This is a genomic window from Pseudomonas mosselii, assembly GCF_003205295.1.
Lineage (GTDB): Bacteria > Pseudomonadota > Gammaproteobacteria > Pseudomonadales > Pseudomonadaceae > Aquipseudomonas > Aquipseudomonas mosselii_B.
Genome location: NZ_QJRP01000014.1, coordinates 56,493 through 111,485, shown reverse-complemented (window position 1 = coordinate 111,485; position 54,993 = coordinate 56,493). Strand labels below are relative to the sequence as shown.

At 66.4% G+C, this 54,993-nt stretch carries 55 protein-coding genes, 1 pseudogene and 1 riboswitch (2 of these 57 running past the window's edge); of the genes and pseudogenes, 28 read left to right on the top strand and 28 right to left on the bottom strand.

Annotation, left to right across the window (positions count from 1 at the left end):
• Together DMX06_RS15275 and DMX06_RS15270 are read right to left on the bottom strand one after the other, a co-directional pair.
• On the bottom strand, positions 1-87 hold the 5' end (the start) of the coding sequence (locus DMX06_RS15275; RefSeq protein WP_110738250.1) for a hypothetical protein. The gene continues 522 nt to the left of window position 1, outside the view; 87 of the gene's 609 nt are visible here — the first part of the coding sequence; its start codon is at positions 85-87; the stop codon falls past the left edge of the window.
• 83 nt (positions 88-170) lie between these two features.
• Positions 171-662, bottom strand: coding sequence for a GNAT family N-acetyltransferase (locus DMX06_RS15270; RefSeq protein ID WP_110738249.1), 492 nt, complete (start codon positions 660-662; stop codon positions 171-173).
• 155 nt (positions 663-817) lie between these two features.
• On the opposite strand from DMX06_RS15270, the gene DMX06_RS26585 reads away from it, so the two are divergent.
• The 4 genes from DMX06_RS26585 to DMX06_RS15255 all read left to right on the top strand — a co-directional run bounded on the left by DMX06_RS26585 (position 818) and on the right by DMX06_RS15255 (position 2,881).
• Complete coding sequence (locus DMX06_RS26585) at positions 818-949, top strand: hypothetical protein (protein ID WP_258378869.1); 132 nt, start codon at positions 818-820, stop codon at positions 947-949.
• Complete coding sequence (locus DMX06_RS15265; RefSeq protein WP_258378868.1) at positions 946-1,260, top strand: DUF2388 domain-containing protein; 315 nt, start codon at positions 946-948, stop codon at positions 1,258-1,260. Before DMX06_RS26585 ends, DMX06_RS15265 begins: the two co-directional genes overlap by 4 nt.
• Positions 1,261-1,331: 71 nt before the next feature.
• Positions 1,332-2,165 carry an AraC family transcriptional regulator gene (locus DMX06_RS15260; protein ID WP_110738248.1) on the top strand — a complete coding sequence of 278 codons (834 nt, stop codon included), beginning with the start codon at positions 1,332-1,334 and terminating at the stop codon, positions 2,163-2,165.
• Positions 2,166-2,401: 236 nt separating this feature from the next.
• Positions 2,402-2,881: a VOC family protein gene (locus DMX06_RS15255; protein WP_110738247.1), complete on the top strand. Its 480-nt coding sequence runs from the start codon at positions 2,402-2,404 to the stop codon at positions 2,879-2,881.
• 12 nt (positions 2,882-2,893) lie between these two features.
• On the opposite strand, the gene DMX06_RS15250 is transcribed toward DMX06_RS15255, so the two are convergent.
• Entirely contained in the window at positions 2,894-3,580 is a 687-nt protein-coding gene (locus DMX06_RS15250; RefSeq protein WP_110738246.1) for a GNAT family N-acetyltransferase, read from the bottom strand.
• Positions 3,581-3,639: 59 nt separating this feature from the next.
• Complete coding sequence (argC, locus tag DMX06_RS15245; RefSeq protein ID WP_110738245.1) at positions 3,640-4,569, bottom strand: N-acetyl-gamma-glutamyl-phosphate reductase; 930 nt, start codon at positions 4,567-4,569, stop codon at positions 3,640-3,642.
• Positions 4,570-4,854: 285 nt separating this feature from the next.
• Here argC and DMX06_RS15240 point away from each other — a divergent pair, with 285 nt between their 5' ends.
• The gene (locus tag DMX06_RS15240) at positions 4,855-5,736 is read left to right on the top strand and encodes a LysR family transcriptional regulator (protein WP_110738244.1); all 882 of its coding nucleotides are present in this window, start codon (positions 4,855-4,857) and stop codon (positions 5,734-5,736) included.
• Between the two features lie 49 nt (positions 5,737-5,785).
• On the opposite strand, the gene DMX06_RS15235 is transcribed toward DMX06_RS15240, so the two are convergent.
• On the bottom strand, positions 5,786-5,995 hold the full coding sequence (locus DMX06_RS15235; protein WP_110738243.1) for a tautomerase family protein: 210 nt from the start codon (positions 5,993-5,995) through the stop codon (positions 5,786-5,788).
• Between the two features lie 16 nt (positions 5,996-6,011).
• Positions 6,012-6,746, bottom strand: coding sequence for an SDR family NAD(P)-dependent oxidoreductase (locus tag DMX06_RS15230; RefSeq protein ID WP_110738242.1), 735 nt, complete (start codon positions 6,744-6,746; stop codon positions 6,012-6,014).
• 123 nt (positions 6,747-6,869) lie between these two features.
• Between DMX06_RS15230 and DMX06_RS15225 the strand changes: the two genes are divergently transcribed.
• From DMX06_RS15225 to DMX06_RS15210, 4 genes are all read left to right on the top strand, one after another.
• A complete protein-coding gene (locus tag DMX06_RS15225) occupies positions 6,870-7,790 on the top strand; it encodes a LysR family transcriptional regulator (protein WP_110738241.1) in 921 nt (306 codons plus the stop codon).
• Between the two features lie 66 nt (positions 7,791-7,856).
• A complete protein-coding gene (locus DMX06_RS15220; protein WP_110738240.1) occupies positions 7,857-8,126 on the top strand; it encodes a hypothetical protein in 270 nt (89 codons plus the stop codon).
• Between the two features lie 100 nt (positions 8,127-8,226).
• Positions 8,227-8,925, top strand: coding sequence for an MOSC domain-containing protein (locus DMX06_RS15215; protein WP_110738239.1), 699 nt, complete (start codon positions 8,227-8,229; stop codon positions 8,923-8,925).
• 41 nt (positions 8,926-8,966) lie between these two features.
• On the top strand, positions 8,967-9,902 hold the full coding sequence (locus DMX06_RS15210) for a 5'-nucleotidase (protein ID WP_110738238.1): 936 nt from the start codon (positions 8,967-8,969) through the stop codon (positions 9,900-9,902).
• A 39-nt stretch (positions 9,903-9,941) separates the two neighbouring features.
• On the opposite strand, the gene DMX06_RS15205 is transcribed toward DMX06_RS15210, so the two are convergent.
• On the bottom strand, positions 9,942-10,259 hold the full coding sequence (locus DMX06_RS15205; RefSeq protein WP_110738237.1) for a DUF2388 domain-containing protein: 318 nt from the start codon (positions 10,257-10,259) through the stop codon (positions 9,942-9,944).
• Between the two features lie 191 nt (positions 10,260-10,450).
• Between DMX06_RS15205 and DMX06_RS15200 the strand changes: the two genes are divergently transcribed.
• The gene (locus DMX06_RS15200; protein ID WP_110738236.1) at positions 10,451-11,077 is read left to right on the top strand and encodes a glutathione S-transferase family protein; all 627 of its coding nucleotides are present in this window, start codon (positions 10,451-10,453) and stop codon (positions 11,075-11,077) included.
• 140 nt (positions 11,078-11,217) lie between these two features.
• Here DMX06_RS15200 and mrdA read toward each other — a convergent pair whose 3' ends face one another.
• Positions 11,218-13,110: a penicillin-binding protein 2 gene (gene mrdA, locus DMX06_RS15195; protein ID WP_110738235.1), complete on the bottom strand. Its 1,893-nt coding sequence runs from the start codon at positions 13,108-13,110 to the stop codon at positions 11,218-11,220.
• 233 nt (positions 13,111-13,343) lie between these two features.
• Here mrdA and DMX06_RS15190 point away from each other — a divergent pair, with 233 nt between their 5' ends.
• Together DMX06_RS15190 and DMX06_RS26325 are read left to right on the top strand one after the other, a co-directional pair.
• Positions 13,344-13,763: a TonB-dependent receptor domain-containing protein gene (locus DMX06_RS15190; protein ID WP_110738234.1), complete on the top strand. Its 420-nt coding sequence runs from the start codon at positions 13,344-13,346 to the stop codon at positions 13,761-13,763.
• Between the two features lie 218 nt (positions 13,764-13,981).
• Positions 13,982-14,149, top strand: a complete 168-nt coding sequence (locus DMX06_RS26325; RefSeq protein ID WP_181427838.1) for a hypothetical protein — start codon at positions 13,982-13,984, stop codon at positions 14,147-14,149.
• On the opposite strand, the gene DMX06_RS15180 is transcribed toward DMX06_RS26325, so the two are convergent.
• Positions 14,109-14,831 (bottom strand): DUF4198 domain-containing protein, encoded by a 723-nt coding sequence (locus tag DMX06_RS15180; RefSeq protein WP_110738232.1) that lies wholly within the window; start codon positions 14,829-14,831, stop codon positions 14,109-14,111. The two genes, DMX06_RS26325 and DMX06_RS15180, sit on opposite strands and share 41 nt — an antisense overlap.
• A gap of 22 nt (positions 14,832-14,853) precedes the next feature.
• On the bottom strand, positions 14,854-16,944 hold the full coding sequence (locus DMX06_RS15175) for a TonB-dependent siderophore receptor (RefSeq protein WP_110738231.1): 2,091 nt from the start codon (positions 16,942-16,944) through the stop codon (positions 14,854-14,856).
• A gap of 137 nt (positions 16,945-17,081) precedes the next feature.
• Here DMX06_RS15175 and ykgO point away from each other — a divergent pair, with 137 nt between their 5' ends.
• The gene (gene ykgO, locus DMX06_RS15170) at positions 17,082-17,228 is read left to right on the top strand and encodes a type B 50S ribosomal protein L36 (RefSeq protein WP_023632134.1); all 147 of its coding nucleotides are present in this window, start codon (positions 17,082-17,084) and stop codon (positions 17,226-17,228) included.
• Positions 17,229-17,271: 43 nt separating this feature from the next.
• Here ykgO and DMX06_RS15165 read toward each other — a convergent pair whose 3' ends face one another.
• From DMX06_RS15165 to DMX06_RS15155, 3 genes are all read right to left on the bottom strand, one after another.
• On the bottom strand, positions 17,272-18,726 hold the full coding sequence (locus DMX06_RS15165) for a PepSY domain-containing protein (protein ID WP_258378871.1): 1,455 nt from the start codon (positions 18,724-18,726) through the stop codon (positions 17,272-17,274).
• Between the two features lie 5 nt (positions 18,727-18,731).
• A complete protein-coding gene (locus tag DMX06_RS15160) occupies positions 18,732-20,885 on the bottom strand; it encodes a TonB-dependent receptor (RefSeq protein ID WP_110738229.1) in 2,154 nt (717 codons plus the stop codon).
• 71 nt (positions 20,886-20,956) lie between these two features.
• The gene (locus tag DMX06_RS15155) at positions 20,957-21,346 is read right to left on the bottom strand and encodes a DUF2946 family protein (protein WP_110738228.1); all 390 of its coding nucleotides are present in this window, start codon (positions 21,344-21,346) and stop codon (positions 20,957-20,959) included.
• 142 nt (positions 21,347-21,488) lie between these two features.
• Positions 21,489-21,836: riboswitch (cobalamin riboswitch) on the top strand.
• A 90-nt stretch (positions 21,837-21,926) separates the two neighbouring features.
• Between DMX06_RS15155 and DMX06_RS15150 the strand changes: the two genes are divergently transcribed.
• From DMX06_RS15150 to DMX06_RS15140, 3 genes are read left to right on the top strand one after another with little or no spacing between them, the layout of a single operon-like run.
• The gene (locus DMX06_RS15150; protein ID WP_110738227.1) at positions 21,927-23,882 is read left to right on the top strand and encodes a TonB-dependent receptor plug domain-containing protein; all 1,956 of its coding nucleotides are present in this window, start codon (positions 21,927-21,929) and stop codon (positions 23,880-23,882) included.
• Positions 23,883-23,893: 11 nt separating this feature from the next.
• Positions 23,894-24,622, top strand: a complete 729-nt coding sequence (locus DMX06_RS15145; protein WP_375538100.1) for a (2Fe-2S) ferredoxin domain-containing protein — start codon at positions 23,894-23,896, stop codon at positions 24,620-24,622.
• Positions 24,615-25,565 carry an ABC transporter substrate-binding protein gene (locus tag DMX06_RS15140; protein ID WP_110738225.1) on the top strand — a complete coding sequence of 317 codons (951 nt, stop codon included), beginning with the start codon at positions 24,615-24,617 and terminating at the stop codon, positions 25,563-25,565. Before DMX06_RS15145 ends, DMX06_RS15140 begins: the two co-directional genes overlap by 8 nt.
• Here DMX06_RS15140 and DMX06_RS15135 read toward each other — a convergent pair.
• Positions 25,544-26,902: an 8-oxoguanine deaminase gene (locus DMX06_RS15135; RefSeq protein ID WP_110738224.1), complete on the bottom strand. Its 1,359-nt coding sequence runs from the start codon at positions 26,900-26,902 to the stop codon at positions 25,544-25,546. The genes DMX06_RS15140 and DMX06_RS15135 overlap by 22 nt on opposite strands.
• Positions 26,903-27,621: 719 nt before the next feature.
• Here DMX06_RS15135 and DMX06_RS15130 point away from each other — a divergent pair.
• The gene (locus DMX06_RS15130) at positions 27,622-30,459 is read left to right on the top strand and encodes an HD domain-containing phosphohydrolase (protein WP_110738223.1); all 2,838 of its coding nucleotides are present in this window, start codon (positions 27,622-27,624) and stop codon (positions 30,457-30,459) included.
• 15 nt (positions 30,460-30,474) lie between these two features.
• On the opposite strand, the gene DMX06_RS15125 is transcribed toward DMX06_RS15130, so the two are convergent.
• Together DMX06_RS15125 and DMX06_RS15120 are read right to left on the bottom strand one after the other, a co-directional pair.
• Entirely contained in the window at positions 30,475-30,828 is a 354-nt protein-coding gene (locus DMX06_RS15125; RefSeq protein WP_110738222.1) for a hypothetical protein, read from the bottom strand.
• Between the two features lie 53 nt (positions 30,829-30,881).
• Positions 30,882-31,193 carry a glyoxalase superfamily protein gene (locus tag DMX06_RS15120; RefSeq protein WP_110738221.1) on the bottom strand — a complete coding sequence of 104 codons (312 nt, stop codon included), beginning with the start codon at positions 31,191-31,193 and terminating at the stop codon, positions 30,882-30,884.
• 284 nt (positions 31,194-31,477) lie between these two features.
• On the opposite strand from DMX06_RS15120, the gene DMX06_RS15115 reads away from it, so the two are divergent.
• The 8 genes from DMX06_RS15115 to ureG are packed head-to-tail and all read left to right on the top strand — an operon-like array spanning position 31,478 to position 37,047.
• Positions 31,478-32,311 (top strand): urease accessory protein UreD, encoded by an 834-nt coding sequence (locus tag DMX06_RS15115; protein ID WP_110738220.1) that lies wholly within the window; start codon positions 31,478-31,480, stop codon positions 32,309-32,311.
• Positions 32,312-32,322: 11 nt separating this feature from the next.
• Complete coding sequence (locus DMX06_RS15110; protein WP_110738219.1) at positions 32,323-32,625, top strand: urease subunit gamma; 303 nt, start codon at positions 32,323-32,325, stop codon at positions 32,623-32,625.
• Positions 32,626-32,635: 10 nt separating this feature from the next.
• Complete coding sequence (locus tag DMX06_RS15105; protein ID WP_110738218.1) at positions 32,636-32,953, top strand: urease subunit beta; 318 nt, start codon at positions 32,636-32,638, stop codon at positions 32,951-32,953.
• The gene (ureC, locus tag DMX06_RS15100) at positions 32,950-34,653 is read left to right on the top strand and encodes an urease subunit alpha (protein ID WP_110738217.1); all 1,704 of its coding nucleotides are present in this window, start codon (positions 32,950-32,952) and stop codon (positions 34,651-34,653) included. Before DMX06_RS15105 ends, ureC begins: the two co-directional genes overlap by 4 nt.
• Before the next feature lie 10 nt (positions 34,654-34,663).
• Positions 34,664-35,149, top strand: a complete 486-nt coding sequence (ureE, locus tag DMX06_RS15095) for an urease accessory protein UreE (protein WP_110738216.1) — start codon at positions 34,664-34,666, stop codon at positions 35,147-35,149.
• Between the two features lie 19 nt (positions 35,150-35,168).
• On the top strand, positions 35,169-35,714 hold the full coding sequence (locus tag DMX06_RS15090) for a HupE/UreJ family protein (protein WP_110738215.1): 546 nt from the start codon (positions 35,169-35,171) through the stop codon (positions 35,712-35,714).
• Positions 35,714-36,388: an urease accessory protein UreF gene (locus tag DMX06_RS15085; protein ID WP_110738214.1), complete on the top strand. Its 675-nt coding sequence runs from the start codon at positions 35,714-35,716 to the stop codon at positions 36,386-36,388. The genes DMX06_RS15090 and DMX06_RS15085 overlap by 1 nt, the downstream gene beginning before the upstream one ends.
• 11 nt (positions 36,389-36,399) lie before the next feature.
• Entirely contained in the window at positions 36,400-37,047 is a 648-nt protein-coding gene (gene ureG, locus DMX06_RS15080; protein WP_110738213.1) for an urease accessory protein UreG, read from the top strand.
• Between the two features lie 68 nt (positions 37,048-37,115).
• On the opposite strand, the gene DMX06_RS15075 is transcribed toward ureG, so the two are convergent.
• The 7 genes and pseudogenes from DMX06_RS15075 to DMX06_RS26850 form a co-directional block, all read right to left on the bottom strand.
• Entirely contained in the window at positions 37,116-37,727 is a 612-nt protein-coding gene (locus DMX06_RS15075; RefSeq protein WP_110738212.1) for a cell wall hydrolase, read from the bottom strand.
• Between the two features lie 47 nt (positions 37,728-37,774).
• Positions 37,775-38,692 (bottom strand): AEC family transporter, encoded by a 918-nt coding sequence (locus DMX06_RS15070; RefSeq protein ID WP_110738211.1) that lies wholly within the window; start codon positions 38,690-38,692, stop codon positions 37,775-37,777.
• Positions 38,693-38,816: 124 nt separating this feature from the next.
• Positions 38,817-39,680 carry a LysR family transcriptional regulator gene (locus tag DMX06_RS15065; protein WP_110738276.1) on the bottom strand — a complete coding sequence of 288 codons (864 nt, stop codon included), beginning with the start codon at positions 39,678-39,680 and terminating at the stop codon, positions 38,817-38,819.
• Positions 39,681-39,735: 55 nt separating this feature from the next.
• A complete protein-coding gene (locus tag DMX06_RS15060; RefSeq protein WP_110738210.1) occupies positions 39,736-40,584 on the bottom strand; it encodes an ABC transporter permease in 849 nt (282 codons plus the stop codon).
• Positions 40,581-41,597, bottom strand: a complete 1,017-nt coding sequence (locus tag DMX06_RS15055) for an ABC transporter substrate-binding protein (RefSeq protein WP_110738209.1) — start codon at positions 41,595-41,597, stop codon at positions 40,581-40,583. Before DMX06_RS15055 ends, DMX06_RS15060 begins: the two co-directional genes overlap by 4 nt.
• Positions 41,598-41,688: 91 nt before the next feature.
• A complete protein-coding gene (locus tag DMX06_RS26855; protein WP_375538104.1) occupies positions 41,689-42,444 on the bottom strand; it encodes a methyl-accepting chemotaxis protein in 756 nt (251 codons plus the stop codon).
• Between the two features lie 102 nt (positions 42,445-42,546).
• Positions 42,547-43,512: pseudogene (locus tag DMX06_RS26850) on the bottom strand (HAMP domain-containing protein); the annotation flags it as partial.
• 586 nt (positions 43,513-44,098) lie between these two features.
• Here DMX06_RS26850 and DMX06_RS15045 point away from each other — a divergent pair.
• Positions 44,099-45,418 carry a Na+/H+ antiporter family protein gene (locus DMX06_RS15045; RefSeq protein WP_110738207.1) on the top strand — a complete coding sequence of 440 codons (1,320 nt, stop codon included), beginning with the start codon at positions 44,099-44,101 and terminating at the stop codon, positions 45,416-45,418.
• Between the two features lie 166 nt (positions 45,419-45,584).
• Here DMX06_RS15045 and DMX06_RS15040 read toward each other — a convergent pair whose 3' ends face one another.
• Positions 45,585-46,586, bottom strand: coding sequence for a FecR family protein (locus tag DMX06_RS15040; protein ID WP_110738206.1), 1,002 nt, complete (start codon positions 46,584-46,586; stop codon positions 45,585-45,587).
• Positions 46,587-46,938: 352 nt separating this feature from the next.
• Here DMX06_RS15040 and ilvA point away from each other — a divergent pair, with 352 nt between their 5' ends.
• Positions 46,939-48,501 carry a threonine ammonia-lyase, biosynthetic gene (gene ilvA, locus DMX06_RS15035; RefSeq protein WP_110738205.1) on the top strand — a complete coding sequence of 521 codons (1,563 nt, stop codon included), beginning with the start codon at positions 46,939-46,941 and terminating at the stop codon, positions 48,499-48,501.
• Between the two features lie 77 nt (positions 48,502-48,578).
• Positions 48,579-49,727 carry an L-threonine dehydrogenase gene (yiaY, locus tag DMX06_RS15030; protein ID WP_110738204.1) on the top strand — a complete coding sequence of 383 codons (1,149 nt, stop codon included), beginning with the start codon at positions 48,579-48,581 and terminating at the stop codon, positions 49,725-49,727.
• A gap of 70 nt (positions 49,728-49,797) precedes the next feature.
• Here yiaY and DMX06_RS15025 read toward each other — a convergent pair whose 3' ends face one another.
• The 4 genes from DMX06_RS15025 to DMX06_RS15010 all read right to left on the bottom strand — a co-directional run.
• Positions 49,798-50,991: a hypothetical protein gene (locus DMX06_RS15025; protein WP_110738203.1), complete on the bottom strand. Its 1,194-nt coding sequence runs from the start codon at positions 50,989-50,991 to the stop codon at positions 49,798-49,800.
• 87 nt (positions 50,992-51,078) lie between these two features.
• Positions 51,079-51,546, bottom strand: a complete 468-nt coding sequence (locus tag DMX06_RS15020) for a VOC family protein (protein WP_110738202.1) — start codon at positions 51,544-51,546, stop codon at positions 51,079-51,081.
• A gap of 270 nt (positions 51,547-51,816) precedes the next feature.
• On the bottom strand, positions 51,817-53,436 hold the full coding sequence (locus DMX06_RS15015) for an NADP-dependent glyceraldehyde-3-phosphate dehydrogenase (protein WP_050705448.1): 1,620 nt from the start codon (positions 53,434-53,436) through the stop codon (positions 51,817-51,819).
• Between the two features lie 95 nt (positions 53,437-53,531).
• Positions 53,532-54,993 carry the final stretch of a dermonecrotic toxin domain-containing protein gene (locus tag DMX06_RS15010; protein WP_110738201.1) on the bottom strand. Its footprint extends 1,664 nt past the window's final position, so 1,462 of the gene's 3,126 nt are visible here — the last part of the coding sequence; its start codon lies beyond the right edge, outside the window; its stop codon occupies positions 53,532-53,534.

Here is a 54,993-nt window from a genome sequence, read left to right as displayed (position 1 = left end):
GGTGGTTGAGTGGGGCAGGCCCTTGCAGCCGGTGAGCGAAAGGAGCAATGACAGCACCAGCAGCGCTGGGAGGTTGTGACACGGCATGAATCTTCCTTGAGTAACTGCACAAGCGAGCATCCGAATGGATGCACGAGGGCTATCGGCGCTTGCGCGGCTGACTTGAGCGCTTAGCCGAGGGTCTTGGCCATTTCCGCAGTCGCCGCCCAACCCAGCCCGGCATACACCGGCCGGCCTGCCTCGGTGGCGTGCAGCACGGCGAAGCCCAGGCCGCGCCGGGCGAACTCCGACTCGGCCAGGCGCATCAGTTTCGAGGCCAGGCCCTGGCGACGATGGGACGGCTCGACATAGACATTGAGCACGTAGCCGCGCTGGTCCTGGCAGGGGTGGGCCGGATGCGGCGGCCAGTCGATCGCCATCAGGCCGATTGCGGCAACCGGCTGCGCGTCGTCCAGCAACACGAAGCCGTAATAGCGACCGTCTTCCAGGCGTGGCCGCAGCCAAGGGCCAAAATGCTCGGTCATGATCTTCAGCTGCTGCGGGTCGCCATCGGCGTCCAGGAACATGGCCTCGCGGTGGGCGCAGACCATGGCGTGGTCGCCGGGTAGCAGGCGGCGCAGGGTCAGGCCGGGAAAGTCGAGGGTGATTGGCAGGTCGTTCATGGCAGGCCTCTGTGATCGAAGACTTCGATCCTAGGCGTGCGCGGCGTCGGCGGTTAGATACAGATGGCTGGCAAACGCGAGATACAGCCTCTTGCCGCTCTCTGGGTTTACGGCGATGATCCGCGGCGACCCGTTTGCCGACCAGGAGGCTGCGCATGCCCATTGCCCCGCTGTTGCGCTGCATCGACCTTGACGCCACCCGCCGTCATTACCGCGATCTGCTGAAATACCTGGCCTTCAGCCAGCGGCACGGTGACATGGTGCAAGCCGCACGGGTTGCCTCGTGATCCTGCGTGGCCGTGCATTCCTGGCGATGTTGCTGCTTTGCGGTCCGGCCTTGGCCATGGACGGCAAGGGCAACTCGACCGACCACTTCACCGTCGGCTCGAGCCTCGCCACCGCTGCGGTGAGCGGCTCCACCAGCCATCCGGCGCGCACTTACCAGGCCGCCCGCGACGATGCGTTGCTGTTCATCGCCAGCGACGGGCGCCTGCGGGGCGCACGACTGGAGCAGGCCTTGGGCGAGTACCGCCAGTTGCATCCGGCCAGCGCGCTGAGCGACGGTGACCTGGCCCAGGCGTTCGCCTGCCAGGGCTGAGTGCGCAAGAACGATCAAATGGCCGGTGCGTCGCTTTGCTAGGGTGGCTGGGTCGAGTGAGGAGCCTGGCAATGCGCAGCATCGAACACATCCTGTGGTATCTCGAAACCGTCCTGGACCGCGATCTGGATTTGACCCATGTCGCTGGGCATTTCGGCCTTTCGCCCTTTGCCCTGGCGCGGCAGTTCGCCGCCGCCACCGGCTGGCCGGTGATGCGCTATGTCCGGGCGCGGCGCCTGAGCCGCGCCGCGCAGACGCTGTGCAGCGGCAAACGGGAGATCCTCGAGGTGGCGCTGGCGGCAGGCTACGGCTCCCACGAAGCCTTCACCCGGGCCTTCTGCGACCTGTTCGGCGTGGCGCCGAGCCAGGTACGCAGTGGCGCCGGTCAACCGATCGCCCTAGTGGAGCCCTTGCGCATGAAAGCACTCAACTTCGTTCCCCTGGCCGAGCCGCGCTTCGAGCGTCGCCCGGATTTGTGCATCGCCGGCCTCGGCGAGCGCTTCACCTTCGAGCGCAACGAAGGGATCCCGGGCCTGTGGCAGGCCTTCGATCCCTTCGTTGGACGGGTGCCGGGGCAGGTAAGTGATGACACTTACGGGCTGTGCTGCAATCCGGGGGATGATGGCAGTTTCGAGTACATCGCCGGGGTCGAGGTGCGCCGTGTCGATGACCTGCCCGCGCACTTTCACCACCTCAGGCTGGCGGCGCAGGACTATGTGGTGTTCCGCCACCTGGGTCATGTGTCTATGATCCATCAGACAGTTTTTACCGTGTTCAACCAGTGGCTGCCAGCTTCAGGCCACCAGGCGGCCGACGCTCCGGAGTTCGAGCAGTACAGCGCCGATTTCGACCCTGTGCGCGGTACCGGGCATGTGGACCTGTGGATCCCGCTCGCCAGCCGTTGATCGCGCCTGCCCGGGCATGTCAGAACAGAAGGCTAGACTCGTGGGCAACGAGTCTAGTGTGGTGTTTTGCAAATACGACCAATAACTCGCGAGCGTTTTTTGCGCTCAGGCAAGGCGTCGCGATGAGTCGTAGCCCAGCTACGGCGAGGAGCGACAACGCCGCATGAGCGCAAAAAGTGCCGCGAGTTATGGTCGTTATTTGTGAAACACCACACTCGCCCCCAAGGAGCCCTGACATGACCGCCAAGAACACCATTTGCCTGTGGTACGACAACGATGCCGAGGACGCGGCGAACTTCTATGCCAGCACGTTCCCGGACAGCCAAGTGACCGCTGTGCACAGGGCGCCGGCCGACTATCCGTCGGGCAAGGCAGGCGATGTGATCACGGTGGAGTTCACCGTGATGGGCATCCCCTGCATCGGCCTCAATGGCGGCAAGGCATTCAGCCACAGCGAGGCATTCTCGTTTCAGGTGGCGACCGACAGCCAGGAAGAGACCGACCGCTACTGGGACGCCATCGTCGGCAACGGTGGCAGCGAGAGCGTGTGCGGCTGGTGCAAGGACAAGTGGGGCCTGTCCTGGCAGATCAGTCCGCGGGTGCTGACGCAGGCGGTGGCCAGCCCCGATCGTGCCGTGGCGAAGCGGGCGTTCGAGGCGATGCTGCAGATGGGCAAGATCGACATCGCCGCCATCGTGAGGGCCATCAAGGGCTGAACGCGAGGGGCCTCAATGCACGGTCTTGCGCTCCCTGACGCACGCCCGTGCCTGTTCCGTCAGGACGTCCAGCCGCTCGTCGCGCAGGCGTTCGGCGTCCAGCATCGCGGCATCTCCCTGTTGCTTGAGCAGGTACGCGTGGATCTGCCGGACTTCGACGGTCTGGTAGATCGGCGCGATGTCCAGCCGCCCGATCAGCGCGCCGCTGGCCTGGCCGGTGCTGCTCATCAGCACCTGCGGCCCGGCGCTGGCGACCACCTGCAGCCCCATGTTCTCGAACCACGACACCTGCTGGGCGAAGGTGCTCAGCTCGACGCAGGCATAGCGCCCACGCACCGCGTCCAGCAGCCCACGGGCGATGCCCTGGCGGCGGTGGCTGGGGGTCACTGCAAGGTAGGCCAGGGCGCAGGCCTGCGGGTTGTCCTGGGCCGGCAGCACCAGGGCGAAGCCGAGCAGTTGGTCCGGCGCCTCGGCATCCAGGGCCAGGGTCAGCTCGACGGCCAGGCCGCGGGTGCCGTCCAGGGCCATCAGGTACTGGTGCACTTCCAGGCCAACGCCGTACTGGTACAGCGGGTACAGCGGGTTGTCCGGGCTGATGGCGACGCTGCTGAGCTGGCCGACATGGTCGATCACCAGTTGGCGGATCTGGTTCTGGAACGATTCGGGTGGCACGCCGTCGAGGCGGCGGAGGATGAACATTGCGGGTCGGGCTCCGGCAGGACTGAAACACCCGCCCCGGAACGAGGCGGGCGATCATTCTAGCGCAGCCCGGCCAGCATGAGGTCGAGGTTCTGCAAGGCGGCGCCAGAGGCGCCCTTGCCCAGGTTGTCGAACACCGCGGTGAGCAGCACCTGGCCGTGCTCGGGGTTGGCGTAAAGGGCCAGGCGCAGGTCGTTGCTGTCGTTCAGCGCCTGCGGGTCCAGCGCCGGCGCCGGGCCGTGCTGGTGCAGGGGCCTCACCTGCACGTGGCGGGCGCCCTGGTAGTGCCGCTCGAGGCAGACCTGCAGCTGATCAGCGTCGACTCCAGGCAGCAGGCGCAGTTGCAGCGGGATGCTCAGCACGATGCCCTGGCGGTAGTCGCCGTAACCTGGCACGAACACCGGGCGCGCGCTGAGCCCGGCGTGCTGCTGGATCTCCGGCACATGCTTGTGCGCCAGTTCCAGGCCATACAGCTGGAGGGTCGGCAGGTAGGCGTCGCTTCGCTGCTCATGGCGCTCGACGGCAGCCCGGCCGCCACCGGAATAGCCGGAGATGGCATGGATGCTCAGCGGATAGTCCGCCGGCAGCAGGCCGGCCTTGACCAGCGGGTGCAGCAGGGCGATGGCGCCGGTGGGGTAACAACCGGGGTTGCTGACCCGGGTGGCCCGGGCGATGCGTTCGGCCTGTTGTTCGTTCAGTTCCGGCAGGCCGTAGACCCAGCCGGGCGTGGTGCGGTGCGCGGAGCTGGCGTCGATCACTCGCACCGCCGGGTTGCGCAGGGTGGCCACGGCCTCGCGGGCGGCGTCGTCGGGCAGGCAGAGCACGGCGATATCGGCGCTGTTGATCGCCTCGCTGCGCCGTGCCGGGTCCTTGCGCTCGGCGTCGGGCAGGGTGAGCAGGCGCAGGTCCTGGCGGTCGTGCAGGCGGGCGTGGATCTGCAGGCCGGTGGTGCCTTGGTCGCCGTCGATGAAGACGAGGGGCTGGTGCATGTCAGTGGTCCGGTGATGGGAACGGATGGCTGTATCCTCATCGTTTGCTGGATGAAAGAAAATTTGAATATCATGATCGAGACATTCAGAAATTCTGAATTTGAGCGCATTATCCTGTAGGAGATCGCCCAGCCCTGTGGGAGCGGCCTTGCGTCGCGATAGGGGCGCGCAGCGACCCCAGATTCTGAGCGTCCATCGAAATCGCAGGGGGCTGCTGCGCAGCCCTTTCGCGACGCAAGGCCGCTCCCACAGGGTCCAGCTAAACCAGTGAGTTACCGAGACCCCATGCGAGAAATCAGCCTCGACCGCCTGCGCACCCTGGTGGTGATCGTCGACCGTGCTTCCTTCGCCGACGCTGCCCGTCAGCTCAACCTGGCGCCCCCCACCATCAGCCTGCACGTGGCCGAGCTGGAGGCGCGCATCGGCGCACCCTTGCTCACCCGCACCCGCGGCCAGGTACGCCCCACTGTAATCGGCGAGACCCTGCTGGCCCGCGCCCGACGCCTGCTGGCCGACGCCGACCAGGCCCTGGACGAGGTGCGTCGCCAGGTCGAGGGCCTGACCGGGCGGGTGCGCCTGGGCGCCTCGACCGGCGCCATCGCCCATCTGTTGCCCCAGGCCCTGGAAACGCTGCGGGAGGACCATCCGGGGATCGACGTGCAGGTCCAGGTGCTCACCTCGCAGGCCTCGCTGGCACGGTTGCGCGAAGGTACCCTGGACATCGGCCTGGTGGCGCTGCCGCAGGTGGCGGGCAAGGGCTTGCGGATCACGCCGTGGCGGCGCGACCCGATCATGGCCTACATTCCCGCCGACTGGCAGCCGCCGGTACGGGTGACGCCGGCCTGGCTTGCCGGACGGGCCCTGATCCTCAACGACAGCACCACGCAGCTTTCGCGGGTGACGTCGGAGTGGTTCGCGGCAGCAGGGTTGTACCCTGAACCGCGGATCGAGCTGAACTACAACGATGCGATCAAGAGCCTGGTGGCCGCGGGCTACGGCGCCACCTTGCTACCGCAGGAGGGCGAGGTTCACCAGCCACCGCCGCGCATCGCCCGTCGGCCGTTGCGGCCGGGGTTGTGGCGTCAGTTGGGAATCGCCTGTCGCGAGGGGGAGGTGGAGCGGGCGACGGGGCATGTGCTGGAGGCGCTGGGAAGGTTGCGGCAATAGACAGGGCTGAGCCTGTGGGAGCGGAGCTGGCGCGCTCCCACAGCGCCTGTCATCGGTTGCGTTCGCGTGCGCGCAACGTTGTCACCGTCTCGCCGCCGACTCCCCAGTTGTCGGTGGCCACTTCCTCGATCACCACGAAGGTGCTCGCCGGGGGCTTGTTCAATACCTGCTCCAGCAGGCGGGTGGCGCCTTCGATCAGCTGACGCTTGTGTTCGGCCGTGACGCCTTCATCGGTCACGCGGATATGGACATAAGGCATGTGCGTCGCTCCAGGTTCAGTGCCAGGTGCCGGCGGTGCTGCCACCGTCCACGGGCAGGATGACCCCGCTGACGAAACGGGCGTCGGTCAGGTACAGCACGGCGTCCACCACGTCCTCGGGCTTGCCGGTGCGCCCGCTGGGCGACAGCGCGCCGAGCCCTTCGGCGTGGCCGCTGTGCAGCGGGGTGTCGATGATGCCCGGGGCCACGGCATTGACCTGCACGCCGCTTGCTGCCAGCTCCAGGGCCAGGCCCTTGACCGCCTGGTTAAGCCCGCCCTTGACCAGCACCGGCAGCAGCGCCGGGACGCGGGTGTCCGGCTGCAGGGCCACCGAGGCAGTGATGGCGACGATATGCCCGTGCCCTTGGGCCTTCATGACCCGGGCTGCAGCCTGGGCGGGGTAGAAGAAGCCCTTGAGGTTGGTGCCGACCAGGGCGTCGACGTCGGCCTCGGTGTAGTCGGTCACCGGCTTGGGAATGAAGATGCCGGCGTTGTTGACCAGGATATCGACCCGGCCGAAGGCTTCCAGCGCGGTGCCGAACAGCCGTTCGGCGGTGGCTTTCTCGGCGATGTCGCCGGCCACGCCAATGAAGCCGGCCGGGTTGCCCAGGCGGGTGGCGGCCTCGTCGAGGCGGGTTTGGGTTCGGGCGTTGCCGACCACGTTGTCGCCACGCTCGATGAAGGCCTGGGCCAGGGCGAAGCCCAGGCCACTGGAGGCGCCGGTGATGATGACGGTTCTTGCGTTGCTCATGGAAGTTCTCCGGTCGTACGAGCCACTGCTCGGGTGTGAAGCCACTTTAAGTTGCAACATCGGCTTGAAAAATGAGGCGCAGGGCATTTCAATCGATACATCATGTAATCAATAGAGCCTGCCATGACCCGCCATTTCGATGACCTGCAACTGGGCAGCCTGGAGCTGTTTTGTCTCGCCGCCGATGCCGGCAGCTTTACCGAGGCGGCCACCCTGGCGGGGGTCACACCCGCGGCAGTGAGCCGCTCGGTGGCGCGGCTGGAAGAGCGCCTGGGCGTGCGCCTGTTTGTGCGCACCACCCGGCAGATGCGCCTGAGCGAGGCCGGACAGGCCTATTACCAGCACTGCCGCCAGGCGCTGGGCCAGCTGGTCGAGGCCGAGCGCCAGGTCACTGGCGGCCAGCTCGAGCCGGGTGGTCGCTTGCGTATCAGTGCGCCGACGCCCTACGCCCACCACCGCCTGCTGCCACTGCTGCCGCGTTTTCGCCAGCGTTATCCGGGAGTGCAGGTGGATGTGCATGTCAGTAATCGCAACGTCGATTTCGCCGAGGAGCACTTCGACCTGGCGATCCGTGGCCGGGCGCCTGCCGATTCGCGGCTGGTGGCCCGGCGCCTGGAGGACGCCGAGCTGGTGGTGGTGGCCACACCCGGCTACCTGGCCCGGGCCGGTACGCCGCAAACCCTCGAGGACCTGGCAGGGCATGAGTGCATCCAGTTCGAACTGCCCAGCAGCGGCAGGCGGCCACCCTGGAGCTTTCGCCGTGACGGTCGGTTGGTCGAGCTCGAGACCCAGGGCGCGTTCACCTGCCTGGGCGATTTCCTCGCCACCACGACCCTGGTGCGCCACGGTGGCGGCTTGATGCAGGCCTACCGCTTCACCGTACAGGATGCCCTGGACAGCGGCGAGCTGGTGGAGGTGCTGGCCGGGCATGGCGGCACGTCGCGGCCGTTCATGCTGGTGTATCCGCAGGCCCGGTACATGCCGTCGAAGGTGCGGGTGTTCATCGACTTCCTGGTCGGCGAGGTTGCACGACCGTTGGGCTGAAGCCCCGTCGGGCATGCGCGGGCGGACTAAGCTCTGTTCTGCGTCGATTTCCCTGGAGAACACGCCATGAAATCCATGACACTGCTAGCGATCATCTGCCTACTGAGTTTCGCCGCACATGCCGAGGATGGCCCAGCGACCAATTGCGATGCCAAGATCAATGATCTGGAGAATATCAACAAGACCGATGGCCAGGCGCTGCATGGCGGCATGGCCCATGACTACCACGAGCTGCTCAAGCAGGCCAAGGACGCCCGTGACAAAGGTGACATGGCCAAGTGCCAAGCTTCGGCCGATCGCGCCAAGACCATCTACAACAAGGCGCGGGGCAAGTAACGCTCGGTACAGGCTTTGCAGGAGCGGGCTTGCCCGCTCCCTGAGGTATTACCCAGCGCTCTGGTGTAAGCTCTGGCGGACCTTTCCACGAGACTGCCGCATGACCTCGCCCAGCCCGCGCCTGGACAGCCTCCTTACCGGCTGCGCCCGACCGTTCACTCGTCCAGGTTCGCACAGCGCCATCGACAAGCAACCTCGCCAAGGCCCGCTGGCAGTGACCTTCCTCGGCATTGCCGGCGACGAACAGGGCGATCTGCGCGTACACGGTGGCGTCGAGAAGGCCATCCACCATTACCCCCGCGAGCACTATCCGGACTGGACCGCCGAGCTCGGTGAGCACCCGTTGCTGAGCCAGCCCGGCGCTTTTGGTGAAAACTTCAGCAGCACCGGCTGGCGCGAGGCCGATGTCTGCCTGGGCGACCGGATCCGCGTCGGCACGGCGTTGCTGGAAATCTCCCAGGGGCGCATGCCGTGCTGGAAGCTCAACGACCGCTTCGACGTGGCGCAGATGGCGTTGCGGGTGCAGCAGAGCGGGCGCACCGGCTGGTACTACCGGGTGCTGGAGGAGGGCGTGGTCGAGGCGGGCGAGGCCCTGCAGCTGGTTGATCGGCCCCATGCCCAGTGGTCGGTGGCGCGGCTTTCGGCGGTGCTGTTCGACAAGCGCCTGGAGCCCGACCTGTTGCGTGAATGCCTGGCGCTGCCGCTGGTGCCGAACTGGCGCAGGACTTTGGAGAAGCGCCTGGAGCAACATCAGGTCGAAGACTGGACTTCGCGCCTGCAGGGGCGCAGCGAAGGCTGACCGGATTCGCGTTCAACCTATATCAAGACAAGGAAAACCCCATGGCCTTCGAACTGGATGATCGCCTGGTCATCGGAGTCGCCTCCAGCGCTGTGTTCGACCTCAGCGAATCGGACGCGGTGTTCCGGCGCGAGGGCGAGGCGCAGTACCGCAAGTACCAGGAGCAGCACCTGGACGTGCCGCTGGGCAAGGGCATCGCCTATCCCTTCATCAAGCGCCTTCTGGCCCTCAATGACCTGCGCGGCGATCCCGAGGACCCGCTGGTGGAGGTGGTGCTGCTGTCGCAGAACGACCCGGACACCGGCATGCGGGTGATGAAGACCATCGGCCATTACGGCCTGAACATGACCCGGGCGATCTTCACCCAGGGCCGTTCACCCTACGAGTACATCCCGGCGCTGAACATCGCCCTGTTCCTGTCCGCCGACAAGCAGCACGTCGACGCCGCGATCAAGGCCGGCTACCCGGCGGGGCAGGTGCTGGACTCGAAGTTCGATGATGATGAAAGCGACGACAACCTGCGCATCGCCTTCGACTTCGACGGCGTGCTGGCCGGGGATGAGTCGGAGGCGGTGATGCAGTCGGGCGGGTTGGACAGCTTCCACGCCCATGAAGTGATCAACGTCACCCAGCCGCACAACCCCGGCCCGCTCAAGGAGTTCTTCGTGCGCATCGCCCGTATCCAGGCGGCCGAGGAGCAGCACAAGCTGGCCCATCCCGGCTACGAGAACCGCCTGCGGGTATCGATCGTCACCGCGCGCAACGCGCCGTCCCACGAGCGGGCGCTCAACACCCTGAAAAGCTGGGGGGTGATGGCCAACGATGCGTTCTTCCTCGGAGGTATCGAGAAGCGGCGGGTGCTGCAGGTGCTCAAGCCGCATATCTTCTTCGATGACCAGTCAGGCCACTTGAAGAGCACCAGCACGGTGGTGCCATCGGTGCATATCCCGTTCGGGGTGACCAACCGGGCGGGGTGAGTCACACGGGGCCGCACGGCGACCCCGGGTTTTCTGCGATCAGTGATCGGCCAATCCGTCTTCCTGCGACAGCAGTGCCCTGGCCAGTTCCTCGTCACTGGCCTGCAATCCGGGATTGGCTTGGCGGACGTGCGCCAGCGCCGACTCCAGGTAAGCCCCGCGAATGGCACCACCACTGGCGACGAAGGCCGACAGTTCGTCACGGGTGGGAATGATCCGTTTGTCGTCCTTGAAGGTGGAGTACAGCGAGGCGGAGACCCCTGCCGAGGTGGCGACATCCCCGGCGTCGACACGGGCCAGGGCGGCACCGGCGGGGAGCAGGAGCAGCAGCGATGGGATGAGCAGTAAATGACGCATGGTGAGTCCTCCGCAAAGGTGAAGCCCAAGGGTGTTACTGCATGATGTTAAGAGCGGTGTGACGTGCCGGGAGTTCCGATACGTTCGTGATGTAGCGCCTGCAAGCGTGAGCCACGGTGTATTTGACCCACAACCCTCGCGCATGATCTTCTCCCAGTCCTGCTGTCCGTCAATCAAGGGAACCTGATGCCATGGCCGAATACACGCTGCACTGCTTCGCCGAATCCGGCAACGCCTACAAGGTCGCGCTGATGCTCGAACTCACCGGCCAGGACTGGGCGCCGGTATTCGTCGATTTCTTCCACGGCCAGACCCGCGGACAGGACTGGCGCGACGCGGTCAACGAGCAGGGCGAGGTGCCGGTGCTGGAACATGCCGGCGAGAAACTCACCCAGTCGGCCTTGATCCTCGACTACCTGGCCGAACGCACCGGCCAGTTCGGCCCGCGCGACGACTTTGAGAAGCGCGAGATCTGGCGCTGGATGCTGTTCGACAACCACAAGTTCACCAGCTACTACGCGGCGTTGCGGTTCATCTTTTGCCTGAAGCAGATGGGCGAGTCGGATGTCACCCGCTTTCTGCGCGAGCGGGCCAGGGCGGCCTACCAGATCGTCGATGCGCATCTGGCCAAGACGCCGTTCATGGTCGGCGGGCGCCTGACCATTGCCGACCTGTCCCTGGCAGGGTACGTGTACATGCCCGAGGACACGGGGTTGGCGCTCAGCGATTTCCGTCATGTCGAGGCATGGAAGGCACGTATTCAAGAGGTACCTGGTTGGAAGCATCCCTACGACCTGATGCCCAGAACCGCCGCTTGATCCAACTCAGGACCTGTGGCGCGGGTCGACCTGCGATCACCGGCGCAGCCGATGCACGACACTGAGTTCGTTGTGCTGAACGCGGCTCCTATCGCGGTGTAAGCCCGCTCCCATGAGACCGGGGCCGCTCCCGTATCGACCTAGGAGTGTGGAACGGTCTTGGCCTGCGGTGCCCCGGCATACTGCACTTTCAGATGCCCCTGCTGATCCAGCAGATACGCATCCATCACCTCACGCACCACGGGTCCCGCCACCCGGCCGCCGGCCTCGCCGTTCTCGATCATCACCGCCACCACCATTGCCGGATGCTCGGCCGGTGCGAAGCCGACGAACAGGGCGTTGTCGCGGTGGCGCTCGAGGGTCTTGTCGCGGTTGTAGCGCTCGCCCTGCTTGATCGCCACCACCTGCGCCGTGCCGCTCTTGCCGGCGATGCGATACTGCGCGCCGGCGGCGGCGGCGCGGGCGATGCCGCGCGGGTCGTGCATGACCATCTGCATGCCCTGGCTGACCTGGTCCCAGGCGTGCTTGTCGTGCAGCACGATGTCCGGCATCGGGTTGGGGTCGACTGGCGCCTGGCCGCCGATGGTCAGCGCCATGTGCGGGCGGTGCCAGGCACCCTTGCTCGCCAGCAGGCTGGTGGCCTGGGCCAGCTGCAGCGGCGTGACCTGCATGTAGCCCTGGCCGATGCCGAGGATCAGCGTCTCGCCGGGGAACCAGGCCTGGCGCCGGGTTGCGCGCTTCCAGGCCTGTGACGGCATCAGCCCCGGCGCTTCCTCGAACATGTCCAGCGAGACCTTCTGGCCCAGGCCGAACTCGGCCATGTAGTCGTGCAGGCGGTCGATGCCCAGCTTGTGCGCGAGGTCGTAGAAGTAGGTGTCGTTGGAGCGCATGATCGCCGTGTACATGTCTACCCAGCCATCGCCCGTGCGGTTCCAGTTGCGGTACTTGTGGTCGTAGTTGGGCAGCTCGTAGTAGCCGGGGTCGAAGACCCGGCTGGCGGGGTTGATCACGCCGCTGTCGAGGCCGGCGATGGCCACCTCGGGCTTGACCGTCGAGCCGGGGGCGTACAGCCCGCGCAGCACGCGGTTGAACAGCGGCCGGTCGATGGAATCGCGCAGGGCGGCGTATTGCCTGTAGCTGATGCCCTTGACGAACAGGTTGGGGTCGAAGGCCGGGTTGCTGACCATCGCCAGCACGTCGCCATTGGCCGGGTCGAGCACCACCACCGCGCCACGCCGATCGCCCAGGGCCTTTTCGGCGGCCTGCTGCAGGTGGGCGTCGAGGCTCAGCACGATGTCCTTGCCCGGCACCGGGTCGTGGTGGTTGAGCACGCGCATCACCCGGCCCTGGGCGTTGGTCTCGACTTCCTCGTAGCCCACCTGGCCGTGCAGTTCGTTCTCGTAGAAACGCTCGATACCGGTCTTGCCGATCGACTGGGTGCCGCGGTAGGCGGTGCTGTCGAGGGTCCTGGCTTCCTTTTCGTTGATGCGTCCGACGTAGCCCACCGAATGGGCGAAGTGCTCGGCCAGCGGGTATTCGCGGATGAACTGCGGCTCGACCTCCAGCCCCGGCAGGCGGAACTGGTTGACCGCGATCAGGGCGATCTGCTCTTCGCTCAGACCCACCAGCAGGGTCACCGGCTCGAACGGCTTGCGACCGCGGCGCAGGTCCTTGTCGAACTGCTGGCGGTCGTCCTCGGACAGCGTGAGGATCTGCGCCAGGCTGTCGAGCACCCGCGCCGGGTCGCCAGCCCGCTCGCGGGTCATGGTCAGGTTGAAGCTGGGCTTGTTGTCGGCCAGCACCACGCCGTTGCGGTCGTAGATCAGGCCGCGCTCGGGCGGAATCGGCAGCACGTGCACGCGGTTGTTCTCCGACACCGCGCTCTGCTGGTCGTGCTGCAGCACCTGCAGTACATAGAGCCGACCCACCAGCACCGCCACCAGGCTCATCACCAGCAGGGCGCAGGCCAGCAACCGGCGGTTGACCAGGTGCTTTTCCGTTTCGTGGTCCTTGAGGGGAATGGGCTGGGGCATGGGCTTCGTGGTGTCACGCAATGGGGTCGCGATGCTACGCGGGCGGGCAGGGGGGCTCAAGGCGAGCCCAGCCGCGCAGCCACCACGCAACGCCGCTCGGCCCCGCTTCCAGGGGGGTGGCGGCAAATATGAAGTTTCCTTCATGGAGCGCTGGGAACGATCGGATTTGTGCCGAAGGGATGGGATTTGTCAGAATACGCGACAAGCAATCATTATCATTCGCAAGGTAATCCATGCAGTCGGCTCTTGCTTCCCATGCCCCGGTGCGCATCCTCGCCATCGAGGACAGCGACGGCAACCCGTTGTCGGTGGTGCCGGAGTACACCGTCAACACCATGCTCGACTGGCAGGTGACCGAGGCCCTGTCGCTGAGCCTGACCGGCACCTACTACGGCAAGCAGGAGCCGCGCCAGTTCAATCCGACCCGCGAGGTCAGCGTCACGGCGCAGAACGAGCTGAAGACCCTTGATCCGTACCATGTCTGGGGCATCGGTGGTGCCTACGCGGTGAACAAGAACCTGTCGTTCGGCGCCGGTATCAGCAACCTGTTCGACAAGCGCGTTTACCGCGAAGGAGCGGGGACCAGCGCCGGCGCGGCGACCTACAACGAGCCGGGGCGCGCATTCTATGCATCGGTGACCACCTCGTTCTGATGACAAGCGGGGCTGCTGCGCAGCCCTTTCGCGGCACAAGGCCGCTCCTACAGAGGGACGTGATCTTCTGTAGGAGCGGCCTTGTGCCGCGAAAGGGGCGCAACGCGCCCCCAAGGATTGCAAACCGTGAACCTCTCCTGGCCCATGCTCTCGCGCATCGTCGCCGCCGTGCTGTTGGCGCTGATCGGCTTCTGGCCGCAACTGCTGGAGCGCCTGGGATGAAGCAGAAAACCATCACCCAATCCCTTTCATGGCTGCACGCCTGGAGCGGTTTGCTGTTCGGCTGGATGCTGTTCGCCATCTTCCTCATCGGCACCCCGGTCGTTGCGGCCTGGCGTGACGTGGCTATTCGTGGTGCGGTTCGCCCAGGAAGGTCAATGAGCTGAACAGGCTCTGTTGCGCCACGGGGGACCCTTCGGGCAGCGGCCGCGTGGCTTGGGCGGCAATGATGTTCAGGCCCTCGTTGCGCACCTTGATCAGCGCCCGGCCGTCAGCGCCGGTCGTGGCGCTGACCTGATCAGGCGCGCCCCGGTAGTCGCCCTGCAGGGGAATACCCGGCGCGGGCTTGCCGTCGATCAGGACCTGCACTTGCAGCAGGTTGCCGGGCCCCACCTTGAGCGGGTCGCTCAGCGGCACGATGGCCAGGCGCAGCATGTCCAGCTTGGGCAAACGGGCGCTGCCCTGGTAAATGGCCAGGCTGTACTTGAAGCTGTGAGTCGAGGCGATGGCATCCTTGACCTGGGTGCGGTCCTGGTTGACCCATTGTTTGTCCGGGCGCTGTGACCACGGTCCGTTGTCCAGTACCACCGCCAGCGCCGCGGGCGGGGAGAGCGGTTGCAGGCGAGCATGGTCGGCCAGGCGCTCGACGCTGACCGGAATCATCTTGCCGGCGCTGTCGAACGCCCAGGCGCGCTTGATCTTCTCGGCCTTGTAGGCGTCATCTTCGGCGCCATGGCCGTATACCGCCTCGATGTTGCCGCGTCGCTGCTCGGTCCACAGGCCGTGGGCGCCGGCGTCGGCGCTGATGGTCATGGCCAGCAGGGCGGCCAGTTTCAGTGATGGATGCATGACAGTCCCTTGAATCAGAGGTTTAGAGGTTCAGGGTCAGGCTTACGCTGACGTTGCGCGGATCGCCCGGCAGCACCCACGAACTGTTGTACGAGCGTTCGTAGTACTTGCGATCAAACAGGTTGTTGAGGTTCAGCCCCACGGTAACCTGCTCGCTGGCCTTGTAGTGCGCCAGCAGGTCGACCGTGCTGTAGGCATCCAGGGTGAAGTGGCTGCCGGCCTGGCCGGAGCGCTCGCCGACATAGTTGAACGCCGCGCCAACGTCCGAGCCGCGCAGGGCACCGTCCTGGAACTCGTACACGCCCATCACGCTGGCGCTGTTGCGGGCAATGCCCAGCAAGTCGCTGCCCTTGGGCAGGGCCGCGTCGCCCTTGGTGACCTCGGCATCGATGTAGGCGTAGGCACCGATCACCCGCACGGCGTCGGTCAGTTGGCCGCTGAACTGCAGGTCCAGGCCTTGGCTGCGCGCTTCGCCCGCCGCCACGCTCTCGCCGAAGGCGTCGGTGGTGATGACGTTTTCCTTGTCGATATGGAACAGCGCCAGCGTGGCGCCGAGGCGACTGTCAAACAGGTCGAGCTTCAGCCCGGTCTCGTAGCCGATGCCTTTCTCGGGCTTGTACACCTGCCCTTGGGTACCAATGGTATTGGGCTTGAACGACGTCGAGGCGTTGGCGAAGACGCCGACCTGTGGGGTCAGCTGGTACAGCAGCCCTACGCGTGGCGTGGCGACATCCTTCGCCTGGCTGTTGCTGACCCCAGTGGAGCGGTTCTGCGCAGTCTGTTCGATGCGCTCCAGGCGCACACCGAGCAGGCCGCGCAGGCGCTCGGTGAAGGCGATCTGGTCCTGCAGGTTGAGAGCATGGCTTTCGGTGCGTTCGAAGAAGTCGTTGGCCCGTGTAAGCGTCGGCTTGGGCTTGCCGTACACCGGGTTGTAGATGTCCAGGCCATAGCCTGCCGAGGTCGCGCTTTGCGGGTATTTCTGGCTGTTGCGGTAGTTTTCGTATTCAAGCCCGATCAGGCTCTGGTGCTGCCAGCCGAGCAGCTGGAACTGGCCGTGCAGCTCGGCCTGGGTGATGTTGTCGTTCCACTCGAAGTCACGCTCGCGGTAGAAGCGGGTGAGGATGTTGCCGACCAGGGCCTGGGGCTCGGAGCTGTTGCCCTTGAGCGTGCCCTGGGTGTAGTGGTTGGCCAGGCGCAGCTTCCAGTCGTCGTTGAGAAAGTGCTCCAGCGCCAGGTCGAGGGTCTGGTTGTCGTTGCGGATCTTGCCGTCGTTGGGTTCGCCCATGAAGGCCGAGCGCGGCACCGAACCCATCTGGCCGTTGACCGCCGGAATGCCCCGGTCGAACACCGATTCGGTGCGCGAGAACTCGGCATCGAGCATCACCCGGGTGTCCGGCGACAGCTGCCAGCTCAGCGACGGACTGACAATGCGCCGTTCACTGTTCACGTGATCGCGGAAACTGCCGTTGTCCTCGACCGCCAGGTTGATCCGGCCCAGCAGGTTGCCTTCGCTGTCCAGGGGCGCGTTGGCATCCAGGGCGGTGCGGTAGCGGTCCCAGCTGCCCGCGCTCAGGCTGAGGGTGCTGAAGGTCTCGGCCTGGGGGCGCTTGCTGACGATATTGACCAGCCCGCCAGGGTCGCCACGGCCATAGAGGCTGGCGGCCGGGCCCTTGAGCACTTCGATGCGCTCGATGCTGGAGGTGTCCGGGGAACTGTAGCTGCCGCGGTTGATGGCAAAGCCGTTCTTGTACAGCTCGCCGGTGGTGAAGCCGCGCACGCTGTAGTTGAGGAAGGTCAGGCCGCCGAAGTTGTTCTGCCGCGACACGCCGCCGGCAAAGTCCAGGGCACGGTCGATGCGGGTGGTGTTGAGGTCCTTGATCACCTGGGCGGGCACCACCTGGATGCTCTGCGGGGTGTCGCGGATATCGCTGTCGGTGCGGGTGGCGGTGGCCGAGCGGGTGGCGCGATAGCCTTGCACCGGGCCGTCGGCACGCTCTTCGAGGTAGGCGTCGGTGATCGAGGTTTCCTCCAGCAGCAGGGGTTGGGCTGCCGAGAGGGGTTGGCCGAACAGGCCCAGGGTGAGGCCGGCCAGAAGCGGTGCGCGAGGGTTCACGGGGGATCTCCAATTAATATGTAATAACGTAACATTTACTATTGCTCTGACGCCATAGGGAGCTGTGGTTTACGGCGTGATTGTCAGATAGGAATGATTCGCGTTATTGTAATGTTATTACGTAGCTGGAGGTTCCCATGCAAGTACTGTCCTCACTCAAGCAGGCCAAGCGCCGTCATCGTGATTGCCAGGTGGTCAAGCGTCGTGGCCGGATCTATGTGATCTGCAAGTCCAATCCGCGGTTCAAGGCCAGGCAGGGCGGGGTGAAGAAGAAGCGGGGGTAGCCGCAAGATAAGCGAATGGGGCCGCAAAGCGGCCCCAGTGAAGTTAACGGAGCGTCCTGCGCAAACGCCGCCAACCCAGCACCACACCACTGAGGGCAATCACCAGTCCACCGCTACTCAGGACGATGATCAGCCCTTCCCGCAACAGCGGCCGTGCCAGCAGCGGTTGCCAGTCCCAGCTGTGCAGCAGGTTGAACAACCAGCGCCCGGTGCGTTGCGTCCGGTCATGGCTGGCCACCAGCATGCCGCTGGCCGGGTCCAGATAGGCCCAGGTGCCGGCCGGGTCATCGAAGCGCAGGCGCAGCACGGGCAATGGGCGGGACTGGAAGCCGTACATGCTCTGCGGGTCGCGGGCGAAGTAGTGGAAGTCGTAGGCGGTCTGCCAGTCGTCATGCACTGCAATGCCCGGGGCCATGGCCTGCGCGGCCGCCAGCAACCGCTGTCGGGCAAATGCCCGGGCCGGCGGCGCGCCGTCTTCGAGGATGCGACTGTCGCCATTGGCATTACGTGCCACCAGGTAGGTGACATTGGCCAGGCGTTGCCACTGCAACTCGACAGTGTCGAAACCTGCCTCCTCGCGCAACCGCACCAATGCGGTGGCGACCGGCAGCTTGAGGTCGACGGCGCGCAGCGGGCCGGTTTGCAGGGCGATCTGCGAACGGCTGTCGGTCAGGCCCCAGGGGCGCATCGACATCAGGCCGCTGAACACCCACAACACCAGCACGCCGCCGAACAGCAGCCCGCCGATGTGGTGCCAGCGCAGCCAGCCGCCGGGGTAGGGACTGCGCGAACCGCTGCGATAGCGCGTGCGCAGCCGCAGGCGCAGGATGCCCACCGCCATGCCCAGGACCGCCATCAGCGTGCCGAGCACGGACAAGCCGATCACCAGCGTGCGCCAGCCGTTGTCGAAGCCGAACCCGCCGCGCAAGGGATAGAGCCAGTGCAGCCAGGCACCGACCCAGTTCCAGGCGCGCTCCTGCGCGGTGGCGTCGCGCACCACTTCACCGCTGCGCCCGGACAGGTACAGCCAGGTGCCGGCGGCATCGTCCACCCGCACCCGGTGCAAGGGCCGGTCACCGTCCAGTGCCCGGGAGTGGGTCCACATGTCCTCGTCCACCGTGCCCTGGTAGGCCAGCGCCGCGTCACCGGCGTACTGTCGGGCATTGGCCAGGGCCCAGGCGGCATCGGCGTGAGCCAGGGGCGCACCGCTGGCGGCGTCGAGGGTAACGCGGCGACCGTCAGCCAGTTCCAGCAGGTAGTGCGCCCGCCCGCCCAGGCTGGTCAGGCGCAGTGCCTTCAACGGCTGCTGCGCCCACTGCGCCGGCAACTCGGCGCAGCACCCCGCCGGCAAGGCCGGCAGGTGGGCCAGGCGCTCGGCCGGGGTCAGCTTGGGGTAGCCGACATACAGCATGACCACCCCGGAGACGAACCACAGCGCCATGAACAGGCAGGCGACGATGCCCAGCCAGCGGTGCCACAGGTACAGCTGGCGTTTCAGGCTCATCAGTAGCGCCACTGCACAGCGACTTCCAGGCTGCGCGGCTCACCCAGGTAGTACTGGGTGTTGGTCTGGTGGATGAAGCGGGCGTAGACCTCGTCGGTGAGGTTGCGCAGCCGCGCGCTGAGCTGCACGTGCTTGTCCAGGTCGTGGGTCATCGACAGCCCGTAGACGGTGTACGACGGCACCCAGGCAGTGTTGGCGGTGTTGGCGTAAACCGACGACACATAGCGGGCATCGGCGCCGACCTGCCAGCCCGGCGCCAGGTCATAGGTCAGCCACAGGTTGGCGACCCGGTCGGGAATGTTCACCGGGTTCTTGCCCTTGCGCGAGTACACCACGCCGCCGATGGTCTCGTTGAATTCGTCGTACTCAGCGTTGACCCAACTGAAGTTGCCCGCCGCCAGCAGCTTGGGCGTGACCTTGAACGAGGCCGCCAGCTCGATGCCGGTGGACGTCTGCTGGCCCGCCTGCTCGGTGGTGTTGGGCACGGTCGAGGAGGGCACCGAGATGTTTTTGCGCACGATGCGATAGGCCGCTGCAGTAGCCGAGCCGCGCCCATCGAGGAAGTCGAACTTGCTGCCTACTTCCACCTGGCGGCCGGTGCTCAGGTCGAAGTCGCCGACCTGGCTGATCGAGGCGCCGGTGAGCGAGCCTCCCGGCGGCTCGGCCGAGGTGCTGTACTGGGTGTACAGGCTGACATTGGGCGTCAGGTCGTAGACCAGGCCCAGGCGCCCGGTGAAGGCGTCCCAGCGCCGGTCCAGCTTGGCCCGGGTCACATGGTCGACCACGTCGAAGTCGATATGGTCGTAGCGCAGCGCGGTGATCAACGACAGTTGGTCGGTCAGGCGGGTGCGGTTCTCGACGAAGCCCGCGGTGGTGTCGGTGGTGGTGCTGCGGCCTTTGGCGCGCGGTGCGTCCATGCCGGGGATGTCGAGGAAGTGGTCGGGTTGGAAGCCGTTCGGGTCGATGCGGTCGAAGGCACCCTTGGACAGTGGGTAGTTGGTCTGCTGGTTGCGGTTGTAGTCCACGCCGAACGCCCAGTCGCTGGCCAGGCCGAACAGCTGGCCTTGGTGGGTCAGTTCGACGCGGTTGCCGTTGACCTCCTGGTCGTGACGCTGGCGGTAGCCGCCGGAGCGGTCGATGGCAGTGTTGCCGGCGTTGTAGCGGTACACCTCGAGGTTGCGGTAATCGCGCTGGCCGTTGTAGTGGTAGAAGGTGTTGCGCAGCTGGTTGCTGTCGTCGATGCGGTAGTCGGTGATCGAGCGCAGCCAGCGGGTGCGCTGCTCGTAGCGGCCGTCCTCGACGTTGTAGTTGTTGAAGCGGTTGTGCTTGTCGATGTGCAGGGTGCCGACCGCCGGCTGCAGCACCGGCGTGCCCCAGTACGGGCTGTCCTCTTTCTCTTCCAGGTACTCGATGGCCAGGGTGTGCGACAACTGGTCGTTGATGTCGCTGAGCAGCGAGAAGGCCAGGTTGCCGGCCCCGTTCTCCTGGCGGTCGATGTAGCCATTGGTGCTGGTGCGGCTGTAGTCGAGTCGGGCGTAGTGGCGTGGGCCGTCGCCACTGTTGAGCGCCTTGTTGAAGCCGACCGAGGTCTCCATCGTGTCGTAGCGGCCATAGCTGACGCGGCCTTCGAAGATGTCTTCGTCGCGGTTGGCCAGCTTGGTGATCATGTTCAGGCTGCCACCGACGGCGCCGCTGCCGTTGAGGAACGACGAGGGGCCGCCGAGCAGTTCGACGCGGTCGTAGATCCACGCCCCGACCGGTCGCCCGGCAGCGCCGTACTGCAGGTTGATGCCATTGAACAGCTGGCTGACCTGGGCACCGTTGAAGCCGCGGTACGACACGTAGCCGCCCCAGCCGGGCGGTGCCGAGGCATTGACCCCGGGCAGGGCATTGGCGGCGTCCTGGAAGTTGCGCGCGCCGATGCGCTCCATGGTCTTGCGGTCGGCGACGCTGACCGAGGCGGGGTTCTCGCGGGCGCTGAGGTTCAGTCGCGAGCCGCTTTCGATAGGCCGGTCAAGGTCCAGGGTGGTGGCTTCTTTGGGTTGGTCGGCGGTGGCCGTGACGGTGCTGGCGGGCAAAGTCAGGGTGTCGTCCTGCGCCCAGGCGCAGGTTGCGCTGCCAACGAGCAGCGCCAAAGTGGTCATGCGGAACATGCAAGGCTTCCTGGCTGAAATCGGTGAGCGCACGCCCGCTGCCGATCAGGCAGTACTCAGGCGTGGCGATGTCAGAACGCGAGAAGCGAGGCGGGGGAGGCGCGCGGATTGACCAGTGGCCAGCGCTGCTTGGGCAGGGGCGGCGCGGGTTGTCTGGGTAAGGGTGTGCTCGACTCCCCGGCGAGCAGGGCCAGCAGGCCGAAGAACACCGCCAGCAGGGTGGCGCTGAACAGGCTGGCGATCACGCAGTCGCCGCTGGCGGGCAGCACCGGGTCGCTGATGTCCTGGTCGCCCTTGAACACGCCGCTGCTGTCGGCCGCGCACCAGGCGGCGTCATCCAGGCCGGCCAGGCGCAAGCCTGCCATCTGTCCATGGCCCATGGCGCACAGCAACGAGCCGAACAGGATGCTGAAATACAGCACCCAGGCGACTTGCGATCGTGTGTGGCGGGCCAGCTTCATCGGCAAAGCTCGAAGGGAATGAGAATAGGTACGGCGTGCGGATTCTACAGCGTTTGAAACATCTGCCTAGAGTGCTTGGCCGATAAAAAACATTCGAATCGATTCACCTGGCTGGCTTGACGCCTCTCGGCCCCAGGTGTTCAGATGCCGACCGATTTCAGGTGTCCCATGCCGCCGCGCATGGGGTGAAACGGGAAGCCGGTAGGCTCATAGAGCGAGTCCGGTGCTGCCCCCGCAACGGTATGCAAGTGATGCCTTCGACAGACCACTGTGGCCAGTGCGCCATGGGAAGGTGAAGGCATCTAGGCTTTGTACGGAAAGTGCCTGCGCGACGATCATGCTGCGTTGAAAGCAGGCTCGGAATGCTCATTGACAACCAGTCAACTCCGCTTCCTCGCCTGTTTTCGCCTTGCCTGATCGCCGCTCGGCGACTTTCCGTAAAAACCCTAGTCTTGCGAGCCCGGAGACCGGCCTGGAATGTTGTAGGCAAACTCCTGCGGTGGGCGGGCATGGGCCGGTATTGGCGTGTGCGCGATCCGTGCTCCTGCGTGCTTCTGCGAAAGTCACTTTCGAGAAGAGCATGATTGCTGTGATTCACTCCCGACGTTTCTCCCCCAAGGCCCGGACCCTGCTTCTGGGCTGCCTGGCCAGCCCCCTGGCACTGGCCGAAAACACCCCCCTGATCCTCGACCAGCAGATCGTCGCCGCGCCCTCGGTGGAGTCGACCACGGTCGCCGCCATGGCCCAGTACGGCAGCAAGGTCGAGATCGTCAGCCGCGAGCAGATCGAGCGCGCCGGCCCCGGCGCCGACATCACCCGGGTGATGCAGATGTTCATCCCTGGCTTCTACGTCGCGCCGAAGAACGGCCCGTTCGACTACGGCACCTACTCGCTGCTGGGCGGGCGCAACGACGACACGTTGATCCTGCTCGACGGCGTGCGCCTGAACAACCGCTTGTACGGTGGCCTGTACCTGGACACCCTGCCGGCCAACGCGGTGGAGCGCATCGAGGTGCTCAAGGGCGGCCAGAGCCTGTTATTCGGTACCCAGGCGGTGGCGGGGGTGATCAATATCGTCACCCGCAGCCCGCAGCGCCGCGAGGCTTCGGGCGAGGTCAACCTGGGCCTGGACAGCTTCGCCGGCAACAGCAAGGACGCCCGCGTCGAGCGGATCTTCAGCAATGGTTTCGGCGACCTGGGGCTGCTGGCCTATGTGAGCCACAATGTCTCCGACGGCTACCAACCGTTTCGCAATCGCGACTACAGCGGCAACGTCAGCGACAAGAAACGCGGCTACGAGGTGACCACCTTCGGCGGCAAGGCGATCCAGGCCTTCGGCGACGCTGCGCGGCTGGAGCTGTTCTACCAGTACACCGACGCCAACCTCGATTTCGCGCGGCCGGTGAACAACTACAAGACCACCAACGACCGCGTGCAGCAGATCGCCACCGCCACCTTCGAGCAGCGCCTCAACGAGCGCCTGAGCTACTTCATCAAGGGCCACGTCAACGACTGGGATACCCGCTACACCCGCATCAACAACCGTGCCGATGGTCGCCGCGACGTGGTCAACCACAACGACTACTGGGGCTTCACCGACTGGGGTGTGCAGGCTGAGGGCAAGGCCGAGCTCGACGGCGGCCATGTGCTGGTGTTCGGTTCCGACAACCAGTGGTTCAAGGGCCAGGACGACGTGCTGGTGATCGACGACAACAAGGCCCAGGCCAATGCGCTGTATGCCCAGCTGCGGCCCAGGATCGAGGCCCTGCCGAACTGGCACCCGAGCCTTGGCGTGCGCCACGAGGCCATGAGCGGCGGCGACAGCGCCACCGTCGGCATGCTCACCTCGCTGTACGACCTGAACGACAACTGGCAGCTGCGCGGCCAGTACGGTAGCGCCTACAAGCTGCCCAACGCCGAGCAGTTGTTCGTCAACGAGCCCGGCGACGAGATCGGCAACCGCGACCTCAAACCCGAGAAGAGCCGCAATGCCGAGCTTGGCCTGGACTACCACGGCCTGCTGCTGGCGCGTGAATTCAGCGCCAGCGTCACCGTGTTCCGGCGCAAGATCACCGACCTGATCACCCTGGACGGCAGCCAGTGGGTGAACGGCCAGGGCCAGGTGCAGATGCGCGGTTTCGAGGCCGATGCGCGTATCCAGCTCGACGACCAGTGGAACCTGCAGGCCGACATGACCCGAAACCTCACCGAGTCGCGCACCGGGGCGACGATCAACGATGTGCCAAGTTTCTTCGCCCGCTCGCGGCTCGGCTACGAATCGGCAGATCGCAAGTGGGGTGCCGGGGGCGCCGTTCGCTACATTCGCGACGTGGTCAGCTCAAAGGGCGTCGACTATGGCCATTATTCGGTGGTCGACGCCGATGCCTACCGCTACCTGGACGGCGCCCGCCAGCACCGGCTGAGCCTGCTGGTGGAGAACCTGTTCGACCGCGACTATGTCACCAGCCGGGCGAGCAACGTCGACAACCTCGGACGGCCGTTCACCACTGAACTGCGGTACACCTACACCTTCTGAGGGGCGTGAGCATGGACTATCAGCGCGTGTTGTTCGTCGGCCCCGGCCTGGGCGGGGGCTCGGCGGCCGAAGCGTTTGGCGCCGAGGTTCGCGACCTGCGTGGGCATACGGCAGGTCGGGATATCGTCGATACCCTGGAGGGCTTCGATGGGCTATGGACGGTGATCCGCGAGGCCCTCGACCAAGGGGTGGAACGCCTGCTGGTAGTGGACCTGGAGCCCACCTCGGACAGCGCCTACCTCGATTGGCTGCGCGATGAGCTGGGGCGCCTGGCGCAAGGTCGGGCCGGTATCTGGGTCACGGCCCAGGCCCTGGGCCGGCGCGGGCTGGATGCGCGAGCGGCGTGTGCCAGCATTGGCGAGCATACCCGGCACTTGCCGTGCGACCAGGTCAATGCGGTGGCCAGCGACCCGGACTGGTCGCGGGTGCCCGAGCATGCCCGCCAGGTGTTCCTGTGCACCGGCCCGCGCTGCGTGCGGCGTGGCGCCTTGCCGTTGTGGAAGCGCCTGCGCCGCCGGTTGCTGGACCGTGACCTGATCGAGACGCCGGGCGGCGTGCTGCTGACCCGCACCGGTTGCCAGTTTCCCTGCAACCTGGGGCCGGTGCTCACGGTGCACCCGGACGGCTGCTGGTATCGGGTACGTGATGATCGGGAGGTGGAGGAGTTGGTGGAAACGCATCTGCAGGGCGGAAGGATCGCCGAAGGACTCTTGCTCAAAGGAGGGGCGTGCGATGCGTAAAGCCTGGCTGCTGTCTCTGGCTTTGTGCTGTGGCACACCGGCCCTGGCCGACAGCTATCGCAACTGCGGGCAGGACTGGCAACGGCCCGCTGCGACGCCTGCGCGTATCGTGGCGCTCAACCAGCACGCGGCCGACCTGCTGCTCGCCCTCGGCGCGGGGCCGTCGATGGTCGGAGTGGCCTACCTGGACGACAACGGCGCCGCCTACAAGCAGGGCCGCTACCAGGGCGTGCCAGTGATCGCCCGGGAGTATCCGGCCAGCGAGGTGCTGTACGCGCAAAGGCCGGACCTGGTAGTGGGCGGATTTGCCACGGCCTTCGGCGATGGGGTCAGCTCGCGAACCCGGCTGGTCGGCAACGGGATCGCCACCTACCTGCTCGAGTCGGCCTGTGCCGGTCATTCCCTGGACTACTACGCCCATGTCCGGCGTGACCTGACCCTCCTTGGCGAAATGCTCGGCAGGCAGGCGAGAGCCCAGGCGTTGATCGAGGCGATGGAGGTGGACCTGGCGCGGGCCAGGGCGATCGCGCCGACCGGCAAGCCGCTGTCGGTGTTCTACCTCGACAGCGAGGTCCGGGGGCTGGACAGCGAAGGTGGGCGGGGTTTCGTCACGCTGTTGCTGGCCGCCGCCGGAGCGCGCAATGTGTTCGGCGGGCTCGACCAGTACCGTGTGACAGTCAACCGCGAGGCGCTGCTGAGCAGCGACCCCGATGTGATCCTGCTGGCCGACGCCCTGTGGTCGCCGGCCAGCCGCAAGCGTCGGCTGCTGACCCGCGACCCTGTGCTCTCGAGCCTGCGGGCGGTGCGCGAGAACCGCATGCTCGATATCCCGTTCACTGAGTTGGTGCCGACGCCGGCCAGCGGACGGGTGGCCCTGGAACTGGCGCAGCGGCTCAGGGAGATGGTTGTTCCATCGCCGGCCTACTCGCCGATGACCAACTGACGCGCCAACTGGTTGTGGCGCTCCAGCACCCGCGGCAGGTCGACGGTGGTGATACGCCCGTCCTGAACCACCACACGCCCGTTGATCACGCTGGTGTCGACATGGGTCGGCGTGCAGAACACCAGTGCCGCCAACGGGTCGTGCAGGGCGCCGGCATAGGCCACATGGCCGAGGTCGAAGGCGACGAAGTCGGCGACCATGCCCGGGGCGAGGGCGCCGATATCGTTGCGGTTGAGTACCTTGGCGCCGCCCAGGGTGGCGATTTCCAGCGCCTCGCGGGCGGTCATCGCATCCGGCCCGAAACCGACCCGTTGCAGCAGCAGTGCCTGGCGTACTTCGCCGATCATGCTGGCGCCATCGTTGGACGCCGAACCATCGACCCCAAGGCCCACCGGCACGCCGTGGTCGCGCATCTTGCGGATCGGCGCTATCCCTGAAGCCAGGCGCATGTTCGAGCATGGGCAATGGGCGACCCCGGTGCCGGTGCGGGCGAACAGCTCGATGCCATGCTGGTCGAGCTGCACGCAGTGGGCGTGCCATACGTCGTGACCGATCCAGCCCAGGTCCTCGGCGTATTCGGCCGGGGTCATGCCGAACTTCTCGCGGCTGTAGGCGATGTCGTTGACGTTCTCGGCCAGGTGGGTGTGCAGCGACACGCCATACTGGCGAGCCAGCACCGCCGCCTCGCGCATCAGGTCGCGGCTGACCGAGAACGGCGAGCAGGGCGCCACCACCACGCGCAGCATCGAGCCGTGGCTGGCATCGTGGTAGTCCTCGATCAAGCGCTGCGACTCCTTGAGGATGTCGCTTTCCTTCTCCACCACCGAGTCCGGCGGCAGGCCGCCCTGGCTGCGGCCGACGCTCATGCTGCCGCGCGCGGCGTGGAAGCGCATGCCGATCTCCTCGGCGGCGTGGATGCTGTCGTCGAGCTTGCAGCCGTTGGGGTAGATGTACAGGTGGTCGCTGGAGGTGGTGCAGCCCGAGAGGATCAGCTCGGCCATGGCGGTCTGGGTCGATACCGAGATCATCTCCGGGGTCAGCCGCGCCCAGATCGGGTAGAGGTTGGTCAGCCAGTTGAACAGCTCGCCGTCCTGGGCCGCCGGCACCACGCGGGTGAGGCTCTGGTACATGTGGTGGTGGGTGTTGACCAGGCCCGGGATGACCACCTTGCCGGTCATGTCGAGGATCACGTCGGCGTGTTGCGGCAGGGTATCGCTTGGGCCGACCTGCCTGATCACATTGTCTTCGATGTAGAGACCGCCGCGTTTGATCTCGCGGCGCTCGCCGTCCATGGTCACCAGCAGTTCGGCGTTCTTGACCAGTAGTGTCTTGGGCATGTGAGTCCCTCCCGCTTGGGGTGTGTTTTCTGATTGTAGGGAAGCGTCAGGCGCCGTGGCGAAGCCCGGCGTCAAAGGCTGGAGCGAAACCGCGCACGCACAGGTACGGCCCTGGCGAGGGCGTATCGGGCGCGTGGATCGATGGCAGCAGGGCGTATGCGGCGTTCAGGACGCACGGCATTCGAGAAGGGGGCCCGGAGAGGTTGGGCGATAGCGGATGTCGCATGGCTTGAGCCTGTCGCAATACGCAACGGCGATGACCGTTGTCGTAGGCGTGAGGCAGTGTAAACAGAATTTCTTTTTTTTGTATACGAGTTTTTCGCCGCAATTCTGACGACTGCGGGACGGGCCACTCTCATGGAACAAACTTGATTTAGCTTGACCCTGTGGGAGCGGGTTTATCGGACCGCCGCACCGCCGCGAAGAATCCAGCGCGGTGTATGGCACCGGCTGCGCCGGTGTTCGCGGGCAAGCCCGCTCCCACGGGGATCGCGCCAGATTCTAAAAATTGAGCAAGACAGTTGCTCCCACAATGATGCAGGGCGTGATTGATGTCGTTGCGCCAGTATGCGACTGTCTCGCTACCAGCCACTGTCACAGGCCGGCAGGTTCGCGCGGGCTGATTACACTGTGGAAATCGCCACACGGGGAGTACCTGGGATGGGCTGCGCGTTGATGGGGCATGCGGCAAGGCTGGCGTCTGCACGGGGCAGGCGTTCATGAACAACCGTGGGCGGAGTATCTCCCTGCAATGGCTGGTGGCGCTGGCGATCATGCTGGGCATGCTGGCGCTGGGCGCGGCCCTGGCCTGGCAGGGCTACCTGGGGGTGCGCCAGACGCTGGTGGCCGCCGCCGGCGATGCCGCCCAGCAGGTTGGTCGGACCATCGACGAGCGCGCCCGACGCCTGGTCGATCCGGTGCAGAGCAGTATCCGCCTGCTGGCCTTCGATGCCTCTGCGGGGGCTATGGCGCAGCACCTGGAGCGGCTACCGCAACTGGTCGAGAGCCTGCGCGCCAACCGCATGCTCAGTGCCGCCTACCTCGGCTACCCCAATGGCGAGTTTCTGTTGGTCCGCCGCCTGCGCGATCCACAGTTGCTGCAGCGTTTCGCGGCACCGGCAGGCACGATGTTCCTGGTGCAGACCGTCAGCCTGGGCGAAGACGGCGCGTTGCATGGCGAATGGCGTTTCTACGACCAGGCGATGACCCTGCTGCTGCACCAGCCCAAGCCGGACTACCGCTACGATCCGCGCCAGCGCCCCTGGTTCGTCGAAGCCTCTGCGCAGTCGACCACCGTGCTTACCCGCCCTTATGTGTTCTTCACCACCCGCGAGATCGGCCTGACCATGGCCCAGCGCAGCGTCGATGGCGCGGCGGTGATCGGCATGGACGTATCCGTCACCGACCTGGCCAGCGAGAGCCGCGACCTGCGCATGACGGCTGGCACCGAGATCGCCGTGGTCGATGACCAGGGTAGCGTGGTGGCTTATCCGGACCTGCAGCGGGTCATCGTCCGCGAAGGCGAGGGCGTGCGTCTGTCGCGCATCGATGAACTGGGCATTGCCAGCCTCGCACGGATCCATGCCGATGCCCTCCAGGGGACCCGGCCACAGCCGTATCAGGTCGAAGGGCAGACCTGGTATGGCATGCGCGTGCCGCTGACCACCGTGGCCGGGCAGGACCTGCAGGTGCTGATTGCCGTGCCGGCCCACGAGCTGCTGGCCGGGGCGCGCCAGGTGTTGTTCGAGCAACTGCTCTGGGCCGCCGCGCTGGCGGCGGTGTTGCTGCTGCTCGGCGGCTTGCTCGGTCGGCGCATCGGCCGCCCGCTGCGCCGGCTCACCGAGCAGGTGCAGGGCCTGGCCGGTTTTGATTTCAGCCGCGAGGTGGGTGTGCTCTCGCGGGTGTCGGAGGTGCGTGAACTGAGCCGGGTGCTGAGCCGCATGTCCGGTACCATCCGCAACTTCCAGGCGATCACCCTCACGCTCAGCCGCGAGACCCAGCTCGAGCGCATGCTCGATGGCGTGCTCAACCACCTGGTGGCCGCCGCCAGCGCCAGTGCCGGCGCGGTGTACCTGTACGACGCCGACAACGCGCGCCTGCGCCTGGCCGCGGCCTGCCGGGCCCAGGACTATCCGGCTGAGCTGGCGATACATGAAGACGACCATCAGGACCTGACCAGCGCCGTGACCCAGGCCCTGTCGTTGCAAGGACGCAGCCTGGCGGTGGTGCTCAACGACCGTGGCCAGGCGCTGCTCGGCATCCTGGTGCTGCAACTGGAGGATGAACATGCGGGACAGGCGTTCCGGCGCTTCGTCGAGGAGCTGTCCGGCGCCGCCGCCGTGGCCATCGAGACCCGCCAACTGGTCGAAGCCCAGCAGCGCCTGCTGGACGCGATGATCAAGCTGCTGGCCGACGCCATCGACGCCAAGAGCCCCTACACCGGCGGTCATTGCGAACGGGTGCCGCAGCTGGCGCAGATGCTCCTGGACCAGGCCGTGCAGGCCGACAGTGGCCCCTATGCCGGCTTCAGCATGAGCGAGGACGAGCGCTACGAGTTTCGCGTGGCCGCCTGGCTGCACGACTGCGGCAAGATCACCAGCCCCGAGTACGTGGTGGACAAGGCGACCAAGCTCGAGACCCTGTACAACCGTGTCCACGAGGTACGCATGCGCTTCGAGGTGCTCTGGCGCGACGCCGAGATCGCCTACTGGCAAGGCATGGCCAACGGCGATGACGAGCCAGTATTGCGCCATGCGCTGGAACAGTGCCGGGCCGAGCTGCAGGACGAGTTTGCCTTTGTCGCCAACGCCAATATTGGCAGCGAGTTCATGCAGGAGGACGACATCGAGCGCCTGGGTCGTATCGGCCAGCGCCGCTGGCTGCGGCACTTCGACAACCGCCTGGGCATTTCCCGCGATGAGGCCGTGCGTTTCGCCGATACGCCATCCGAACCCTTGCCGGTGGAGGAGCCGCTGCTTGCCGATCGCGACGAGCACCGGGTGCCCTGGGGGCCGCGCAAGCCACCAGTGGCCAAGGACGACCCGCGCAACCGCTGGGGCTTCGACATGCGCCTGCCGGCCCATGCCAGCAACCACGGCGAGTTGTACAACCTGTCGATCCGGCGGGGCACGCTCAACGACGAGGAGCGCTTCAAGATCAACGAGCACATCGTGCAGACCATCATCATGCTCAGCGCCTTGCCGTTCCCGCGCCAGCTCAGGCGCGTGCCGGCGATTGCCGGTAATCACCACGAGAAGATGGACGGCAGCGGCTATCCGCGCAGGCTCGGGCAGGACGCGCTGGGCATTCCAGAGCGGGTGATGGCGATCGCCGATATCTTCGAGGCGCTGACCGCGGCAGACCGGCCGTACAAGGCACCGAAGACGCTTTCCGAGTCGGTGAAGATCCTGGTGTCCATGGCGCGGGACAACCATATCGACGGGCAGTTGCTGAAGCTGTTCCTCGATACCGGAGTCCACCGCCAGTATGCCGAACGGTTCCTGCGTCCCGAGCAGATCGACGAGGTGGATGTGGCCTACTGGCTGGCGCAACTGTAGATGTCGGAGGGCCTGTCAACGCAGGCGCCGGTTCCAGTCGCCGCCATGATCGCGCCAGCAGGCCTCTTCGCTGTCGAAGCGCACATGCCAGGCGACATGGTCCAGCGCGATCCCGGCGTTACCCAGCGCCTGGGCCGTCAGCGCGATCATCCGCGCCTTGTCCGCGCCGGCCAGGGCCCGGGCCTTGTCGGTGTCGTCGGTGAACACCCAGGTGATGCGCAGGCTGGCGGGGAAGTCGTCGAGGTCCACCTGGTGGGTGAGCCAGGCGAAACCGACGATCTCGCCCTGAGCGGTAGCGCAGGCCTCGGTCAGGCAAGCGACCATCTCCCGCTCCAGGCGCGCCAGGGCACGCTTGCCGCCTGCCATCAGACGTTGTCGATCTGCTGGCAGAAGCGCAGGCGGTTGCCGAACGAGTCGACCACCTACATCTCCAGGCCCCAGTCGACCGCCTCGGCCTGTGGGCGCGCATAACCGTAGCGCTTGGCCATAAGCTCGCCCTCCAGGGCCTTGAGATCCTCGACCCGGGCGAACACTGCCGCGCCCGGCGTGGCGTCGCCGTGGTGCTCGGACAGGTGCAGGATCAAGCCGTCGCGGTGGACCTGCATGTACAGCGGCAGGTCCGGGGCGAAGCGCTGCTCCCAGTCGAGCTGGAAACCGAGGAAGTCGAGGTAGAACTCCCGGGCCTTGTCGACCGAGAAAATCAGCAGGATCGCAATGGCGGGGGCGAATTGCATGGTGGCGTCCTTGGCTCGAAAAAGGGCAGGGCGGTCACTTTAGCGCACTTCACCACGCAGACCGGCACTTGAATTGCGCGCCGGGCCGCAGCCGCTCTGGGCCGCAGCCTCGCGGCATGACTGACGGTCCGAAAGTTTCATCTTCGTTCATCTGCGCAGTTGGCCCGCTCCCTGCTATATCCCCTCAGCGAATATTGATCGAGTGGTCAGCCCGGTGCGCCCGCAAGCACCCCGCGCAGGCCTCTCCATACGGCCTTCGGGCCACGGATTTCAGGGGTTCCAGGATGTCGTTGGCGCAACAGATCGACCCACCGCAGGCAGACCCGGGCTGGAGCGCCCATCTGCAGTTGCGCTTTGTCCAGCGCGAGGACGTGACCCGCCTTGGTGCGCGGCGTCATGTCGGACCTCTTTTGGTGCAGCGGCCTTTCTACCCGGAGGGCGCGCCGTGCCATGTCTATGTGCTGCACCCGCCCGGCGGGATCGTTGCTGGTGACCGCCTGGAGCTGGACATACATCTGGAAACCGGCAGCCACGCCTTGCTGACCATGCCCGGCGCCAGCAAGTTCTACCGCAGCATCGGCCCCACCGCGCGCCTGGCCCAGCGCTTTCACCTCGCCGCCGGCAGCACCCTGGAGTGGCTTCCCCAGGACAGCATTTTCTTCAACGGCGCCCGAGCCCGCCTCGACAGCCGTTTCACCCTCGAGCCCGGTGCCCGTCTGCTGGCCTGGGAGACGCTGTGCCTGGGCCGTCCGGTGATGAACGAGCGCTTCGAGCAGGGTGCCCTGGACAGCCGGCTGCGCATTGAACTGCCCGGCGAGCCCGGCCTGCACGAGCGCCTGCGTATCGAAGGCGGGCAGTTGGACAAGCTGGCCGGGCACCCACTGGTGGCCACGTTCTGCGCCGCGCCGGCCGACCAGGCGCTGCTCGACCAGGTGCGCCAGGCCCTCGACGAACTGGCGACGCCCGCCGGCGCGACCCTGCTCGGCCCGCTGCTGGTGATCCGCCTGCTCGACGATGACAACCAACACTTGCAACGTAACCTGCAGCGCCTCTGGCACCTGCTGCGCCCGGCCGTGCTCGGCCTGGCACCGTGCCCGCCGCGCATTTGGGCCACCTGAAGAGAGCCGCCATGGAGCTGACCCCACGAGAGAAAGACAAACTGCTGCTGTTCACCGCCGCCTTGCTGGCCGAGCGGCGCCTGGCCCGTGGCCTGAAACTCAACTACCCGGAAGCGGTGGCGCTGATCAGCGCCGCGGTACTCGAAGGCGCCCGCGATGGCCGCACGGTGGCCGAGCTGATGAGCCTGGGGCGCGAGGTGCTGGTGCGCGAACAGGTGATGACCGGTGTGCCGGAGATGCTGCACGACGTCCAGGTCGAGGCGACCTTCCCCGACGGCACCAAGCTGGTGACCGTGCATGAACCCATCGTTTGAGGAGGCCGGCATGATCCCCGGAGAAGTCCAGGTCGCCGCGGGCGACATCGAGCTCAATGTCGGCCGCCAGTCTGTCAGCGTCAGCGTGGCCAACCATGGCGACCGCCCGGTGCAGGTGGGCTCGCACTACCACTTCTATGAAGTCAACGACGCCCTGGTATTCGAGCGCGAGCCGACCCGTGGCTATCGCCTGGACATACCGGCCGGCACCGCGGTGCGCTTCGAACCGGGGCAGGCGCGCACCGTGCAGTTGGTGGCCTATGCCGGCAAGCGTGAGGTGTACGGCTTCCAGGGCAAGGTGATGGGCGCGCTGGAGGGCAGGGCATGAGCCGCATTTCCCGCCAGGCCTACGCTGACATGTTCGGGCCCACCGTCGGCGACCGCGTGCGCCTGGCAGACACCGCGTTGTGGGTGGAGGTGGAGAGGGACTTCACGATCTACGGCGAGGAGGTCAAGTTCGGCGGTGGCAAGGTGATCCGCGACGGCATGGGCCAGGGCCAGATGCTCGCAGCCCAGGCAATGGACCTGGTGCTGACCAACGCGTTGATCATCGACCACTGGGGCATCGTCAAGGCCGATATAGGCGTCAAGCACGGCCGTATTGCCGCCATCGGCAAGGCCGGCAACCCTGATGTGCAGCCCGGCGTGACGGTGCCGGTGGGGCCGGGCACCGAGGTCATCGCCGCCGAGGGCAAGATCGTCACCGCCGGCGGCATCGATTCGCATATCCATTTCATCTGCCCGCAGCAGGTGGAGGAGGCGCTGACCAGCGGCGTGACCACCTTCATCGGCGGCGGCACCGGCCCCGCCACCGGCACCAACGCCACTACCTGCACTCCCGGCCCCTGGTACCTGGCGCGCATGCTCCAGGCCGCCGACTGCCTGCCGATCAACATCGGCCTGCTGGGCAAGGGCAACGCTTCGCGGCCCGAAGCTCTGCGCGAACAGATTGCCGCCGGCGCCGTGGGCCTCAAGCTGCACGAGGACTGGGGCTCGACGCCCGCAGCCATCGACTGCTGCCTGGGGGTGGCCGAGGAGATGGACATCCAGGTGGCGATCCACACCGACACCCTCAACGAGTCGGGCTGCATCGAGGACACCCTGGCCGCCATCGGCGAGCGCACCATCCATACCTTCCACACCGAAGGGGCGGGCGGCGGCCATGCGCCGGACATCATCCGCGCGGCGGGCCAGGCCAACGTGCTGCCGTCCTCGACCAACCCGACGCTGCCCTACACCGTGAACACGGTGGACGAGCACCTGGACATGCTCATGGTCTGCCACCACCTGGACCCGAGCATCGCCGAGGACGTGGCCTTCGCCGAGTCGCGCATCCGTCGCGAGACCATCGCCGCCGAGGACATCCTTCACGACATGGGCGCCTTCGCCATGACCTCGTCCGACTCCCAGGCCATGGGTCGGGTCGGCGAGGTGGTGCTACGAACCTGGCAGGTGGCGCACCAGATGAAGCTGCGCCGCGGCCCGCTGGCGCCGGACGGCGCCTACAGCGACAACTTCCGGGTCAAGCGCTACATCGCCAAGTACACCATCAACCCGGCGCTGACCCACGGCATCGCCCACGAAGTCGGTTCGGTGCAGGTGGGCAAGCTGGCCGACCTGGTGCTGTGGGCGCCGGCATTCTTCGCGGTCAAGCCGGCCCTGGTGCTCAAGGGCGGGATGATCGCCACGGCGCCGATGGGCGATATCAACGGCTCGATCCCGACCCCGCAACCGGTGCACTACCGGCCGATGTTCGGCGCCCTGGGTGCGGCGCGGCATGCCACGCGCATGACCTTCCTGCCCCAGGCCGCCCTGGACCGTGGCCTGCCCCATGAATTGAAGCTGCAGAGCCTGATCGGCGTGGCCCATGGCTGCCGGCGGGTGCGCAAGGCCGACATGGTCCACAACACCCTGCAACCGCTGATCGAGGTCGATGCCCAGACCTACCAGGTGCGCGCCGACGGCGAGCTGCTGGTGTGCGAGCCAGCCCATGAGCTGCCGCTGGCGCAGCGCTATTTCCTATTCTGAAGGAGCGAACATGATTGTCCTCACCCGTCGCATCACTCAGGCCGGCGCCATCACCGGTACCGTCACCCTCGATGTCGACAGCCGCATAAAGAGCCGCCTGCGGGTCACCCTCGACGATGGCCGCGAGGCCGGGTTGCTGCTCGAGCGCGGCCATCTGCTGCGTGGCGGCGAACTGCTGGGCGACGCCGAAGGCACTCAGGTGATCCAGGTATTGGCCGCGCCGGAGGCCGTGTCCACGGTGCGCTGCGCCGACCCGCACCTGCTGGCCCGCGCCGCCTACCACCTGGGCAACCGCCATGTGCCGCTGCAGATCGAGCCGGGCCTTTTGCGATTCCAGCACGACCATGTGCTCGACGACATGCTGCGCGGCCTGGGGCTGGAGGTGGTCGCCGAACAGGCGCCGTTCGAGCCCGAGGCCGGTGCCTACCAGAGCGCCCCCCATGGTCATTCCCATGGCCACGACCATCCGTTCGTACGTTTGTCAGCCCATTCCTGACCTCACCCTGGAGCCCACAATGAAAAAGACTTTCGCCCTGGTACTGCTGATGGTGGCCCTGCCGGCCTTTGCCCACCCCGGCCATGACACCAACCCGCTGCAGGACGGCCTGCTGCATCCGTTGACTGGCCTCGATCACCTGCTGATGCTGCTCGGCACCGGCGTGCTCGCTGCCCTGACCCGGCGCAACCTGACCCTGCCGCTGGCGACCCTGGCGGCGATGTTCGGCGGCGCGGTGTGCGGCCACCTGTTCGGCGATGTGGTCGGCATGGAGCAGATGATCCTCGGCTCGCTGCTGGTGGCCGCCGCCGCCATGCTGCTGCCGAGCCGCCAGTTGCTGCTGTCGCTGATCATGCCGGTGTTCGCCCTGTTCCACGGCTGGGCCCATGGCGTGGAAGCCACCCCCAGCGCCTTCTGGCAGTTCAGCGCCGGCTTCGTCACGGTCAGCGGCCTGCTGCTGGTGGCAGGCTTTGGCGTTGGCTGCTTGCTGCGCCGCCATGCCGGCCTGCAGAAAGCCTTTGGCGGCGGCCTGCTGGCCGGTGCTGCACTGGTAATGGCCGGCTGATGACCAGCGACCTGGCGCTGCTGCGCCTGCTGCAGCTGGCCAGTCCCGGCCTGCCCGTGGGCGGCTTCACCTACTCGCAAGGCCTGGAGTGGGCCGTGGAAGCCGGCTGGGTGAAGGATGCCAAGGGCTTCGCCGCCTGGCAGCGCGAGCAGTTGCACGACACCCTCGGCCATCTCGATTGGCCGCTGCTGGCGCGTCTCTACCACGCCTGTCAGGCGGACGATGCCGACGCCTTCGCCCACTGGAGCCTGTTCCTGCTGGCCAACCGCGAAACCGCCGAGCTGCGCCTCGAGGAACGCCAGCGCGGCAGCGCCCTGGCGCGCCTGCTCGATGGCTGGCAGCTGGCGCAGGCCCCAGCCTGGCGCGCCAGCCTCGAACTCAGCCAGCTGGGCGGCATGGCCTGGCTCGGCGCGCACTGGTCGATCCCGCTGCGCCAGCTTGCCCTGGGCCATGGCTTCGCCTGGCTGGAGGGCGCGGTGATGGCGGGGGTGAAGCTGGTGCCGTTCGGCCAGCAGGCCGCCCAGACCCTGCTGCGTGACCTGGGCGAGGCGTTGCCCGCCGTGCTCGATCATGCCCTGGCACTCGATGACGACCAGCTCGGCGGCGGCCTGCCGCTGCTGGCCATCGCCTCATCGCGTCACGAAACCCAATACACCCGATTGTTCCGTTCCTGAGGACTGCCTAGATGGAAAACTACCAGCAACCCCTGCGCGTCGGTGTCGGCGGCCCGGTCGGTTCCGGCAAGACCGCGCTGCTCGAATGCCTGTGCAAGGCCATGCGCGACCATTACCAGATCGCCGTGGTGACCAACGATATCTACACCAAGGAAGACCAGCGCATCCTTACCGAGGCCGGAGCCCTGGCACCCGAGCGCATCGTCGGCGTCGAGACCGGCGGCTGCCCGCACACCGCGATCCGCGAGGACGCCTCGATGAACCTGGCCGCCGTCGAAGCGCTGGCGCGCAGGTTCGGCAACCTCGAAGTGATCTTTGTCGAGAGTGGCGGCGATAATCTCAGCGCCACCTTCAGCCCGGAGCTGGCCGACCTGACCATCTACGTGATCGACGTCGCCGAGGGCGAGAAGATCCCGCGCAAGGGCGGGCCGGGCATCACCAAGTCGGATTTCCTGGTGATCAACAAGACCGACCTGGCGCCTTATGTCGGGGCTTCACTGGAGGTGATGGAGCGTGATACCCAACGTATGCGCCCGCAGCGGCCATGGACTTTCAGCAACCTCAAGAAGGGCGAGGGGTTGCAGGCGGTGATCGACTTCATCATCGAGCGTGGGATGCTGGGGGAAAGAGGCTGTAGGGCCCAGGCGGTATCGGGCTGAGGGAACGATGTTGCAAGCGAAAGAGCCAGGCTCCCCGTGACGGCCGGTTGGCCTGGCGATGGCATGCCCTAGCGTGCCAGCGCCTGGTTCGGCTTGTAGAACAGGAAGTGCGTGGTTTCGGCCGTCTTGCGGTAGGCCTTGGCCCAGTCCGGGTTCACATTGCGGTCGTGGAAGTACAGTGCGCCGCCGGTAGGGTCCTGCAACTGCTGGTTGAGGGCCTTGCGGGCGATTTCCTTGGCCACCGTGTAGCGTTCTTCTTCTTCCACCTGGTCGGGGCGCCCGTCGCACCACCAGGAAAACTGGCAGCTCTTGCTCTCGACTCCTTGCTTGACCACGCCACAGATGCTGTCGGGGAAACCTTCGTGGCCCAGGCGGTTGAGCACCACGCTGGCCACCGCGCTCATGTCCCTGGCGTCGGCGCCCTTGGCCTCCCAGTAGATGGTGCGCGCCAGGCAAGTGATGCTGTCGTCCATCGGCGCCTGGCCGGCCGGGTCGACGGCCTGGACTTCACCGGGGGTGAGGGTTTCCTGCTTTCTAGGCGGTGGCGCATCCTCGACCACCTTTTCTTCCAGCACTTGTGCCTTGTCTTCGGCGACGGCGGCCTTCTGGCTATCGGCCGCGGGGAGGGGGGCTGCGAGCAGGGTCAGGTACAGGCCGAACAGCATCCACGGTAGGCGCATGGTCGAGTTTCCGCAGGGTGGGCTGTCCACAGTCTAGCCGTATCGCTTCAACTCAGCGTCAAGGTCAGCACCAGTGGCAGGGTCGCGGCGGCGGCGACGGTCTGCAGGGCGATGATGGTCGCCATCAGCGGCGCGTTGCCGCCCATCTGCCGAGCCATCACGTAGGACGACGAGGCGGTGGGCAGGGCCTGGAACAGCACCGCCACCACCGCTGCCTGGCCGCCCAGCCCGAGCAGCCGGCACAGGCCCCAGGTGGTCAGCGGCATGACCAGGAACTTGAACAGCGATGCGGCCACCAGCGGTTTGACCTGCTGGCCCAGGCGCGCCCCGCCCAGTGCAGCGCCGACGCACAGCAGGCCCAAGGGCAACGCTGCCTGGCCCAGGGCCTTGACCGTAGGCTCCAGACCGGCCGGCAGGCCCAGGCCGGTCAGCCGTAGCAGTAGCCCTGCGGCGCAGCCGATGATCAGTGGGTTGGCGAAGATCGCCTTGAGCACCGTGGCCGGCGAGCTGTGGCGTGCGCTGAAGCGGGCGAAGACCAGCACGCAGAGCAGGTTGACCAGTGGCACGATGGCGGCATTGGCCACCGCCGCCAGGGCGATGCCGGCCGTGCCGTAGATTCCGGCGGCCAGGGTCGCGCCAATGTAGTTGTTGAAGCGCACGCCACCCTGGAACACCGAGGTGAAGTCGGCGCCGTCATGGCTGGCGGCGCCCTGGTAGAGCACCAGCAGCAGGGCGCCAAGCAGCGTCGAGAGCATCAGCACGCCGACCATGCCCAGCACCGGCACACCGTCGAGGTTGGCGGTGGCCAGGCCGTGGAGGAACAGCGATGGCAGCAGCACGTAGTAGCTCAGGCGCTCGGCGCCGGGCCAGAAGGTTTCGGCGAGAAAGCCACGCACTCGCAGCCAGGTGCCCAGGGCGATGAGCAAGATGATCGGGACGAGGGTAGTGAGCAGCAGATGGAGCATGGGGGCGGGTCCGTGGTCGGGTACGGCCACAGACTAGCGGAGTACAGTGAGCAGAAAAAACGCTGTTTTCTTTAGCGACTGTTGAGGAAAACTGCATGGATCTGGGGCTGTGCGCCCCCAGGAATCATGCTTCGAGCGCAGTCTTGAGTACGGCGCTTAAATGTCGACGCTGACTCTTCTCGTGCTCCAGCAGCACCATGCGCCGGGTCAGCTGCGGTTCGCCGAAGGGCAGCACGGTAGCGGCAGGCAGCCGTTCGAGGTCATCGTCGCTCATGGGAATCACTGCCACACCCAAGCCCATGGCGGCCATCCGCGCCAGCGCCTCCTGGCTGTCCAGTTCCATCTGCTCGTTGACCTGCAGGCGCTGGCGGCGCAGTTCCTGTTCGATCTGCCGGCCGGCCCAGGCGCGCTTGTCGAAGCGCAGGAACGGCTGGCTGGCGAGCAGCGCCGGTAGGCTCTGGCCCGCCAGCTCCGGGCTGGCGATGGCCCAGAAGCGGTCCTCGAACAGCGGCGTGTACTGCAGGCTTTGCGGGTAGGGGCTGACCGGCTCGGTGGTGATTGCGGCGTCCAGATCGCCATCCTCGACCCGACGGGCAAGTTCCGCCGACATGCCCGAGACCACGCTGACATGCAGCTCGGGGTGGTGCGCCTTGATCCATACCAGCGCCTTGGGCAGGCGCCGGGCGAGCACGGTGTGGATCGCGCCGATGCGCAGGCGCCCGCGCAGGCTTGGGCCGCTGGCCAGGGTGTCGGCCAGCTCGTCATAGGCGGCCAGGATACCTTCGGCGCGGGCCACCGCCAGTTGGCCGGCCTCGGTTAATGCCACCTGGCGCCGGCTGCGGTCGAACAGGGCAACCTGCAACTCGTCCTCCAGGGTCTTGATATGCAGGCTCACCGCCGAAGGGGTGAGGCTCAGCAGGTCGGCGGCGCGGGCGAAGGTGCCGTGGCGGGCGATGGTGACCAAGGTGCGCAGGGCTTTGAGGGACACGCGGTGCAGGCTCCGGATGCTGGCAGGGCTCGGGTACGATACGCGAATGTCGGCCTCAGCGCCCAGGGCGTCCATAGGCCTGGCTGATGCGATCGATGACCATCGCCAGGGCGACGATCGCCAGCCCTGCCTCGACGCCCTGGCCGACGTTCAGGGTCTGGATCCCGGCCAGCACGTCTTCACCCAGCCCGCGGGCGCCGATCATCGAGGCCACCACCACCATCGACAGGGCCATCATCACCGACTGGTTGAGCCCGGCCATGATGCTCGGCAAGGCCAGCGGCAGGGCGATGCGCCGCAAGCGCTGCCAGCGGCTGGCACCCAGGCCGTGGGCGGCCTGCAACAGTGACGGGTCGATCTGCGCCAGGCCGAGGTTGGTCAGGCGCACCAGCGGCGGCAGGGCGTAGATCAGGGTGGCGAACACCGCCGGCACCTTGCCCAGGCCAAACAGCATCAGGACAGGGATCAGGTAGACGAAGGCCGGCAGCGTCTGCATCACGTCGAGCACCGGCAGGATCAGGCGCCGGGCCAGTGGCCGGGTGGCCAGCAGGATGCCCAGTGGCACGCCCACCAGCACGCACAGGCCGGTGCTCACCAGCACCAGGGCGAGGGTCTGCAGCAGCTTGTCCCACAGCCCGAGCATGCCGATCAGCGCCAGCAGCAGCGGCAGCACCAATGCCCGCGCCAGGCTGCGGCTGGCGTGCCAGGCCAGCAACCCGACCAGCAGCAACAGCAGCCACCAGGGCAGCAGTCGGAGCAGGTTCTCCAGGCCTACCAGCAATTGCAGCAGTTGGTCGGAGACGCTGCGCAGGTGATCGCCATAGTGCAGTACCAGCCAGTCGATCAGTCGGTTGACCCAGGCGGCGAAGGAGAATTGCAGGGCTTCGGGGAAACCACCACTCACAGACCGGCCTCGACCTTGGCGGCGTTTTCGGCGGGCAGCCAGGCCTTCCATACAGTAGGGTTGTCACGCAGGAAGGCGAGGGCGGCTTCGCGGGGCGGCTGGCGGGTCTCGCTCATGCGCGCCAGGGCCTTGTTCAGGGTGGCGATGGGCAGGTCGACCTTTTCGAATACCGCGACCAGCTCGGGGTGGGTGTCACGAAACGCCTTCGACACGCCGATCGAGAGCTTGGCCGGCAACGAGCGGCTGCCTTTCGGGCTGGGGTTGGCGGCATCGGTGAGGGTAGCCCAGGCGGTCGCGTCGAACGGGGGCTCCTCCAGACGCACCAGGTCGTAGCGCCCCATCAACGGGGTCGGGCTCCAATAGTAGAAAAGCACGGGTTGGCCACGGCGGATCGCCGAGCCGATCTCGGCGTCGAGGGCGGCGCCGGAGCCGCTGCGGAAGTTGTTGTACAGCCCGTCCAGGCCGTAGGCCTTGAGCTTCTGGCTGTTGACGGTCTCGGAGGTCCAGCCGCTGGGGCTGTTGAGGAAGCGTCCCTTGCCGGGTACTTCGGGGTCCTTGAACACTTGGGCGTAGTGCTTGAGGTCGTCGACACTGTGCAGGTCCGGGGCCAAGGGCTCCAGGTTGCGTGCGGGATCACCCTTGATCACGTAGGCCGGTACCCACCAGCCTTCCTCGGCGTTCTTCACCGTGTCGCCCAGGGCGAACACCTGGCCGGCCTGTTCGGCCTTGACCCAGGCGGGGCTGCGCCCGGCCCATTCTTCGGCGATCACCTGCAGGTCGTTACGCGCCAGGGCCACTTCCATGCTGACGGTGCTGCCGGGGAGGGTGTCGGTGGGGTAGCCGTAACCGCGCTCGACGATCAGGCGCAGGATTTCGGTGGTCAGTGCACCGCTTTCCCAGCCGATGGCGCCGAAGTGGATAGGCGCGGGTTGTTCGGCTGATGCCGCGCTGTCGGTGCTGGCCAGGCCTATGGCGAGCAGCAGGCTGGCCAGCAGGGTGGGAACTTTCTTCATCGGGGCCTCGTCGGTTGCCGGTCCTTGGGTTCCGGCAGAAGTGTAGACGACGAGGTTGCCGGGGCCGCAACGCAGCCCCGGCGGCCTGGACTCAAACGCGGAACTGGTCCATCAGCCCCTGCTGCTGGTTGGCCAGGCTGTTGAGCGACTGGCTGACCCGTGCCGATTCGTTGGCCTGGCCGCTCAGCGACTCGGTCACGTCACGGATGGTGGCGACGTTGCTGTTGATCTCCTCGGCCACCGCACTCTGCTCCTCGGCCGCACTGGCGATCTGCAGGTTCATGTCGGTGATCACGGTCACCGCCTGGCCGATACGCTGCAACGCGGTGACGGCCTGGCCGACCTGCTCCACGCCGCCCTGGGCCTGGCGGTGGCTGCTGTCCATGGCGCCGACCACTTCCTGGGTGCCGGCCTGCAGGGCCTCGATCACCTGGCGGGTTTCCTCCACCGACTCCTGGGTGCGGCGGGCCAGGTTGCGCACCTCGTCGGCGACCACGGCGAAGCCACGGCCGGCTTCACCGGCGCGGGCGGCCTCGATGGCGGCGTTGAGCGCCAGCAGGTTGGTCTGCTCGGCAATCGAGCGGATCACCTCGAGCACCGAGCCGATCTTCTCGCTGTTGCGCGCCAGTCCCTCGATCTGGACCATGGCGCCGCTCATGTCGGCGGCCAGGGTGTCGATGCTGGTGGTGGTGCGGTCGATCACCGCCAGGCCCTCGCGGGTCGCCTGATCGGCTTCACGCGCGGCCTGGGCGGCCTGGGCGGCGCTGCGGGCGACGTCCTGGGCGGTGGCGCTCATCTCGTGGGAGGCGGTGGCCACCTGGTCGACCTGGCGGTACTGCTGCTCCATGCCGGCGCTGGTCTCGGCGGCGATCGCCGCCGACTGGTCGGCTGTGCCGCGGGCAGCCTGCACCGAGCGTTTTACCTCGGCGATGGTTGGCTGCAGCTTGTCGAGGAAGCGGTTGAACCAGCCGGCCAGCTCGCCCAGTTCGTCCTGCTTGTCGTATTGCAGGCGGCGGGTCAGGTCGCCTTCGCCGCTGGCGATGTCCTTGAGCATGGCGGCCACGCCGAGGATCGGCCGGGTCACGCCGCGGGCCATCAGCCACACCAGCAGCAGGCCGGCGATGGCGGCGGCCAGGCCCAGGCCCAGTTCGAGCAGGGTGCCGCTGGTGTTGAGGGCGTCGAGTTCAACCTTGAGGGCCTCGGCCGGGCCGGTCAGGGCGCTTTCCGGCACGTCCAGCAGCACACCCCAGGGTTTGCCGCCGGGGATCGGCTCGAAGGCGGCCAGCACTTTCAGGCGTTGCTGGTCGTGGAGGATCTGCAGCTTGCCGTCGGCGAGTTTGCGTACCAGCTCGGCGCCCTGGGTCCGGTCGACCTGGTCAAAGCGCTGGGCCAGCTTGCCGGCGTCGGCACTGTAACCGGCCAACAGGCCCACGGGGCTGAGGATGCCGACCGTGGTCTGGCCATCGTAGAGGCTGCGGCTGGCGGTCTGGCTGAGGGCCTGCAGGCTGTTGAGGTTGATGTCGATGGACAGGGTGGCGATGACCTTGTCGCCCGCCTTGAGCGGGAACACGATGCTGGTCATCAGCACGCGCTGGCCGTCGATGTCATAGAAGTACGGCTCGACCACGCACACCGTGCCGGTGCTGCGCGGGCACACCCACCAGGTGTTGGCCGGCTGGCCGCTGGGGCCGATCTCGGTGTTGGCCATGTCGTGCTCGGGCAGGGCCATCGAGGTCAGCTGGCCGACCCGCGGCTGCGACCAGTACAGGGCGAAGCGCCCGGTCTCGTTGCTGCCCAGTTCGCTCTGGCCGGCGAACAACTTGTCCTTGCCATCCAGCGCGCCCGGCTCGAACACCAGCGACAGGCCGAGCAGGTCGGGGTTGGCCTGCAGCGCGGCACGCACCTGGGCGGTCATGTCCTGGCGCAGGTCGTAGGCGTCGAGGAAGCGCTTCTCTGCCTGCTCGCGCAGAAACAGCACCTGGCGGGCGAAACCGGCGCCGTACTGGTAGGCGTCCATGAACTGACGGCGGATGTTCAGAGCCTGGACCTCGCCCTGGGATTCGATGCGCGACTGGGCCGAGTCGGAGAGCATGCGCATGCTGCTGGCTTTCACCAGGTCCGAACTGTGGTCCATGCGGTACAGCGAAAGGCCGACGAGCAGGGTGACGATGGCCGCCAGGCACAGGCCCGCCAGCAGGGTGATCTTCCATTGGATGGAGAGTTGTCGCAGCAAAGGCATGGGGAAAATCCCTTGTAATAGGTTTGATGCTGCCGACTGTGTCGGCCTGCTCGGATTTTTCTTTATTCAAACGTTCAATTAAACCCTGCGACTTTCGTCTATTTCCTACGCGATGTTGCGGCGCAGACGCTTTTGACTTCTGTTGGCCTGTGCTTCAGAGTGTGCGCCCTTCATAACAACATCCCCTGGTCCGGCCACTGCCTGCGTGCAGTCTGTCGCCGGAATGCCCGCTTTTTGTCTGTCGTAACGAGGTTTGCACACCATGAATGCAGTGATTGCCGCGGTCGGGCTCATGCTGATCCTGAGCCTGTCCCGCGTGCATGTGGTCATCGCCCTGATCATCGGCGCCCTGGCCGGAGGCCTGGTCGGTGGGCTGGGTATCGAAGGCACGCTCAAGGCCTTCAACGGCGGCCTGGGTGGCGGTGCCACGGTGGCCCTGTCCTATGCCTTGCTCGGCGCCTTCGCGGTGGCCATCGCCAAGTCCGGGCTGGCCCATGCCCTGGCCGACCGGGCGCTGGCGATGATCGATCGGCAGGGCCATGCCGACGGTGGCAAGGTCAAGTGGCTGCTGGTCGGCCTGATGCTGGTGGTGGCGGTGTCGTCGCAGAACATCCTGCCGATTCACATCGCCTTCATTCCCTTGCTGGTGCCGCCGCTGCTGTACGTGCTGACCCGCCTGCGCATCGACCGCCGGCTGATTGCCTGCGTGATCACCTTCGGCCTGATCACCCCGTACATGTTCCTGCCGGTGGGCTTCGGCAACATCTTCCTCAACGAGATCCTGCTGGCCAATGTCAGCCGCGCCGGGGTGGACGTCAGCGGCGTCAATGTGACCCACGCCATGGCCATCCCGGCGGCGGGCATGCTCGCCGGCCTGTTGCTGGCGGTATTCTTCAGCTACCGCAAGAAGCGTGACTACGACCTGGAGCGCATCGAGCAGGTCGAGCAGGTCAGCGTGCAGTACAACCCGGTGACCCTGCTGGTGGCCGGGGTGGCGATCGGCGCCGCGTTCATCATCCAGTTGTGGCTGGATTCGATGATCATCGGTGCGATGGTCGGCTTCCTGATCTTCTCGCTGTCGGGCATCGTGCGCTGGAAGGACACCGACGACCTGTTCACCGAAGGCATGAAGATGATGGCGATGATCGGCTTCATCATGATCGCCGCGTCCGGCTTTGCCGAAGTGATGAAGGCCACCGGCGAGGTGAAGAGCCTGGTGGAGACCTCGGCCCAGTGGATCGACCACAGCAAGGGCGTCGGCGCGCTGCTGATGCTGCTGGTGGGGCTGCTGGTGACCATGGGCATCGGCTCGTCGTTCTCCACCGTACCGATCCTGGCAGCGATTTTCGTGCCGCTGTGCGTGCAGTTGGGCTTCGACCCGCTGGCCACCGTGTGCATCGTCGGCACCGCCGGCGCCCTGGGCGATGCCGGTTCGCCGGCGTCGGACTCGACCCTGGGGCCGACCTCGGGGCTGAACGTCGACGGGCAGCACCACCATATCTGGGATACCGTGGTGCCGACGTTCATCCACTACAACCTGCCGCTGCTGGCGTTTGGCTGGTTGGCGGCGATGACGCTCTGATCCACTGTCACGCCGCACGCTGTCTCTGTAGGAGCGGCCTTGCGTCGCGAAAGGGGCGCAAAGCGCCCCCACGGTATCAGCGTTAACGCAAAAATCGCCGGGGCTGCTACGCAGCCCTTTCGCGACGCAAGGCCGCTCCTACAGGGTGAGTGGGTGCTGCTTCAGGTCAGCCGCGGGTCGGCGCGGGGACGATGCGATTGAGGACGGTGCTGCCGTCCTTGCTGCGGGTCAGGTACACCGGCAGCACCTTGGGCAGGGTGTCGACCAGGCGTGCGACCTCGCTTGTGCTGTAGACACCGCTGATGCGGATGCTGGCGGTGCTGTCGTCGGCCAGCATGAGCGGCTTGTCCAGGTAGCGGTTGATCACCGGCAGCGCCTGGCCGAGGCTCAGGTTGTCCAACACCAGCTTGCCGTTGCGCCAGGCCAGGCTGTTGCCGTAGTCGTCGCTCTGGTTCAGCTCAGGCTCGAAGTCGCCCTTGTGGTAGCTGGCCTGCATGCCCGGCCCAAGGCGATAGCCGCCAGCGTTGCCGCCGGCGCTGACCAGCACCGAGCCTTCCACCAGTGTCACCTTGACCTGGTCGTCGTACTTCCACACGTTGAACTGGGTCCCGGTGACCCGGGTCTGGCCGTTGGCGGCGTGGACGATGAACGGGTGGTTGCTGTCGTGGGTAACCTTGAAGAACGCCTCGCCCTTGACCAGGGTGACCTTGCGCTCGTCCTTGTAGTTGAGGAAGCGCAATTCGCTGTGGAGGTTCAACTCGACGCTGCTGCCGTCGCTCAGGCGCACCTGGCGCATGTGGTCGGTGGCCTCGAAGTGCTGGTAGCCGTTGGGCAGCCAACCTTGTTCCCAACCGACCCAGCCCGCCAGGGGCAGGGCGAGCAGGGCGATGGCGGCGGCCGAAGCGAACGGCCGCCAGTGGCGCGTCGGCGCCGCTGGCCGGGTGCGCAGCGGGATCACCTGGGCGCTGCGCGGCAGCAGGTCGGCGGTGTCCCAGATTTCCAACATCGCCTGGTATTCCTCGGCGTGCCGTGGGTCGGCCGCCAACCATTGGCCGAACGCCTCGCGCTCGGCCGCCGTGCAGTCGTCGGCGTGCAGGCGCATGCACCAATGCGCGGCGGCATCGGTGATGGCATCTTCTTCGCTTGGAATGTGGCGGTCCTGGTTCATCGCGGCTCCCGGTTTTGCGGCATTCTACCCCCGGGCGGGTGCTTCCGAGAACGAGTTAATGGCGAATGACTATCAATTGTGCAGTTTTTCGTCGTATCTGCGGTTGGGTTTCATCTGCGACAGGGCAAGGGACTGTGGGCGTGGACAAGGGGGGTAGCACCAAGCCTTGACTTTTTCTCACGCCACACGCTAGTTTCCCAGCCCATGAACCAATTCCCGCAGCACAACGCCCTCAGCATTATTACCGCCATTATCAGTTTGGCGGGCTAGCGCACACATGCACTGAACCCGCCCTGGAGGCGGGTTTCTTCTCTCTGACTCCTGGGCACTACAAAAAAACCAGGAGTCATCGATGACCAGCCTCAGCGTCACCCCGCGCACCCCGGCAACCCCCCAGCAACTGCTGTCCGAGCAAGTGCGTCGGATTCTCTCGGCCCCGGTGTACGACCTGGCCATCGAAACCCCCTTGCAAGCGGCGCCGGCCCTGTCGGCCAGCCTGGGCAACCCGGTGCTGCTCAAGCGCGAAGACCTGCAACCGACGTTCTCCTTCAAGATCCGCGGCGCCTACACCCGGCTGTCGCGCCTGACCCCCGCCCAGCGCGAGCGCGGCGTCATCACCGCGTCGGCCGGCAACCACGCCCAGGGCGTGGCCCTGGCCGGTTCGCACCTGGGCATCAGGACTACCATCGTCATGCCCACCACCACCCCCTCGCTCAAGGTCGAGGGGGTGCGTTCACGCGGTGGCCATGTGGTGTTGCACGGCGAAAGCTTCCCCCACGCCCTGGCCCATGCCCTGCAACTGGCCGATCGCGACGGCGCGACCTTCGTGCCGCCGTTCGACGACCCCGACGTCATCGCCGGGCAGGGTACCGTGGCCATGGAGATCCTTCGCCAGCACCCCGGCCCGCTGCATGCGATCTTCGTCCCGGTCGGCGGCGGCGGCCTGATCGCGGGCATCGCCGCCTACGTCAAGTACCTGCGCCCCGAGGTCAAGGTGATCGGTGTCGAGCCGGAGGACTCCAACTGCCTGCAGGCCGCCATGGCCGCCGGCGAGCGGGTGATCCTGCCGCAGGTCGGCACCTTCGCCGACGGCGTGGCGGTGGCGCAGATCGGCGCGCACTGCTTCGAGCTGTGCCGCCACTTCGTCGACGAGGTGGTGACGGTCAGCAGCGACGAACTATGCGCGGCGATCAAGGACATCTACGACGACACCCGCTCCATCACCGAGCCCTCCGGCGCCCTGGCCGTGGCCGGCATCAAACGCTACGTGGCCCGTGAGGGCCTGCAGGGCCAAGCCCTGGTGGCCATCGACTCCGGCGCCAACGTCAACTTCGACCGCCTGCGCCACGTGGCCGAGCGCGCCGAGCTGGGCGAGCAGCGCGAGGCGATCATCGCCGTGACCATCCCCGAGCGCCCCGGCAGCTTCCGCGCGTTCTGCCTGGCCCTGGGCAAGCGCCAGATCACCGAGTTCAACTACCGCTACTACCCGGGCAAGGAAGCGCGCCTGTTCGTCGGCGTGCAGACCCACCCCCAGCACGACCCACGGGAGCAACTGCTGGCCAGCCTGGGCGAGCAGGGCTACCAGGTGCTCGACCTGACCGACAACGAGCTGGCCAAGCTGCACGTGCGCCACACCGTCGGCGGCCACGCGGCGCCGGGGGCCGGCGAGCGGGTACTGCGCTTCGAGTTCCCCGAGCGTCCGGGGGCGCTGCTGGGCTTCCTCGAGCGCCTGGGCAAGCGTTGGAACATCAGCCTGTTCCACTACCGCAACCACGGCGCGGCACAGGCGCGGGTGTTCGCCGGGCTGGAGGTGCCGGACGACGAACTGGCCGGGCTGCCACAGGCGCTGGACAAGATGGGTTATCAGTACTGGGACGAGACGGAGAATCCGGCGTACCGGCTGTTCATGGGGTAGGTTTGCGCTGGATCAACGCCTCCACGCCCATTCCGGCGGATGCTGAAAGCCTACCATCAGCTTGAAAGGATCCGGCCATGAGCAGCACATTCTTCATCCCCGCCGTGAACATCATGGGCATCGACTGCCTGGACGAGGCGATGGCCGCGATCGCCGGCTACGGCCTGCGCAAGGCGCTGATCGTCACCGACGCCGGGCTGGCCAAGGCCGGCGTCGCCGAGCGCATCGCCGGGATGCTGGCCATGCGCGACATCGATTCGCGGGTGTTCGACGGCGCCAAGCCCAACCCGAGCATCGCCAACGTCGAGGCGGGCCTGGCGATGCTGCGTCGCGAGGGCTGCGACTGCGTGGTCTCGCTGGGGGGCGGCTCACCCCATGACTGCGCCAAGGGCATCGCCCTGTGCGCCACCAACGGTGGGCATATCAGCGACTACGAAGGCGTCGACCGTTCGGCCAGGCCGCAGCTGCCGCTGATCGCGATCAACACCACGGCGGGCACGGCCAGCGAGATGACCCGCTTCTGCATCATCACCGACGAGGCGCGCCATGTGAAAATGGCCATCGTCGACCGCAACGTCACGCCGATCCTGTCGGTCAACGATCCGGCGCTGATGGTCGGCATGCCCAAGGGCCTCACCGCTGCCACCGGCATGGACGCGCTGACCCACGCCATCGAGGCCTATGTCTCCACTGCCGCCACGCCGATCACCGACGCCTGCGCGCTCAAGGCCGTGGGCCTGATCAGCGACAACCTGCGCCAGGCGGTTGCCGACGGCGGCGACCTGGTGGCGCGGGAGAACATGGCCTATGCCCAGTTCCTGGCGGGCATGGCCTTCAACAACGCCTCGCTGGGCTACGTGCACGCCATGGCGCACCAGCTGGGCGGCTTCTATGACCTGCCCCATGGCGTGTGCAACGCGGTGCTGCTGCCCCATGTGCAGCGCTTCAACGCCAAGGTCAGCGCCGCGCGCCTGCGCGACGTGGCCAAGGCCATGGGGGTCAAGGTTTGCGGGCTGGACGCGGAGCAGGGCGCCGGGGCGGCGATCTCGGCCATCGAGCACCTGGCAGCGGCCATCGGCATACCGGCCGGGTTGGCGGAGCTGGGGGCCAAGGTCGAGGATGTGCCGGTGCTGGCGGCCAATGCCTTGAAGGATGCCTGCGGTTTGACCAACCCGCGGGTGGCCAGCCAGGTGGAGATCGAGGCGATCTTCAAGGCCGCGTTCTAGCCCGGTCGCGTCATCGCGGGGCAAGCCCGCTCCCACGAGGGCCGCGAAATTCGGCCCTGGTGGGGCTTGCTCAGCGTTCGCGCATGAAGAACCCGGCCACGTACTTGCGGAAGGTCTCCAGGCTCTTGAAGTCGGCGTAGCGCTTGAAGTTCTCGGCATCCGGCTCCGGCCCGATCGGCTGCTCCAGCAACGACACCGACAGCACCCGGTCCTGGTCCGAGGTCAGCACCAGTTCATCCATTACCTGGCTGCCGATCACCGGGCGGCGCATCAGCACCTTCACCCCCTTGCTCGCCATCCAGTCGATCAGCGACACCAGCGCCTTGAGCGGTTCGCGCTCTTCGTCGCGGTACACCGGGAACAGGTGCCCGCGTGACAGAACCGGCACGCTGGCCACATGGATCAGCTCGTAGAAATGGCTGCCGGCGGTGGCCGGCGAGTACAGCGCCAGGGCCAGCAAGGGGCCTGAGGCGCGGTTGCCGCCCCAGTAATGGTGGTGGCCCTGAAAGTCGAAGCCGTCCTCGCTGCGGTTGTTGAACAGCTTGCGACCCTTGACCTGGTCGACGCAGTCGAGCAGCAGGCCGTGCCGACGATGGTTGCCGAACACCGTGGCCTCGCGCAGGCGCGCCTTGAGCATCATCATGTGCTTCATGTCCAGGCGCGTTTCCAGATAGTTGCTGGCCGGCACCCGTTCCAGCAGCGGGTAGCGCCCGGCGACGCCGCGCAACTCGGCGAACTGGGCGGTGAGATCCTTCTTCAGGTGCGTGGCGTAGACGTTCAGGCCGCTGGACTCTATCCAGGTCAGCAGCAGCGACAGCAGGCGCTGCTGCTCGCGGCGCTCGCCGGGGTCGCGTGGCGCGGCAGCGACTTCGCCATCACTGGCGCGACGGTAGTCGCCGAGCAACCGCAACGGTGCATCCGGCGCCAGCCAGGCTGCGGGAGGCGTGTTGTCCTCGGCGCTTGCGCCGGTCTCGCGCTCGTCCTTGCTGAACGGGCAGCCCGGAGTGTGTTCGGGGGTGTCGGGGTTGTTGCGCAGGAACAGGGTGCCGGTGTTGCCGTTCAGCGACACGTTGAGCACCGGCAGGGCATCCTGGCGGCAATCGCAGGCCAGCCACTGGTTGGCGCTGCGCACTTTCATCAGCCACTGGTTGGCTTGCAGAAGGCGGGGGCCGGCCAGGGTGCCGGTGGCGAAGCTGGCCAACAGTTCCTCTTCGGCCAGGGTCAGGCTGCGCACCTGCGCGCCGGATTTTTCGATGATACGCATTGAGAGGCAGCTCCAAGCTACAAGCCTCAAGCTTCAAGCAAAGCGCGGCGGCTTTCAACTTGAAGCTTGCGGCCTGGGGCCCGCCGCTCACTGGCCGCTGAATAACTTGGCGGCGCGGGCGCGGATTTCCTCGGGGGTGAGGTCTTCCTTGTGGGTGGAGACGAACCACAGGTTGTTGAACGGATCCTTCAGGGTGCCGCTGCGGTCGCCGTAGAACTGGTCCTGTATTTCGCGCACTTGTGTCGCGCCAGCACGCAGGGCCTGGGCATAGACTTTGTCGCAGTCCTCGACGTACAAGTGCAGGCCGACCCCCGGGACCTCGATGTCCTCGCTGGGCTTGAGGCCGCCCTCCATGTCACAGGGTGAGCCGAGCATCAGCGACGAGTCGCCGATTTTCAGCTCGGCATGGCCGACGCTGCCGTCAGGGCCTTCGAGGCGGAACATCTCGATGGCGCCGAAGGCCATCTTGTAGAACTCGATGGCCTTGGCGGCCTCCTTGATGCCGAGGTACGGGGTGATACTGCGCTGGCCTTCGGGGATAGGTTTGACTGCCATTTTCGTAAGCTCCTTTCACGTGGGTTGTTGTTTGCAACAGCCTGGTGATTAGAGTCGTCTACGCAGGTGGAAAATCGACAGTGGCTTTATATCGATTGTCGATTAAAAATCATGTTTATGGGTTTATGCGATCGGGGTAGGAGCGGCCTTGTGTCGCGAAAGGGCTGCGTAGCAGCCCCGGCGATTTATGCATCAATGCTGAAACCCAGGGGCCGCTGCGCGCCCCTTTCGCGACACAAGGCCGCTCCTACAGGGGAAGTGCGTGAAGCTTTAGAAGATGTAATCGGTCGTCAGGAAACTCGACTGCCGGTTACGGATGATCTCGCTGATCAGTTCCTTGTTCGCCTCCTGGAACTTGGTCGCCACCAGGGTGCGAATGGAAAACACCCGCAGCGCATCATGCACCGACAAGGTCCCCTCGGCGCTGTTCTTGCGGCCGTTGAACGGGTAGGTGTCCGGCCCGCGCTGGCACTGGGCGTTGAGGTTGATCCGGCCGACCTGGTTGGCGAAGGTGTCGACCAGCGCGCCGACGGTCTCGGGGTCGTTGCCGAACAGGCTCAACTGCTGGCCGTAGTCGGAGTCGAGCACATAGTCGATCACCGTCTGCAGGTCGCGGTAGGGCACCACCGGCACCAGCGGGCCGAACTGCTCCTCGTGGTAGACGCGCATGTCCTGGCTGACCGGGTAGAGCAGGGCAGGGTAGAAGAACGAGCCACGGCTCTGCCCGCCGCCTTCGTTGAGCACTCGCGCGCCCTTGGCCGTGGCGTCGGCCACCAGGCCGTCGAGGTAGTCGACCTTGCCCGGCTCCGGCAGCGGCGTCAGCGCAACGCCCGGCTCCCAGGGCATGCCCGGCTTGAGCGCGGCGAGTTTGCGCTGGAACTTGTCGAGGAAGGCATCGACCACATCCTCGTGCACGAACAGGATCTTCAATGCCGTGCAGCGCTGGCCGTTGAACGACAAGGCGCCGGTGACGGCCTCCTCGACAGCGTTGTCCAGGTCGACCTGGGGCAGGACGATGCCGGGGTTCTTGGCGTCCAGGCCCAGGGCCGCGCGCAGGCGGTGCGGGCGCGGGTGGAGTTTCTTCAGGTCGCTGGCGGCCTTGTGGGTGCCGATGAAGGCGAACACATCGACCTTGCCGCTGGCCATCAGCGCGCTGACGGTCTCGCGGCCACGCCCGTAGATGACGTTGATCACCCCCGGCGGGAAGCTGTCGCGGAAGGCCTCGAGCAGCGGGCGGATCAGCAGCACGCCGAACTTGGCCGGCTTGAACACCACGGTATTGCCCATGATCAGCGCCGGGATCAGCGTGGTGAAGGTCTCGTTGAGCGGGTAGTTGTAGGGGCCCATGCACAGCGCCACGCCCAGCGGCGCCCGGCGGATCTGGCCGAGGGTGCCCTGTTCGAGCTCGAAGCGGCTGGAGCGGCGGTCGAGGTCCTTGAGTGCGTCGATGGTGTCGACGATGTAGTCGCAGGTGCGGTCGAACTCCTTCTCCGAATCCTTGAGGTTCTTGCCGATCTCCCACATCAGCAGCTTGACCACCGCCGTGCGCTGCTCGCGCATGCGCGCCAGGAAGGCCTCGACGTGCTGGATGCGCTCGGCCACGCGCATGTTCGGCCAGGCGCCGCGACCCTTGTCGTAGGCGGCCACAGCCGCGTCGAGGGCGGTGAGCGCGGTGTCGGCGTCCAGCAGTGGGGCGCTGCCGAGGATCACCTGGCGTTCGCTGTCGCCTTCCTTGAGCCATACCGGGCTGCGCACGGTGGCCAGCGGGCCGTCCCAGCGGCGCAGCTCGCCGCCGACCAGGTAGTCGCGTTGCTCCAGCGGCGCGCCCAGGCGCCAGGCTTCGGGGATGTCCTCGGGGGCGGGAAACAGCGAATCGAGCAGACGGTCCATGGGTACTGCACCTCTAATCCGGATGGTGAAACGCTTCAGCTTGCGAGCATGCGCCGACTGGCTGAAAATTGCCAGCCTGGCGCAGCTGCTCGCGGTCATTCCTCGAAGGGGGGCGGGAACACCTCGGCTTCCATCAGCCTCATCGCGCCGATCGACAGGCCATAATCCCTGGCCCGTGGATCAGCGAAGGTGCGCAGTCGCTGCCACAGCTGCGGCTGAGTGTAGTCCGGCAGGTCCTGCAGCCCACGCAGTTCACGACGATACTGCAGGGGCAGGTCGTTCCAGATAGTCCAGTCGTCGACATCGGTGTCTTCCAGCATCTCTTCATACTCGGCGTCGGCCACCAGCAGGTCGACGCCATTTCGCTCGTAGTAGGCCTGGATCTGCCGGCTGACGCGTTCGCTGAGTTCGGCGCTCTCCAGCCACAGGACCTGGGCCGCGATCCGGGACAACTGCAGGTTGTCCGGCAACTGGGTCAAGCGGTTGTCCCGTAGATCGAACACGACGGGGCGCCAATCGTCATCGGTACGGATGCCGGGGGGCCAGTCGGTGAGCTCGCAACTGTTGAGGTTGAGCATATCCAGCGCATTCTGGTGGCTCAGGTCGGGACTGCGGGCCAGTGGGTTGTGCGACAGGTCCAGCAGGCGAAGATTGTCGAGGCGATCCAGGGCAACCTGGTTGGCGTCGTTCCAGAGGATGCTGTTGCCATGCATATCGAGCCATTCCAGTGTGTGTGGCACGGCGACCGCAGGTATCTGCTCGAAGCCGCAGTTTGTCAGGTGCAGGCGTTGCAACTGGGGAAACCGCTCGAGGAACTCCGCGGGCAGTTCGCTCAAGGAGGGGTTCGCGGTCAGGTCGATCCGCCGGATATGGGTGAAGCGGTCAGGCAGCGCCAGCGAGGCCATGTCATCGTTGGTCAGGCCCAGGTCGACCAGGCTGATCATGTGGATGAGCTGGCCTTCCTCTTGCGAGTACTCCGAGATCCGTTGCCAGTTGCTCATCAGCCTGCGCGCGGCTGCCTGACGCAGCGGGTTGTCACCTGCCCAGGCACGTCCCTGGTCACGGAACGCCAGCAGTTGCTGCTCCAGTTCGGTGAGCTGCTGCACGGGATCCAGGCCGGCCTCGAACCATTGACTCAGTTGCTCGTTGACCTGGAAATCGACGGATTCGGGGTAGAGCGCTCGGTAGCGGCGCCAGAACGTGCCGACATCGATACGCCGAGCGGGTGGCGCAGGCTCGTCCATGCCGCCGTGCAACTGGCCGTGGTTGCCCCAACCTGGCGCCGAGTCTGTCAGTAGACGTCGGACCATGGCAGGGTCCGACCGGGCCAGGTCGTTGATCTGTTGGCGCAACCCATCGCCATTGGTGTTCGTCAGGCCAAGGGCTGCACGGTCGTTGGAGGACAGCGCCTGCACGACCGCACGGCAGAGGTCGTGGTCTTGTTGTACAGGGGCTGGTCGTTCTCCGAGGTAGGCTTCGTAGCGCTCGGCCGACTTGAGCACAGTGCAGATTCGGCTGGAGTGCCTGGCTCCAGCGGCCAGCAGCAGCTGGCCTTGG

Coding starts and splice junctions, on each gene's coding strand:
- DMX06_RS15270 (WP_110738249.1), bottom strand. CDS start 662: ATGAACGACCTGCCAATCACCCTCGACTTTCCCGGCCTGACCCTGCGC.
- DMX06_RS26585 (WP_258378869.1), top strand. CDS start 818: ATGCCCATTGCCCCGCTGTTGCGCTGCATCGACCTTGACGCCACCCGC.
- DMX06_RS15260 (WP_110738248.1), top strand. CDS start 1,332: ATGCGCAGCATCGAACACATCCTGTGGTATCTCGAAACCGTCCTGGAC.
- DMX06_RS15255 (WP_110738247.1), top strand. CDS start 2,402: ATGACCGCCAAGAACACCATTTGCCTGTGGTACGACAACGATGCCGAG.
- DMX06_RS15250 (WP_110738246.1), bottom strand. CDS start 3,580: ATGTTCATCCTCCGCCGCCTCGACGGCGTGCCACCCGAATCGTTCCAG.
- argC (WP_110738245.1), bottom strand. CDS start 4,569: ATGCACCAGCCCCTCGTCTTCATCGACGGCGACCAAGGCACCACCGGC.
- DMX06_RS15240 (WP_110738244.1), top strand. CDS start 4,855: ATGCGAGAAATCAGCCTCGACCGCCTGCGCACCCTGGTGGTGATCGTC.
- DMX06_RS15235 (WP_110738243.1), bottom strand. CDS start 5,995: ATGCCTTATGTCCATATCCGCGTGACCGATGAAGGCGTCACGGCCGAA.
- DMX06_RS15230 (WP_110738242.1), bottom strand. CDS start 6,746: ATGAGCAACGCAAGAACCGTCATCATCACCGGCGCCTCCAGTGGCCTG.
- DMX06_RS15225 (WP_110738241.1), top strand. CDS start 6,870: ATGACCCGCCATTTCGATGACCTGCAACTGGGCAGCCTGGAGCTGTTT.
- DMX06_RS15220 (WP_110738240.1), top strand. CDS start 7,857: ATGAAATCCATGACACTGCTAGCGATCATCTGCCTACTGAGTTTCGCC.
- DMX06_RS15215 (WP_110738239.1), top strand. CDS start 8,227: ATGACCTCGCCCAGCCCGCGCCTGGACAGCCTCCTTACCGGCTGCGCC.
- DMX06_RS15210 (WP_110738238.1), top strand. CDS start 8,967: ATGGCCTTCGAACTGGATGATCGCCTGGTCATCGGAGTCGCCTCCAGC.
- DMX06_RS15205 (WP_110738237.1), bottom strand. CDS start 10,259: ATGCGTCATTTACTGCTCATCCCATCGCTGCTGCTCCTGCTCCCCGCC.
- DMX06_RS15200 (WP_110738236.1), top strand. CDS start 10,451: ATGGCCGAATACACGCTGCACTGCTTCGCCGAATCCGGCAACGCCTAC.
- mrdA (WP_110738235.1), bottom strand. CDS start 13,110: ATGCCCCAGCCCATTCCCCTCAAGGACCACGAAACGGAAAAGCACCTG.
- DMX06_RS15190 (WP_110738234.1), top strand. CDS start 13,344: ATGCAGTCGGCTCTTGCTTCCCATGCCCCGGTGCGCATCCTCGCCATC.
- DMX06_RS26325 (WP_181427838.1), top strand. CDS start 13,982: ATGAAGCAGAAAACCATCACCCAATCCCTTTCATGGCTGCACGCCTGG.
- DMX06_RS15180 (WP_110738232.1), bottom strand. CDS start 14,831: ATGCATCCATCACTGAAACTGGCCGCCCTGCTGGCCATGACCATCAGC.
- ykgO (WP_023632134.1), top strand. CDS start 17,082: ATGCAAGTACTGTCCTCACTCAAGCAGGCCAAGCGCCGTCATCGTGAT.
- DMX06_RS15160 (WP_110738229.1), bottom strand. CDS start 20,885: ATGTTCCGCATGACCACTTTGGCGCTGCTCGTTGGCAGCGCAACCTGC.
- DMX06_RS15155 (WP_110738228.1), bottom strand. CDS start 21,346: ATGAAGCTGGCCCGCCACACACGATCGCAAGTCGCCTGGGTGCTGTAT.
- DMX06_RS15150 (WP_110738227.1), top strand. CDS start 21,927: ATGATTGCTGTGATTCACTCCCGACGTTTCTCCCCCAAGGCCCGGACC.
- DMX06_RS15145 (WP_375538100.1), top strand. CDS start 23,894: ATGGACTATCAGCGCGTGTTGTTCGTCGGCCCCGGCCTGGGCGGGGGC.
- DMX06_RS15140 (WP_110738225.1), top strand. CDS start 24,615: ATGCGTAAAGCCTGGCTGCTGTCTCTGGCTTTGTGCTGTGGCACACCG.
- DMX06_RS15135 (WP_110738224.1), bottom strand. CDS start 26,902: ATGCCCAAGACACTACTGGTCAAGAACGCCGAACTGCTGGTGACCATG.
- DMX06_RS15130 (WP_110738223.1), top strand. CDS start 27,622: ATGAACAACCGTGGGCGGAGTATCTCCCTGCAATGGCTGGTGGCGCTG.
- DMX06_RS15120 (WP_110738221.1), bottom strand. CDS start 31,193: ATGCAATTCGCCCCCGCCATTGCGATCCTGCTGATTTTCTCGGTCGAC.
- DMX06_RS15115 (WP_110738220.1), top strand. CDS start 31,478: ATGTCGTTGGCGCAACAGATCGACCCACCGCAGGCAGACCCGGGCTGG.
- DMX06_RS15110 (WP_110738219.1), top strand. CDS start 32,323: ATGGAGCTGACCCCACGAGAGAAAGACAAACTGCTGCTGTTCACCGCC.
- DMX06_RS15105 (WP_110738218.1), top strand. CDS start 32,636: ATGATCCCCGGAGAAGTCCAGGTCGCCGCGGGCGACATCGAGCTCAAT.
- ureC (WP_110738217.1), top strand. CDS start 32,950: ATGAGCCGCATTTCCCGCCAGGCCTACGCTGACATGTTCGGGCCCACC.
- ureE (WP_110738216.1), top strand. CDS start 34,664: ATGATTGTCCTCACCCGTCGCATCACTCAGGCCGGCGCCATCACCGGT.
- DMX06_RS15090 (WP_110738215.1), top strand. CDS start 35,169: ATGAAAAAGACTTTCGCCCTGGTACTGCTGATGGTGGCCCTGCCGGCC.
- DMX06_RS15085 (WP_110738214.1), top strand. CDS start 35,714: ATGACCAGCGACCTGGCGCTGCTGCGCCTGCTGCAGCTGGCCAGTCCC.
- ureG (WP_110738213.1), top strand. CDS start 36,400: ATGGAAAACTACCAGCAACCCCTGCGCGTCGGTGTCGGCGGCCCGGTC.
- DMX06_RS15075 (WP_110738212.1), bottom strand. CDS start 37,727: ATGCGCCTACCGTGGATGCTGTTCGGCCTGTACCTGACCCTGCTCGCA.
- DMX06_RS15070 (WP_110738211.1), bottom strand. CDS start 38,692: ATGCTCCATCTGCTGCTCACTACCCTCGTCCCGATCATCTTGCTCATC.
- DMX06_RS15055 (WP_110738209.1), bottom strand. CDS start 41,597: ATGAAGAAAGTTCCCACCCTGCTGGCCAGCCTGCTGCTCGCCATAGGC.
- DMX06_RS26855 (WP_375538104.1), bottom strand. CDS start 42,444: ATGGAGCAGCAGTACCGCCAGGTCGACCAGGTGGCCACCGCCTCCCAC.
- DMX06_RS15045 (WP_110738207.1), top strand. CDS start 44,099: ATGAATGCAGTGATTGCCGCGGTCGGGCTCATGCTGATCCTGAGCCTG.
- DMX06_RS15040 (WP_110738206.1), bottom strand. CDS start 46,586: ATGAACCAGGACCGCCACATTCCAAGCGAAGAAGATGCCATCACCGAT.
- ilvA (WP_110738205.1), top strand. CDS start 46,939: ATGACCAGCCTCAGCGTCACCCCGCGCACCCCGGCAACCCCCCAGCAA.
- yiaY (WP_110738204.1), top strand. CDS start 48,579: ATGAGCAGCACATTCTTCATCCCCGCCGTGAACATCATGGGCATCGAC.
- DMX06_RS15025 (WP_110738203.1), bottom strand. CDS start 50,991: ATGCGTATCATCGAAAAATCCGGCGCGCAGGTGCGCAGCCTGACCCTG.
- DMX06_RS15020 (WP_110738202.1), bottom strand. CDS start 51,546: ATGGCAGTCAAACCTATCCCCGAAGGCCAGCGCAGTATCACCCCGTAC.
- DMX06_RS15015 (WP_050705448.1), bottom strand. CDS start 53,436: ATGGACCGTCTGCTCGATTCGCTGTTTCCCGCCCCCGAGGACATCCCC.